Origin of the sequence: Streptomyces sp. NPDC001513 (genome assembly GCF_042894695.1) — a bacterium.
Taxonomy (GTDB): domain Bacteria; phylum Actinomycetota; class Actinomycetes; order Streptomycetales; family Streptomycetaceae; genus Streptomyces.
This window is the reverse complement of the sequence record NZ_JBIAVU010000014.1, coordinates 1-56,726: the sequence shown is the minus strand read 5'-3', so window position 1 is coordinate 56,726 and position 56,726 is coordinate 1. Positions and strand designations below refer to the sequence as shown.

Sequence of the window (56,726 nt, the reverse complement as noted above, 5' to 3'; positions counted from 1 at the left end):
CCCGGCCGGGGCCGCCTCCTCCTCCTTGGGGGAGTCGGCGGCCTGCGGCTCGTCGGGCGTGCCGTCGACGGGGACTTCGGGCTTCTCGTCAAAACCCGGGGTCTCCTCCGACATCAGGCAGCGCCGCCCTTCGGCTTCTCGTCGTCGACGATCTCGGCGTCGACGACGTCGTCGTCGGCCTTGGCCTGCTGGGCACCCTCGGCGCCCGCGGCGCCCTGAGCGGCCTGGGCGTCGGCGTAGATGGCCTGGCCGAGCTTCTGGCTGACCGCGGCGAGCTTCTCCGTCGCGGTGCGGATCTCGGTGGTGTCCTCGCCCTTGAGGGTCTCCTTCAGCTCGGAGACGGCGGCCTCGACCTCGGTCTTGACGTCGGCCGGGACCTTGTCCTCGTTGTCCTTGACGAACTTCTCCGTCTGGTAGACGAGCTGCTCGCCCTGGTTGCGGGACTCGGCCGCCTCCTTGCGACGGAGGTCCTCGTCCGCGTACTGCTCCGCCTCCTGGCGCATGCGGTCGACCTCGTCCTTGCCGAGCGAAGAGCCGCCGGTGACGGTCATCTTCTGCTCCTTGCCCGTGCCGAGGTCCTTCGCGGTCACGTGCATGATGCCGTTCGCGTCGATGTCGAAGGAGACCTCGATCTGCGGGACGCCACGCGGGGCCGGCGGCAGGCCGGTCAGCTCGAACATGCCGAGCTTCTTGTTGTACGCCGCGATCTCGCGCTCGCCCTGGTAGACCTGGATCTGCACGGACGGCTGGTTGTCCTCGGCCGTCGTGAAGATCTCGGACCGCTTGGTCGGGATCGTGGTGTTGCGCTCGATGAGCTTGGTCATGATGCCGCCCTTGGTTTCGATACCGAGGGACAGCGGGGTCACGTCGAGGAGTAGGACGTCCTTGACCTCACCCTTGAGCACGCCCGCCTGGAGGGTCGCGCCGATGGCGACGACCTCGTCCGGGTTGACGCCCTTGTTGGCGTCCTGACCGCCGGTGAGCTCCTTGACGAGCTCGGCGACGGCCGGCATGCGGGTGGAGCCGCCGACCAGGACCACGTGGTCGATCTCGGACAGCGCGATGCCGGCGTCCTTGATGACGTTGTGGAACGGGGTCTTGCAGCGGTCGAGCAGGTCCGCGGTCAGCTGCTGGAACTGGGCGCGCGTGAGCTTCTCGTCCAGGTGCAGCGGGCCCTCGGCGGAAGCCGTGATGTAGGGCAGGTTGATCGTGGTCTCCGTGGAGGAGGACAGCTCGATCTTCGCCTTCTCGGCGGCCTCGCGCAGGCGCTGGAGCGCCATCTTGTCCTTGGAGAGGTCCACGCCGTGACCGTTGGCGAACTGCTTCACCAGGTAGTCGACGACGCGCTGGTCCCAGTCGTCACCACCGAGATGGTTGTCACCGTTGGTGGCCTTCACCTCGACGACGCCGTCGCCGATCTCCAGGAGCGACACGTCGAAGGTGCCGCCACCGAGGTCGAAGACGAGAATGGTCTGGTCGTCCTTGTCGAGACCGTAGGCCAGGGCGGCGGCGGTCGGCTCGTTGACGATGCGCAGGACGTTCAGACCCGCGATCTCACCGGCCTCCTTCGTCGCCTGACGCTCGGAGTCGTTGAAGTAGGCCGGGACGGTGATGACCGCGTCCGTGACCTTCTCACCCAGGTACGCCTCGGCGTCGCGCTTCAGCTTCTGCAGGATGAAGGCGCTCATCTGCTGCGGGTTGAAGTCCTTGCCATCCAGGTTGATCTTCCAGTCAGTGCCCATGTGGCGCTTGACGGAGCGGATGGTCCGGTCCACGTTCGTGACCGCCTGGCGCTTGGCCACCTCGCCGACGAGGACCTCGCCGTTCTTGGCGAAGGCGACGACGGACGGCGTGGTCCTGGCGCCCTCGGCGTTGGTGATGACGGTGGGCTCGCCGCCTTCCAGAACGCTGACGACGGAGTTAGTGGTGCCCAGGTCGATGCCGACCGCACGTGCCATTTCGATTCCTCCAGGTGACTTGAGTGGAACAGACTCAACCATGCCGTATCGCTGCGCCGGCGTCAACAGAACTGAGTCGAGTCGGCTCAACCTTTAGGCCCCGCTTACGCGCAACCCACAAGATCCAGCCCCTCCGGCGTTTGAGGAGCGGGGGTCCGGGGCGGAGCCCCGGCAGCGGCGGGGCGGCCGAATGGGTCACCGTGGCCGCGCGGCACCGCAAGACCGCCGGAGGCATGCGGCAGCGTGCTGGCATGCCGCTCACACTCACCGCCCCCCGGCTACGGGTCCGCGTACCCGCGCCCCCGCCGGCGAAAAGGGTGGTCGACCTCGCCGGAGCGGTGATCCTGCTGGCCCTGTTCACGCCGGCCCTGGGCCCGGCCACCGCGCTGCTGTACGCGACCCACGGCCGCCGCCCCTTCGTGCGGGAGGCCGCGGTCGGCCTGGCCGGGAGGCCGTTCCGGACGTGGCGGCTGCGCACCGCCGACACGGGCCGGATCGGCGCCGCCCTGGACCGCTGCGCCCTCGACGTGCTCCCCCAGCTGTTCAACGTGCTCCGCGGCGAGATGTCGCTGGTCGGGCCGCGCCCGGAGGCTCGCACGGACCGCCCCGACCGGCTCCTCGTACGGCCCGGAATGACCGGACTGTGGCAGGTGAGCGCGCGCTCGGACCTCCCCTGGGAGGAGATGGCCCTGCTGGACCGGCATTATGTGGAGAACCACTGGCTCGGGATGGACCTCGCGATCCTTGCGCAGACCCCGCGGGCAGCCTGCAGACAAAGGCTCGCCTGAGCGACACAGATCACCGCACGCTCGGCTACATTGCGGCGTCGGGAATGGGTAACCTCAAGCCTTGACTTCATAAGTTACCGCTTAGTAAGTGCCGCCCGAGGAGCCCTCCCATGCAACTCGCCGCGATCATCGTGTCGCTGGTCCTGACCGTGGTCGGCGTCGCGCTGCTCGCCCGAGCCGTGGCGCAGATCTACCGTTTCGTGAAGCTCGGCCAGCCCGTGCCGGCCGGCAGCCGCACGGACGACCCGAAGGCCCGATCCCTCACCCTCGTCCGGGAGTTCCTCGGCCACAGCCGGATGAACCGCTGGGGCATCGTCGGCTTCGCGCACTGGTTCGTGGCGATCGGCTTCCTGACGCTGCCGCCCACCCTCGCGCAGGCGTACGGCCAGCTGTTCCAGGCCGACTGGACGCTGCCGATCATCGGCGGGTTCCTGCCGTTCGAGCTCTACATCGAGTTCATCGGCCTGATGACAGTCGTCGGCATCGTCGTCCTGATGGCGATCCGGCTGCTCAGCCTGCCCTCGCGGGCCGGCCGCAAGTCGCGCTTCACCGGCTCGAAGGCCTGGCAGGCGTACTTCGTCGAGTACATCATCCTCACCATCGGCCTCGCGATCCTGTGCCTGCGCGGCCTCGAGGGCGCGATCCACCACGTGGACTCGTACGAGCCGGCGTACTTCGTCTCGTACCCGCTGGTGCTGGCCTTCAAGGGGCTCTCGGCGAGCGCACTGCAGAACGCCATCTACTTCACCGCGATGATCAAGATCGGCACCTCGCTGATCTGGATGATCGTCGTCTCGCTCAACACCAACATGGGTGTCGCCTGGCACCGCTTCCTCGGCTTCCCGAACATCTGGTTCAAGCGGAACGCGGACGGCGCGGTCGCGCTCGGCGCGCTCCAGCCGATGAGCAGCGGCGGCAAGGAGATCGACTTCGAGGACCCGGGCGAGGACGACGTCTTCGGCGTCTCGCAGGTCGAGCAGTTCTCCTGGAAGGGCATCCTCGACTTCTCCACGTGTACGGAGTGCGGTCGCTGCCAGTCGCAGTGCCCGGCCTGGAACACCGGCAAGCCGCTGTCCCCGAAGCTCCTGATCATGTCGCTGCGCGACCACGCGCACGCCAAGGCCCCGTACCTCCTCGCCGGCGGCGGCAAGGACATGGAGGGCAACGAGAAGGCCACGGCGGAGCAGCTGAAGGACGTCCCGGCCGCGGCCATCGCGGAGGCCGAGCGCCCGCTGATCGGCACCGCCGAGGAGAACGGCGTCATCGACCCGGACGTGCTGTGGTCCTGCACGACCTGCGGTGCGTGCGTGGAGCAGTGCCCGGTCGACATCGAGCACATCGACCACATCGTCGACATGCGCCGCTACCAGGTGATGATCGAGAGCGCGTTCCCGTCGGAGGCGGGCACGATGCTCAAGAACCTGGAGAAGAAGGGCAACCCCTGGGGCCTGGCGAAGAAGCAGCGCGTCGAGTGGACCAAGGAGGTGGACTTCGAGGTCCCGATCATCGGCAAGGACGCGGAGGACCTCTCCGAGTTCGACTACCTCTACTGGGTCGGCTGCGCCGGCGCCCTGGAGGACCGGGCCAAGAAGACCACGAAGGCCTTCGCGGAGCTCCTGAACATCGCGGGCGTCAAGTTCGCGATCATGGGCGGCGACGAGAAGTGCACCGGTGACTCGCCGCGCCGCCTGGGCAACGAGCCGCTGTTCCAGCAGCTGGGCCAGGAGAACGTGGCCATGCTGAACATGGCCTTCGGCGAGGACGACGACGACCCGTCGACGAAGAAGCCGAAGTCGGCGAAGCGGATCGTCTCGACCTGCCCGCACTGCTTCAACACCATCGCGAACGAGTACCCGCAGCTGGGCGGCGAGTACGAGGTCATCCACCACACGCAGCTGCTGCAGCACCTGATCGACGAGGGCCGGCTGACGCCGGTCACGCCGGTGGACGGCCTGATCACGTACCACGACCCGTGCTACCTGGGCCGGCACAACAAGGTCTACACGCCGCCGCGCGAGATCATGTCGGCCGTGCCGGGACTGCGCCAGCAGGAGATGCACCGCCACAAGGAGCGGGGCTTCTGCTGTGGCGCCGGTGGCGCGCGGATGTGGATGGAGGAGCGGATCGGCAAGCGCATCAACAACGAGCGTGTCGACGAGGCCCTGTCCCTGAACCCCGACATCGTCTCCACCGCCTGCCCGTTCTGCCTGGTCATGCTGACCGACTCGGTCAACGGCAAGAAGAACGACGGCCAGGCGAAGGAACACGTCCAGGTCGTCGACGTGGCACAGCTGCTGCTGGAGTCGGTCAAGGCGCCCGGCCCCACGGAGGCGGAGCTCGCGGCCGCGGTGGCGGAGGCGGAAGCCGAGGCGGCCGCCGCGGCGGAGGCCGAGGCCGCTGCTGCCGCAGCGAAGGCGGAGGCCGAGGCGAAGGCCAAGGCGGAAGCCGCGGCGAAGGCGGAGGCTGCTGCTGCCGCCACCGCGAAGGCCGAGGCGGACGCCAAGGCCGAGGCGGAGGCGAAGGCTGCGGCGGAGGCGAAGGCTGCGGCGGAAGCTGAGGCGGAGGCCGAGGCCGAGGCCGAGGCGGAGGCGGAGGCTGAGGCCGAGGCCGAGGCCGAGGCGGAAGCCAAGGCGGAGGCCGAGCCCGAGGCCGAGGAGAAGGCCGAGGCAGAGGCCGAGCCCGAGGCTGAAGCCAAGGCCGAGGCGGAGCCCGCCGGGGAGTCCGACGCGGCGGCGGAAGCCAAGCCCGAGGACGCCAAGTAGCACCAGCCCGCACCACGCGGAACGGAACGGCCGGTCCCCCACGCGGGGGGACCGGCCGTTCCGGCGTTCCGGGTCGGGTGAGGCGGGGCTCAGCCCTCGGCGCCTGCCTTCACGCCGCCCTTCGGCACGACCCTGACGTCCCGCTTCAGGTCGTGCTTCGCGTCCTTCTTCACCGGGTCGACCGTGTACCTCTCGATCAGCCTGCCGCAGAAGTCGTACACCCAGCTGCTCCCGCCGCCCTTGCCGTCGATGACGACGAACTTCACGCGCTTGCCGTCCTGGACGAGCTTGTACGTCCACCCGTCGTGCTGCGTGCCGGGGCGCTTCAGGTCGATCGTGCCCAGGGCATTGCCGTTCGGCGTGGAGAGCTCGACGCGCTTGCCGTTCGGGCCGTCGACCAGCTTGGCGATCCGCCCGTCGGGCATGGCGAAGCGCACCGAGCTCTCCTTCCTGACGTCCGGCTTGGGCTTGGGCGCGCCCTCCGTCCACGAGGTCACGGTGCCGTTCGGCCGGAGCACGACGTGCAGGCCGTTGTTCTGCCCGTACGTCGCGGCCGCGCCCTTGCTGACCAGCGTGTCCAGCTTCGTCGAGCCGGCGAGGATGTCGGCCTCGAAGTGGTTGTCGCCGATCTTGTAGACCTTGGCGACCGAGCCGTCCGCCAGCCTCACGGTGGTGACGTACGCGCGGACGCTCGGCTTCGGCTTCGGCTTCGGCGTGACCGGCGGCGTCGTGGGCCGCGGCGTAGGCGGCACGGACGGGTCGACGGACGGGTCGACCGCCGGCTGCTCGATGCCCGGCAGTACCTCCGGCTCCGGAACGGCCGGGGAGTCCGCGAAGGCGGATCCGACCGGGAGGGCCAGGACGGTGGCCGCGCCGACGATGACGGCGGCGGTACGGAGGGTGGTTCGGCGGGTGCTGCGCATGATGTGTGCTCTTCCTCGGGCTCATTCGTGCTGCGGGGCGGCGACGGATACGAAGCTACGGGCCCGATATGTGCGTATTCCGTCGGTAACGTAACGAATAGCCGCAGACTGTGGCGCAGCCACGTAAACCGGACACTCGGTAAGACCCTGAGGTACCCCTAGGGGATGTCACAGGTCAGCCGCAAAGGGTGCGTGCTCCGGGCGACCGTCCACGAGGGCTCGCCGGACCAGGTACGTTCGATCACGTGGCTGGATTCAGGATCGGACGCGGCCGGGACAACAACCGCACTCCGCAACAACCCCCGCAGCAGCAGCAGTCGTACGGCCGGCAGCAACCACCGCCGCCGTACGGCCAGCAGCCCTACCCTCCCGCCGGAGGCCCACCTGCGCAGCAGCAGTGGCCGCAGCCGGGCGCCGGGGGCCACGGCGAGCCGGAGTACTTCGACCCGTACGGACAGCAGCAGCAACCGCCGCACCCGGCGGGCCCGCAGCAGTCCCCGTACGGCCACGGAGGCCACGGCGGTGGCGGTGGCTACACGAACGACAACCCGGGGCACACCCAGGTCTTCGCGGTCGGCGAGGACCCGTACAGCCAGGGCGCGACCTACCACGCGGGTGCGGCCGCGGCCGCCCCGTCCGGGCCGCGACTGCCGTGGAAGGAACTCCTCCGCGGCATCGTGACGCGGCCGGGCCAGACCTTCCTCCAGATGCGCGACTACGCCGTCTGGGGCCCCGCGCTGACCGTGACCTTCCTCTACGGCCTCCTCGCGGTCTTCGGCCTCGACGACGCCCGCGAGGACGCGATCAACGCGACCCTGTCGAAGGCCGTCCCGATCGTCCTCTCCGCCGGCGTCGCCTTCGTCATCTGCGGTCTGATCCTGGGCGCGGTCACCCACACGCTCGCCCGCCAGATGGGCGGCGACGGCACGTGGCAGCCGACGGTCGGCCTGTCCATGCTGATCATGTCCATCACGGACGCGCCGCGCCTGCTGTTCGCGGTGTTCCTCGGCGGCGACAACATGGTCGTGCAGGTCCTCGGCTGGGCCACCTGGGTGGCGGCCGGAGCGCTCTTCACCTCGCTGGTCAGCAAGTCGCACGACCTGCCGTGGCCGAAGGCGCTGGGCGCCTCCGCCATCCAGCTGATCGCCCTGCTGTCGATCATCAAACTGGGCACCATCTAGCCCTGGCACCACATGCAAAAGGCCCGCCGGGCAGATTCTGCGCGGCGGGCCTTTTGCTCACTCACTCTCCACGCTCAGGCGTCGAGAACCTGACCCTCGCGCTTCACGACGGGCGGTTCGACCGACCAGGGGAAATTGATCCACTCGTCGGTCTTCTTCCACACGTACTCGCACTTCACGAGCGAGTGGGACTTCTCGTAGATGACGGCGGAGCGCACCTCGGCGACGTGGCCCAGGCAGAAGTCGTGGACGAGCTTCAGCGTCTTGCCCGTGTCGGCCACGTCATCGGCGATGAGGACCTTCTTGTTCGTGAAGTCGATCGCCTCGGGCACGGGTGCCAGCATGACCGGCATCTCCAGCGTGGTGCCCACGCCGGTGTAGAACTCGACGTTCACGAGGTGGATGTTCTTGCAGTCGAGCGCGTAGGCCAGCCCGCCCGCGACGAACACGCCGCCACGGGCGATGCTCAGGATGATGTCGGGCTCGTACCCGTCGTCGGCGATGGTCTGCGCGAGCTGTCGCACGGCCCGCCCGAACCCCTCGTAGTCAAGATTCTCGCGCACTGCGTCGTCACTCATGCGTCGTGCCTCACCTGGGTGCGGTGGAAGTTCTGGAAGGAGCGCGAGGCGGTCGGTCCGCGCTGCCCCTGGTACCTGGACCCGTAGCGCTCGCTGCCGTACGGGAACTCCGCGGGCGAGCTGAGCCGGAACATGCACAGCTGCCCGATCTTCATGCCCGGCCAGAGCTTGATCGGCAGCGTGGCGAGGTTCGACAGCTCCAGGGTCACGTGCCCGGAGAACCCCGGGTCGATGAAGCCCGCGGTCGAATGCGTCACCAGGCCCAGCCGGCCGAGGCTGGACTTCCCCTCCAGCCTGGAGGCGATGTCGTCGGGCAGCGAGATGACCTCGTACGTGGACGCGAGCACGAACTCACCGGGGTGCAGGATGAAGGCCTCATCCCCCTCCGGCTCGACCATCCGGGTCAGGTCCGCCTGCTCGATCGCCGGATCGATGTGGGCGTACCGGTGGTTCTCGAACACCCGGAAGAACCGGTCGAGACGTACATCGATGCTGGAGGGCTGCACCATCGATTCCTCGAACGGGTCGATGCGAACCCGTCCGCTGTCGATCTCGGCCCGGATGTCTTTGTCAGAGAGAAGCACGTCCCGAGGATACGCAGAGCGCGCGGGCCACCCCCAATCGAGAGCGGCGCCCGCGCGCCCGTCCGCTATCGCTTGACCGCTGTCCCGACGGGCACGGCGTGCCGCAAGCGCGCGCACCGCGGACACCGCAGCAACCGCCCGGGCCCGATCCGGCCGGCACCGAGGTGCTGCAGCGGGAAGGAGGCGGTACTGAAAACGTGCCCTTCGGCACAACGGACGACGGTGTGCTCCATCGAGTCCCTTTCCCCAACGAGCCGTACTGCGACGAATCGCCACATTAGGGGATGATCGGCACCCACTCCAGCCGCCGCTCCGCACCCACACGGTACGCCCCAACTCCCGCACCCACACGCCTCGGTGCACACCACACACGACATCGACCCCGCGGCAAATTCACCGGGGGTCGATCATGAGGTAGAGTGGGCGACGATGGAGCTCCAGGCAACTGGCCCACCGTGCGGATGTAGTTTAATGGTAGAACATGAGCTTCCCAAGCTTATAGCGCGGGTTCGATTCCCGTCATCCGCTCCATGACAAAGCCCCAGGTCAACGACCTGGGGCTTGTTTGTTGTCTAGACCTATCTGGGCGTCGCGCACCACCCGTGCACCACCCGTGCCCGCGTCACCTCGCGCGATGCCCAAGGTGACGCGTCAGAAGGTCCGCGAAGCGCGGCAAACCGGCATTCGCAAGCCGGGCGACGGCTTCGCCGATCGTGACTGGCGGGTTGCGCTTCTCTCCGGCGAGCCGGGCCACCGTCTCCGCCACCTCATGCGGCAACTCGCCGTACAGCTCGCACAGGTACGAATCCGGGTCGATCACCCGTACTCCGCGCTCAGCCAAGTCGCTTGCGGGGAAGCCATAGGCCGCCGCCGGGATCTCACACTCGGCAAAGACACGCCGAATTGCTTGGGCAACCGCGGCAGCGGACTCCGCCGAACGCCGTCCTTCCCGGACGACGACCCGCTCCCACTCCGCGAGCAGCCGTTCGGACCACACGATCTCGTGGACGGAGTCCTCCGGGAGAGGCGCGAGCCGTCGGCGGTGCGGACCGGAGGGGGGTGACGCTGCTTGGGTGCTGATCGCCTGCGTAACGTAAGCGAATTGAGGGCTGCCGTACCGGGCGTCCTCGGGGAACGGGGCACTTCGTGGGACTGGCCGAGGAGATATCCGCCGTGCGCGGTGGGTCGGGGCATTCGGGTCGTTTGCTGGGTGAGTTCCGGCGCACGGCACTGCTTGTGCCGCTGTCGGAGGGTGATGGCGGCGGGCTGATGTCGGGGTGGCAGGGCGGTGTGCGCTGGATTTACGCGTTCACGGACGAGGCGGCCCTGGCCCGTTTCGCGGTGGCGCGCGGTGCCGGTGCCCGTGAGTGGGAGTACCTCTCGATCCTTGGTGCCCGTCTCGTCGATGCGGTGATTCCGACGGTCGACGGTCCGACGGGTGTGGCCGTCGATGTGGCGGACGAGGACGGTTCGATGCTGTTCCCGCCGGTCGTGGGCATCGTCCCGGACGCGTGCGCGGTGGATGCCGGTGCCGACCGTGCGGATGCCGTCTGATGGCGGGCGACGGGGACCTTGAGGTCTCGCCGGCAGCGGTCAAGAACATCCAGGAGGGTCTGCGCAAGGCCATCGCCGAGTTGCGTGAGTCCGGGGATGCGGCCGGCGCCTCCATGGGGGCTGGTTTCAGTGATCTGTCGATGACGGGGATGGAGGCCGGACACGCGGGTCTGGCCACCGTCTTCGAGGACTTCTGCGAGCGCTGGGAGTGGGGCGTGCGCAGTCTCGTGCAGAACGCCAGCGCTCTCGCCGGGAACCTCGGCATCGCGGCGGGCACGGTGTGGGAGGAAGAGCAGTACATGCAGGGGGCGTACAAGGTGGTCGCGAATGCCGCGTACGGCAATCCGCATGCGAGCGAGGACGAGATCGAGAAGAAGAGCTGGGACGACATCTGGCGTGCGGACGTCTACAAGCCGGACTACAGCGATGAGTCCTTCGAAAAGGGCGACGAGGACATCAAGAAGACCTGGTCGGAGACGGGCGACAAGCTGACCTCCAACGGGTACATCGGCTCGATCAAGGATCTGCTGGATCAGGCCGGCGGGGGCGGTAACTGATGGGCGTGAGGGACTTCGTACCGGACTCGTGGGAGGACGCCGCCGAGGACCTCGCCAAGGACACCGGTGACCTGATCGAGTGGGGCGGCAACAAGGTCGCCGGTGCGGCCGAGAAGGTGGGCCTGGACGAGGCGGGTGACTGGGTCCGCGACAAGAGCCGCTCGGCCGCCAACCAGCTAGGCGCGGACGTCGCGGAGCTGGAGCTCGGGCAGACCGAGGACCCGAACAAGCTGGTCTACGGCAGCGTCTCGAAGATCCGTGCGCAGGTCTCGCACCTGAACGACTTCAAGTCCTCTTTCACGATGGTCGGTAACGGTCTGAAGGGTCTGGAGGGCGATGGTCTGAAGGGCGCGTCGGCGGACGCGTTCCGGGAGGCGATAGCCAAGGAGCCGCCACGCTGGTTCGAGGCGGCCGAGGTCTTCGGCAAGGCCGCCGATGCGATGGGCCGCTTCGCGGAGACTGTCGAGTGGGCGCAGGGCCAGGCCAAGGAGGCCCTGGAGGAGTACAAGAAGGCCGAGAAGGTCTCGCGGGACGCGCGCACCGCCTACAGCAAGTCGATCATCGACTACAAGGCGGCGGTGAGGGCGGAGAAGGACACGCTGCCGCCGCGGCCGGCCGACGACTTCAAGGACCCCGCCGATCCGCTGTTCAAGGCGGCCGACGACAAGCTCCAGGCCGCGCGCACCCAGCGCAACGAGGTCGCGGAGACAGCCAGTACGGCGGTCCGCGCCGCCCGTGACGCCGCCCCGCCCAAGCCCTCGTACTCCGAACAGTTCAAAGACGGCATGGACTACCTGGAGCTCGCGGAGACTCACCTGGCCGGCGGCGTCATCAAGGGCACGGCGGGCCTGGCCAACTTCGTCCGCGCGGTCAACCCGATCGACCCGTACAACCTGACCCACCCCGCCGAGTACCGGACCAACCTCAACTCGACGGTCGCCGGCCTGATCGTGTCGGTCAACGACCCCATAGGCACGGGCAAGCAGATGCTCGACGACTTCATGAGGGACCCCACCGAAGGATTCGGCAAGTTGCTCCCGGAACTCGCCGGTACCAAGGGCATGGGCGCTGGGAAGAGGGCGGCGACGGCCGCCAAGATCGCCGACGACATGCGGGGTCCCGGCCGCAAGGGCCTGGACGAGGACGGACCGCACCAGTCCGACACCCCGGACTGCGACAAGAAGTGCGACGGCACCGACCCCGTCGACCTGGCCACCGGCCGGATGTTCTTGCCGCAGACGGACATCATGCTGCCCGGCACGCTCCCGATGGCCTTCACCCGTCGAGCGGAGGCGGGTTACAAGAGCGGGCGCTGGTTCGGCCCGATGTGGTCCTCCACGATCGACCAACACCTGGAGATCGACGCCGAAGGCGTGGTCCTGGTGACGGAGGATGGCCTGGTGTTGGCCTATCCGCATCCGGCCCCCGGCGAACCGGTGCTGCCCTCCTCCGGTCCGCGCATGCCTCTGGCACGCACTCCGGACGGCGACTGGACGCTGACCGATCCGGCGAGCGGCCACGTACGGCGCTTCAGCCCGCCCGCCGAAGGTGCCGAGGACGGCATCGCGCCGATCGCACAACTGGAGGACCGCAACGGCAACGTCATCCTCTTCGAGTACGCGGCCGATGGCACACCCTTGGGCATGGCCCACAGCGCCGGGTACCACCTGCGCTTCGAGGTCGACGGGAGCCGCATCAGCGCCCTCCACCTCGCCGGCGGCCCGCGCATCCTCGCCTACGGCTACACGGACGGGAACCTGAGCGAGGTCACGAACTCCTCGGGCCTGCCGCTGCGCTTCAACTACGACGAACGCGGCCGCATCACCTCCTGGACTGATACCAACGACCGTCGGTACGACTATATGTACGACGACCAGGACCGCTGCATCCGCGAGGGGGGCACTGAGGGCCACATGGCCCTGACCCTGTCCTACGACACGGTCGACCCGGAGACCGGCCTGCGGGTCACCACCGCGACCACCGGCGCCGGCCATACTCGCCGGTACCTGGTCGACGACCGCTATCGGGTCAAGGCCCTCGTCGACGAGCTCGGCGAGGTGACCCGCTTCGTCCACGACCGGCACGACCGGCTCGTCATGCTCACCGATCCCATCGGCCGCACCACGCACTTCGCGCGTGACGACGCGGGCCGACTGGTCACGGTGGTTCGCCCCGACGGCAAGGAGCTGAGCACCGACTACGACGAGCACGGCCGCCCGGTCCGGCAGCGGCGCGGCGACCGCACGGGATGGCGCCAGACCTACGACGAACGGGGCAACCGCACCTCGCTCACCAATCCGGTCGGAGCCACCACCCACTTCGCATTCGACGACCACGGGCACCTGACCGAGGTCACGGACTGCCTCGGCGGTATCACGAGGATCCGCTGCGACCGGGCCGGGCTCCCGGTGGAGATCACCGATCCGCTCGGCGCCGTCACCCGCTACGAACGGGACGGATTCGGGCGGGCCGTGCGAATCACCGACGCGCTGGGCCACGCGACCCGGCTGGAGTGGACGACCGAGGGCAGGCTGGCCCGCCGGGTCGAGCCGGATGGCGCCGAGCAGGCGTGGACGTACGACGGAGAGGGAAACTGCGTCCACTACCGGGACCCGCTCGGCGGTTTCACGACCTACGAGTACTCCCACTTCGACGTGCTGACTGCCCAGACCGGTCCGGACGGCGCGCGGCACGCGTTCGGCTACGACACCGAGCTGCGGTTGCTGTCGGTCACCGACCCCCGTGGCCTGGAGTGGACGTACGAGCACGACGCGGCCGGCCGGACCGTCGCCGAGACGGACTTCGACGGCAGGACCATCCGCTACGTGCACGATGCGGCGGGCCGGGTCCTCTCGCGCGAGAACGCGGCCGGACAACTCATCCGGTACGAGTACGACGCGTTGGACAACCGCACACTGAAAGACTCCGGGGGCGTGGTCACCCGGTACGAGTACGACTACTCCGACCGGCTGGCGGTCATCTCCGCCCCTGGCGCGGAGCTCGGCTACGTCCGGGACGCGGCGGGCCGCATCCGCGTGGAGACGGTCAACGGCCGCGAGCTCACCCGCAGCTACGACACGCGCAGCCGGGTGGTCTCCCGTACGACCCCGTCGGGAGCGATCAGCACGTGGGCGTACGACGCAGCGGGCCAGGAAGCGGAGCTGACCCTCGACGGCCGCCGCATCACCTTCGAACGGGACGCCACGGGCCGCGAGATCAGCCGCAGCCTGGGCTCCGCGGCCGTTCTGGACCTGGCCCGCGACGAGCTCGGCCGGGTCCGGGAGCAGCACGTGCGCGGTGCCGAAGGCCGCACGCTGCAGCGCCGCGGGTACGCGTACCGAGCCGACGGCTACGTGCTGGGCATCGAGGACCGGCTTGCCGGTGACCGCGACTTCGCCCTGGACGCGGTCGGCCACATCACCGCGGTGAGCGCCCCAGGCTGGACCGAGCGCTACGCCTACGACCGGGCGGGAAACCAGACGGACGCCTCGTGGCCCGCCTCGGGTCCGGGCGGCCCGGACGCCACGGGAGCGCGCACCTACGAGGGAACCCGGCTGATACGCGCGGGCAACATCCGCTACGAGTACGACGCGGCCGGCCGGATCGTCCTGCGGCAACGGGTCCGGCTCTCCCGCAAGCCTGACACCTGGCGCTATGAGTGGGACGCCGAGGACCGGCTGATGGCCCTCACCACCCCGGACGGGACGCTCTGGACATATGCATACGACCCGCTGGGCCGCCGGATCGCCAAGCGGCGGCTGGCGGACGACGGCCTGACGGTCATGGAGGAGGTGACCTTCACCTGGGACGGGAACACCCTCTGCGAGCAGACAACCGTCACCGCCGGAACACCGTACGCAGTCACGCTGACCTGGGAGCACGAGGGCTTCGAGCCGCTCGCACAGGCCGAACGGCTCGTCGGGGCGGACCAGCAGCTGATCGACAGCCGCTTCTTCTCGATCGTCACCGACCTGGTGGGCACTCCGCAGGAGCTGATCGGTGAGGACGGCGAGATCGCCTGGCGGGCCCGTTCCACGGTGTGGGGCACGACCGAGTGGAACAAGAACGCCGACGCGTACACCCCGCTGCGCTTCCCCGGCCAGTACTTCGATCCCGAATCAGGGCTGCACTACAACCGCTTCCGCCACTACGACCCGGAGACGGCCCGGTACCTCTCGGTCGACCCGCTCGGCCTCGGCCCTGCGCCCAATCCGGCCACCTACGTCCCCAACCCGCTGACCTGGTCGGACCCGCTGGGGCTGGCACCCGACTGTCCGCCGAAGGTGGGGAGGGACCTGGCCACGGCGAAGGCGGACGCGCTCCGCGACGCCGGTGTGCCGGAAGGCCTGGAGCCCACCAACAGCTATCCGTACACGAAAGCGACCAAGCCGGAGTACCAGGGCGGCGGTCAGTTGATGGGCCCGAACGGCCCGATCTACTACCTCGAGGAGTGGTACGAGCTGCCCAACGGCGACATGGTGGTCTTCCAGGACCACTGGTTCGGCCATCAGAAGCCGGGCGAGCCTGGCTACCAGCCGCCGCACGTCCACGTCCGGCCGTGGCACAACACCCGGAATGGACAGATCGACGGTGCAGAGGAGCATTACTACTATGACCTGGACTGATCTCGTCCCCAACCGGGATGTCTTCGCGCCGTACTACGACGAGGTTCCCGAACTGTCAGGGGTACGGCTGCGGTCGGTGCACCTCGATGCCTGGGGCTCGGAGGTCACGCTGCGCATGGACCTTCCGAGGTTTCCGGACCGCTGGGACCGGGGACCGGGCGACACCCTGCAGTGCCACCTCGCGTTCTCGCACGTGCAGGACTTCGAGATGACGGGCTGGCGGCCGCCGGTGACCGCCGACGTCACGCTCACGCCCATGCCCCAGTACCGTCTGGACGTACGGGTGACGGCGCCGGGTCTCGCCCTGTCGTACACGTCCAACTCGGACGTACTGGCAGGGCGGCTCAGCGTCTTCACCCTGGGCCCGGGCGGCGAGGACGCCGGCCCGCACCAGTTCACGACCATCGTGGAACGCAAGCTCTTCCCCACCGTCCCCGAGACACATGTGAACACCTTCTATGAGCACCTCTGAGATGGACCTTCCCCTCTGGCCCGAGCTGGCGGCGCTCTACGAGACCCCGCCGGACCTCTCCTCCTGCCCGCTGAACTACGTCCACGTGGACGAGCGGGACACCGCGGTCACCCTCGGTTTCGAGACCCCGCTACTACCGGACCACCCCAGGCCGGAGTGGAAGGAGGAGCACTACAACACCTTCCGTTTCTTCGTCATGTTCACCGGCGTGGACGAGCTGCGCATCACGGGCATCGCCGCCGAACACCCGGACCGCCGCGACCGCACGGTACGTGTCATCGTGAGCGACATAGGGCGGCAGCAGGTCTCGGTGACGAGTGACAACCGCTCCATCACCTTCTCGGCCGCCGCCTCCGCGGTCGTTCACAGCCGCGTGGAACTCCAGGGCTCGCTCTGACCGGCATCGTGGACACCACTATGGCTTCGAGCGAACACGCAGCCCTGGGCAGTATCCTGCGCGGGCACCAGGAGCGGTTGGCCGGGGCCATACGCGGAACGGGAAGACACCAGATGTCGTCGCGGGCGACGGCACGCCGCCCGTGTGTGCCCAGCCTCACAAGGTCACCAGCCTTGTGTGCCCCAGCCGTGCCCTTCGGGGCGGTGAACAGCGGTCAGAACCGGTACTCAGGGGCAGTCGCGCCAAAGGTCGGACAGACAGGAACCTGCAGGTCAGGCGCCATGCAGGGCGCTCATGCGCCATAGATTCCCAAGCTTATAGCGCGGGTTCGATTCCCGTCATCCGCTCAGATACAAAGGCCCAGGTCACAGACCTGGGCCTTTCGTGTTGCCTAGACCTCTCTCCACCTCACGTGCCATTGCCCGGCACGGGTCAGCGGGGGCTGGGCGGGATCAGGCCGGCCTCGTGGGCGGCGATGGCCGCCTCCCCCGGTTGCGCGCGTCCAGCTTCGTCAGCACGGCGCTGACGTGTGCTTTCACCGTGCCCTCGACGAGGTGCAGTCCGCTCGCGATCTCCGCGTTGGACAGCCCCGCGCCGAGCCCGGCCGGCGACACGCGGCGACAGGTAGGCGCCGCCGGCGGCAACCGCCCTTACGCCATTGGGGAGTTCCCTCGGATCGTCCGCCTTGAGCAGGAAGCCGTCCGCGCCTTCCTCCAACGCCCTGGTGATGTAGTCGTCCTGGCCGAAGGTCGTCAGCATGATCACACCGACCGGCGTCGGTTCACCGCGGAGCCGCGCCACCGCCGTCAGCCCGTCGAGGCCCGGCATCTGGATGTCGAGCAGGACCACGTCCGGCCGGTGCCGGCGGGTGAGTGCGATGGCCTCGCGCCCGTCGCCCGCCTCGCCGACCACGTCAACCTGTGGGTCCCGAGCCAGGACGGCGCGTACGCCGGCCCGGACCATCGCCTCGTCGTCGGCCACCAGGACCCGGACCGGACGGTCGTGCGGTGTCGTCTCTTCCACGCGACGAGCCTACGGTCGTCCCACCGCCGCGCGGGGCGCCGCGTTCCGCGGATCCGTCCTGGGTCGCAGCCCCCCGACGAAAGGCAGGGCGCCCCTTCCCTTCGGCCCATTGGCGTCGAAGGAACTTCCGTGATCAGCCTCCGAGGACTGACCAAACGCTACGGCGACACCCTGGCCGTGGACGACCTGACGCTCGACATCCGTGCCGGACGGGTGACCGGCTTCCTCGGCCCCAACGGGGCCGGGAAGTCGACGACGATGCGCATGATCCTGGGCCTCGACCACCCCACGCGCGGACGGGCGTTGGTCGCCGGCCGGCCGTATGCGGACCTGCGTCGTCCGTTGCGGGCGGTCGGCGCGATGCTGGACGCCCGGGGCGTCCACCCGGCCCGCTCCGGCCGCGCGCACCTGCCGGCCCAGGCCCGGTCCAACGGCATCCCGGCTCGCCGCGTGGACGAGGTACTGGAGACGGTGGGCCTGACGAAAGCGGCCCGCAGGCCGGCCGGCACGTACTCGCTGGGCATGAGCGGGCGCCTGGGAGTGGCGGGCGCTCTGCTCGGCGACCCGCCCGTACTGATCCTGGACGAACCGGTCAACGGTCTCGACCCGGACGGTGTGCGGTGGATCCGCCGACTCGTGCGCGACCAGGCAGCGGAGGGGCGCACCGTGTTCCTCTCCAGCCATCTGATGAGCGAGATGCAGGTGACGGCCGATCACCTCGTCGTCATCGGGCGGGGGCAGCTGCTGAGCGACACCTCCATGGCGGAGTTCCTGGAGGCCGCGTCGCCCTCGTCGGCGCGCGCCTCGGTGCCCGATCCGGAGGAGCGGTCCAGGTTGGTCCGCCGCCTGGTGGCGGTGGACGGCGTGAGCGTCGAGACGGCGGCGGACGGCACGGTGGCCGTTGCGGGCAGGACCGCTGCCGAGGTCGGCGACCTCGCCCACCACTGCGGAGTACGGCTGCATGCGCTGAGCGACATGCGGGTGTCTCTGGAGCAGGCGTACATGGACCTGACCGCACGAAGCGTCTAGTACGCGACGGGCACCATCGACGAGGGGGGACGACGGTGAGCACGACGACGGCGGGGACGACCGACGGTGGGCGGACCGTGGGCTACGGGCCGGAGCCGGAACGGCGCTCGACCGGCGGTTTCGCCGGGGCCGTCGCCTCGGAGTGGACGAAGCTGTGGTCCGTCCGGGCCGCCTCCCTCAGCCTCGTGGCGGGCCTGGTGATCACCGGAGTCTTTATCTTCTACTACGCCTCGATCGCCCGCATCAACGAGCATCCGGTCCAGCCCGTCGGGAACGCGGCGGCATCGGGTCCAGGCGGCGAAGGCGCTGGTGGCGGGCGTGGTCGTGTTCTTCGGCGGTGCCTCGTTCGCCGTCGTGGGGACGGTCGTCGCCTGGTCGGCATTCGGCGGTCGGGCCTCGTTCGATGCGGGCACGACCCTCGGGCAGGCCGTCGCCGTCGGCGTCTACCAGGGGCTCGTCTCCGTGCTCACCGTCGGCGTGGCCTTCGCCGCGCGGCACCCGGCCGGCGCGCGCTGTCGGTCCTGGTCGCGCTGTTGTGGGCGCTGCCGAGCGTGCTCCTGGGGCTCGGCGGCGACACGCTCGCGGCCGTGAACGACCGCCTGCCCTACGGAGCGGGCGACCACTTCATGCGCGTCGGCGGCGACGGCCCGTACTCCTCGGCGACAGCCGTCCTCACCGTGGCCGCGTGGACCGCGGCGGCCCACGCGATCGGCCTGTACGTGCTGCGCCACAGGGACGCCTGACGCGGCGTCGTCCTCGGTCCGGTCACCCGCCGGTGCCGGCGGCCCGGCAGGCGACCCGGCACTTGTTGTCGACCGCGTCGCGGGCCTTGCGCCACTTTGGCCAGGCAACTGTTCGCCGGCTTCGCAGGCGCCCCGATGCCCACCTCAGTCCGCCGCCCCAGGCACTGTCCGGGATTCGGCAGTACGGACCAGTACTTCTGTCGTGAACAGTCGCTGGGGCACGGGAAGCGGCGTGCGCGAGTTCCCGTGCCGGCGCACCGCAACGGCCAGCCGATGCCCGGTTCCCGTCGTGGACAACCCGAACTGCCAGCGACCGGCTTCGTGCCCGGGCAGCCGCGGGTCGTGCAGTACCACCTTTCCCCTGGAGTCGGGCCCCAGCTGAAAGGCATCGAAGCCGTACTGGAGCCCCGCTCCAAGTGCCTTCGTATAGGCCTCCTTGAGTACCCAGACGTCAAGGAAATCCCGAGCTCGTCGGGCAGGGTCAGCAGCTTCCAGTCTGGCCCGCTCGGCAGCCGTGAGCCGCTCCATTGCGTACCCCACCACCTTCGGGTCCACATCCGCACGCTCGACGTCCACGCCACACAGCAGCCCATCGGTCACCACACAGACGATGAGTCCATCGGTGTGGCTGAGGTTGAAGCGCAGCCCGCTCGGGTTCGACAGCAGTTCGGGGCGCCCGAAGTCGCCCTGCACAAAGCCGAGTTGCCGCGCAGGCAGGCCGGTGTAGGCGCCCAGAACAGAGCGGCACAGCAATCGGGCACCCAGGTGACGACGCCGTGCTGCGTCCGAGCGCAGTCTGCTCCAGCGCGCATGCTCATCCGCGGACAGGACGGAGCGAGCCTGATCGGTCAGCCCGTCGACCTCGGCTTCCGGGAGCAGCCAGACCTCGGCGCCCGTGAGGGGACCTTGCGGGTTCACACCGATGCCTCCGAACGCACCGTCCGGTGAATCGCCGGAGCTCCGACGTGCAGCGCGCGGTGCCGCTCGACGAGGCGGAACTGCCCGGTGGTGGAAATGCCTGCGCCCCGCTTCCTTCTCGATCCGTGCCGTCTCGGTGCGCAGCCGGTCGAACTCCTGGAAAGGGCATGACCTGACGACGGTGTTGGGTCGACGAAGTGTACTGCCGCCAGGTCGCGCAGCATCTGGTTGGTCACGGCGTCCGCGCACCAGGTCGACGTCTGCACCGGTTGCACACCGCGGTCACCGCCGGACACCCAGGCTGGACAGCGCTTCTCTGAAGCACGTCCGCTTAACCGCCTGAGAGCATGCCGCTAAAGCCCGGCTTATTTCATGCTGACCGACAGTGGTCCTCGTGTAGAACGGGTCCATGCGGAGAAAAACCCAGTCGTCGACTCCAGCCGAAGCTGGGCCCAGTCGTACGTATGTGTTCGGCGCCGTGATCGTGCGTACACTCTTGCGGCTTGTCGCACGCAGGGAATGGCGGGGTGCCCGCCATCTCCCCGCTCAGGGCGGCTATATCGTAGCGCTCAACCACATATCACATGTGGATCCGTTCGCCTATGGACACTTCCAGTACAAGAACGGCTTGCCGCCCAGATTCCTGGTCAAGTCCTCGGTATTCAGCGTGCCGGCGGTCGGAGCCTTCCTCCGGGCCACCGGTCAGATTCCCGTGGAACGCAACAGCCACCGAGCGGCGGACGCGCTGCACGCTGCCGTCGCGGCGCTCGAACGCGGACGATGCGTGGCCATCTACCCGGAGGGGACCCTCACCTCCGACCCCGATCTGTGGCCGGGTCGGCCCAAGACCGGTGCGGCCAGGCTGGCGTTGAGCACCGGCACGCCGGTCATCCCGGTGGCGCAGTGGGGTGCGCACAAGATCCTTCCCCCTTATGGCAACGGCAGGCGGCGTCTGCTGCCGCGCCCCACTTTGATCGTCGCTGCGGGCCCTCCCGTTGACCTTTCCGACTTCCATGGCGCCGAACTCACGGCGCCGGTGTTGCGCCAGGCCAGCGAACGGATCATGGACGCTGTGACGGAGCTGCTGGAGGAGATCCGAGAGGAGAAGCGGCCGACTCCGGGGGCTGATTCCTCGGCCGCGACCTCCCGCTGAGGGGTGGACACGCACGACGAGTCACCTCAAGTGGCGTCGTGCGGGCCAGGGGTGAGCGCGGACCCTCGGGCTGGGCCCGGCCCTCGCGAAGTCGGGTGCGAGAGCTCAACGCTTGCACCACTCCGGGACCTTCGCCAGTAGACACTGTCTACGACTGTGATGTAGAAACTGTCCATGGAACGTGAGAACTCCCTCCGGGATCGGCTGATCGATGTCGGAGTGGAACTTGTGACGACCGAGGGAACGAGCTCGCTGGGGCTTCGGGAGATCGCCCGCCGGGCCGGGGTGTCGCATGGCGCTCCGCGCCGGTACTTCCCAACTCACCATGCTTTACTTTCCGCCATTGCCCACCGAGGTCTCGCGGACCTCAAGGACCGATTCACCGCCGTGACGAAGGGCATTCCGTCAGCGCGCGGCCAATTGGAGATGCTCGGCAAGACGTACATCGGGTACGCGCTGGAATGCCGCGGCATGTTCGAACTCCTGCTCCGCCACGACCTGCTCGACAGCCAGCGGCATGCATCGGACGAGCCTCGGCTGCGGGAGCTGACCCTTCCGCTCTTCGGGATCATCGTCGAACTCGTCGCCCGGCACCGCGAGGAGGAAAGGGAGACCCTCCCCCTCGGCACGACGAGGGACATGCCCCCGCCGGCCGTGTCGGCTGGGCTGCTCTGGTCCAATCTGCACGGCATCGCCCAGCTGTGGGCCTGGGGCAGCCTGCCCCTGGCTCTCGGCACCGCCGGCACCGCCGGGACCGGCGGTGCCGAGAGCGACGTACTCGACACGCTCGTCTCTCTGGCTATGGACACCCATCTTGGACCGGTGAAACCTTGACCGAGACCGTACGGCAGCGCCTCGCACTCATAGTGAGTGTCGCCGGCGCGATGATCGTCGCACTCGACGGAACCGTGCTGACCGTGGCGCAGCCCGAGCTGCAACGCGACTTGGGCGCCAGTGTCGAGCAAGTCCAGTGGACCAGCACCGGCTACATGCTCGCGGTGGCTGCGCTCCTCGTCATCGCCGGACGCCTCGGCGACCGGTACGGGCACCAGCGTCTGCTGCTCCTCGGCGTGCTGGGCTTCGGGGCCACTTCGGCCGGCATCATGCTCGCGCCCGACGTCGGCTGGGTGATCGCACTACGCGCCCTGCAAGGCGTGTTCGGCGCCCTCCTGCAGCCGGCAACGCTCGCCCTGCTGAGACTCGCCTACCCGGCGGACAAGCTCAACACACCAGTGGCCATCCGCACCAGTTCGATCGGGGTGGCCGCGGCCACCGGTCCGGTCCTCGGCGGCTTCCTCGTCACCCACTTCGGTTGGCGTGCGGTGTTCGCGGTGAACGTGCCGATCGCAATCGTGATCGCCGTCTTCGTGCTCTTCGTTCGGGTTCCGGCGCCGTCCGGCGGCGATCGCCAGCGGCTCAACCTGCTGGGCTCGGCCCTGCTCGCGGCCACGCTCACGGTCTTCGTCCACACCCTTGGCGCCATTCCCCGCGGCGGGTGGAGCTCGGCGTCGACGCTCCTGGGGTTCGTCGCCACCGCGGGACTTGCCGTCGCACTCGTCGTGCACGAACGCCGCACCGCGAACCCGATCGTGCCCCCTGCCGTGCTGCGGTCCGTACCGGTGACGGCCTCCATGGTGATCCTGCTCCTCACCACCAGCGGCATGTTCGGCGCCCTGTTCGTGGGCACGTTCTCCCTCCAAGACGTTCTCGGGCTCGACCCGTTCGCAGCCGGACTGCGGGTCCTTCCGATGACCGTGCTGATGGTCGTCGGTGCCCCTGCCGCCGCCGGGGCGTTGAGCCGGTACGGCGCGCGCCGCTGCGCGATCGCAGGTACCCTCCTCGTCGCCTTCGGCATCGTGGGTCTGGTCCGGATCGAATCGCCGGGCACGTGGTGGATCACCGGCCTCTCCTTCGCCGTGCTCGGCGCGGGGTTCGCCACCGTGATGGTCACCGCCACCGGCACCGTCGTCGGCGATGCGCCTGCCGGCTACGCCGGGGTCGTCGGCGGGCTCAAGCAGACGGCGATGAACATCGGTCCAACCCTCGGTATCACCGTCGCCGCGACCATGATGGTGGTGCAACCCTCCTACGGCGAGCTACCGGCAACGGCCTCGAGCCCGGCTGTCTCCCTCGGACTGGGGCACACTCTGCTCGTTCTGGCCGCGATCGCCGCCCTGGCCGCGCTGCCGGGATGGCTGCTCCCCTCGAGAGCGTCCCGCACTGTGGAAGTGGCGAACTGATCCGGGTCCCTCGCACAGCGGAGATCGCCCGGCCCGAGGAATTCGGACCGGGCGATCACCAGGGTGGTTCCATGCCGGCGAGGAAGACGCGGGCGAACATGGCCAGGCAGCTGAGGCGTCTTTAAGGAGTGAGGCGTCTTTAAGAAGTGTCGACGGGCAGCCTCGAAGCCAGCCGTACCCGCGGCCCAGTCCTGGACACCCGGCCCTGAGCAGCGACGTTGATCTGACGCGACGTGGGCAGCGCAAGCACCTGGCCGGTCCGCCCGACCGTGCCGGGGTGCTGCCACTGCACACAGGCGTAGACGACGCCCTTCTCGAGGACCCCCGTGGGATCCGCGATCAGGACGCCGTCTACGCCTGTGTGCAGTGGTTGGATCAGGCACCCGATGGTGCGTCAGCGAGCGGTACGACGGGCACGGATCACCTCGATCAGCACGGGCGAGAACGAGACGATCATGATCAGGGCGATCGCCGGGAGCATGTAGTCGTCGATGCTGCCCTTGAGCGAGTCGCCGAGTCGGTAGCCGAGCAGGATGATCCCCACCGTCCACACGATTCCGCCGATCACGTTCCACATGAAGAAGGTGCCTCCCCGCACGCCCAGGAGTCCGGCCACGGGGTTGAGGAAGGTGCGCACGATCGGCACGAAGCGAGCGAGCACGATGGCCTTCCCGGCGCCGTACCGCTTGAAATACGTCTCTGCCTGCGCGACATGCGCCTGCTTGAACATGCGCGAGTTGGGGCGTGCGAACAGCTTCGGTCCGAGCCGCGCGCCCATCAGGTGACCGAGTTGTGCGCCGCAGACCGCAGCCACGGGCGCCCCGATCAGCAGCGCGGGCAGCGAGAGGTGGAAGTCGGGGCGGCCGAAGACCTCCGCCGCCGCTCCTGAGGCACCGACCCCGGCGAGGAAGAGCAGCGAGTCGCCGGGCAGGAAGAAGCCCATCAGCAGTCCGGTCTCGACGAAGATGATGGCCAGGATGCCTATGAGTCCGAACGCCGTGATCAGCGACTGGGCGTCCAACACGTTTACAGCAAGGTCCATGTGGACCCCCCCTCAATGAAAGTCGGTGTGGGTGGCGGTGCCGCCCCTGTTCGGCGGCACCGGGTGGAGATGAGTCGTGTGCGGCCGGATGCCGACCGAGCTCGTCGACCTCACCGGCCGTCTCCGTGACCTGCTCGCGGACGAGGTCGCGCCCGGCCGCGAGCACCACCGGGTCGGCCCGACAGGCACGGGCGGAGGACGCGCTCCAGCACCTACCCCTTCGCGGTGGGTCGCTCGCCCAGGATGAGCGGCGCCGAGGTGTCGGCGAAGAACGGCGGGGCGATCACGCTCAGCCCGCCGTCCACCGCCAGGGTCTGGCCCGTGATGTACTCGGCCCCCGGCGAGAGGAGGAAGGCGATGGTGTCGGCCACCTCCTGGACCGAGCCCGGCCGTCCCTTCGGGATGCGCTCGAGCACCGTGGCCATGTCTGCCATCCCCGGCACCCCGTAGAAGAACTCCAGGGAGTCGGAGTCGATCAGGCCACCGTTGACGGCGTTCACATTGATGCCGTACGGGGCGAACTCAACGGCCATGTACCGGACCCAGGACTCGATGGCGGCCTTCATCGAGCCGAGGGCGGCGTACGTCGGGTAGGCGCGGATGCTGCCGTAGCTCGACAGGGCCACGATCCGCCCGCCGTCGTCCATCAGCCGGACCGCCTGCTGCGCGCCCAGCACGAACGGCCGCAGGTTCATGGCGTGGGTACGGTCCAGATGGTGCGGCTCCAGGTCGAGGATGTTCTTGAAGACGCCGGCTGCGGCATTGGAGACGAAGTAGTCGAGCCGCCCGAACTCGGCCTTCACCGTCGCGAAGAGGCTCTCCACGCCCTCGACCGTCTCGACGTCGGCCTGTACTGCCAGGCCCCGGCCGCCCGCTTCCTCCAGTTCGGCCACGGTCTTCTCGGCGAGGTCGGCGTTCTTCTTGTAGTTCACCACCACCGTGGCGCCGTCCCGGCCGAGGGTGAGCGCGAGCGCCCGCCCAATGCCGCGAGAGGCGCCGGTGATCAGCGCCACACGGTCCTGGGACTTCGTCTTCCGCGCGGTCATCGGGTCGCCTCCGTACGATTCAGGAGCTCGCGGAAGACGACGGCCTTCTGGATCTCGTTGGTGCCTTCCTCGAAGCGCTGGGCGCGGGCGTCCCGGTAGACCCGCTCGATCGGGCTGGACTTCCAGTAGCCGGAACCGCCGTGTATCTGCAGCGCCTTGTCGGTGACCCGCCCGAGCATGTCGACCGCCGTCAGCTTGGCCATCGACGAAAGCATCGCGGCGTCGTCTGCCCCGGCCTCCCAGCAGCGGGCCGCGTGCAGGGTGAGCTGCTTCGCCGCCTCGATGTCCGCCTCGTTCTCTGCCAGCATGAACTGGAGCGCCTGCCGCGAGGTCAGCGGCCGGCCGAAGGTGACCCGGTTCCGGGCGTACTCCAGCGCCAGCTCCTGGGCGCGGCGGGCCAGCCCCACGCAGCTCATCGCCACCGAGATGCGTGAAGGTGTCAGGAAACCGCCCAACGCGACCGCGAGGCCGTCCCCTTCGGCACCGAGCCTGTTCGCCACCGGGACCGGCGTCCGGTCGAAGGTCAGGCGGGCGTGGTCCGTGCCGGTGACGCCCATGGTCTGTGAGGTGTCCTCGACGGTCACCCCGGCCGCGTCCCGCGGCACCATGAGGGCGACGGTGCCCTCGTGTCCGGTACTGCCGGCCACCCGCGCTGCCAGCAGCCAGTAGTCGCACCGTACGCCAAAGGTGATGAGGTGCTTGGTGCCGGTCAGGTAGTACGTGTCGCCTTCCCGAACGACGCTGGAACGGATGTCGGCGCCGGAGCCGGCGTCCGGCTCGGTCAGCGTGAAGGCGACCTTGAGCCGGCCGGCGATGGCAGGCAGCACGAACCGCTCGCGCTGTTCGGGGGTGGCGAACTGGTCCATCGCCCGCCAGGTCCCGTTGACCACGTGCACCACCATGCGCAGGGAGCCGTGGGAGCGGGAGAACAGCTCCATCACGTCCATCCACTGCGGGAAGGAAAGACCGCGCCCGCCGTACTCGCGGGGAGCGGCAAGCGACAGGTAGCCGCGCTCGCGCAGCTCGGTCCAGAGTTCCTCGGGGACCGTACCTGTGCTCTCGATCCGGTGGGCCCACTCCTCGGCGGGTCCTGCAACGTACGCGGCGATTTCGGCCCGCAGTTGCTCGAACTCGGCCGGTGCGATGCCCGGCGCCGCCGGTGCGACCTCGGTGATGGTCATGCCTTCTGCTCCTCGAGTGGTGCCGGGCAGAGGGCCTCGGCCCGCTGCCTGAGAACGAATTTCTGGACCTTGCCGGCCGGATTGCGAGGCAGCCGGTCGACCAGCTCGAGACGTTCCGGCCAGTAGTGCTTGGAGACCTGGCGGTAGTCCAGGTACTTGCGCATCGCCTCCAGGTCGAGGTCTGCGCCGTCGACGAGCGCCGCGAAAGCGCAGGCGCGTTCGCCGAGCCGCTCGTCCGGTGTGCCGACCACCGCGACCTCGTCCACCGACGGATGCTGGTGCAGCAGTTCCTCGATCTCGGCGACGGGAACCTTTTCCCCACCACGGTTGATCACGTCCTTGATCCGGCCGGTGATGCGGACGTAGCCGTCGGAATCGATGACGGCGAGGTCCCCGGTGCGGTACCAGCCGTCGCTCGTCCAGGCTTCGGCCGTCAGGTCGGGGCGGTCCAGGTAGCCCACGAAACAGGTCGGGGACTGGAGCTCGAAGTTGCCCTCACGCCCCGCCGGCAGCGTCCGTCCCGCGTCGTCGGTCACCCTGAGCCCGACCCCGGGCATGGCCCGGCCGTCGGTGCCCCACACCTTCTCGGGTGGATCGTTCGGCGCGGAGAGCGATCCCAAGCAGGTCTCCGTGGTGCCGAACGCGCCACAGACCGTCGTGCCGAGGACGGTGGTGGCCCGGTCGGCCAGGCTCCGCGGCAGGGCGGCTCCGGCCACGACGATCGTCCGCAGCGTCTCCGGGGCCCCGCCCCCCGCCTCGACCTCCTTGACCAGGTCGGCCAGGAACGGCGTGGCCGTCTGGACGAAGGTGGCTCCGTGCTTGACGACCGCCTGCAGGGCGGTGCGCGGGTTCCAGTGCGCCTGGACCAACTGGGGTACGCCAAGGGCGACGGCCAGCCACATCCCGTAGAGGAAACCCGTCTGGTGTGCCAGCGGCGAGGGGATGAAGACCACGTCGCGGTCATCCAGTCCGAGCCGTTCGGCCTGCAGCCGGACGGCGTGACCGAGGGTGTCGTTCCGATGCAGGACACCCTTCGGCTCACCGGTGGTCCCAGAGGTGAAGAGCAACTGCGCCAGGGCGTCGGGGGCCGGCTGCCGAGCGGCGAGCGCCACGGTGTCGACGGGGGTGGCGGCGGTCGCGGCGCCCCAGTCGGACCAGGTCAGTCCCTCGCCGTCGGCGGGGAGTTCCACCGCTCCCCCGTCGGCCGAGACCACGGCCACATGGCGGACCTGGGCCCGGCCTGCCGGGTCCTCGGCGAACCAGGACGCGGTTTCCCCGCGGTGGTCCCGGTTCCTGAACCTGTCCGCGATCAGCAGCACGCGCGCGCCGGAGCGGCGCAGCGCGAAGGCCATCTCCCGCTGCCGGAGGATCGGCATGAGCGGGCAGCAGACGGCGCCGATTCGCAGCGCGGCGAGCGAAATCTCCACGAACGCGGCCCAGTTGGGAAGTTGGTACGCGACCGCTTCGCCGGGCTGCACGCCGAGGGCCAGCAGGGTGGCGGCCGCGCGGTCGACCCGCTCGTCGAGCTCTCGCCAGGAGATCTCGGCGTCGCACCCGTCCCGCACGTCCACCAGGGCGGTGCCGTCCGGGCGGTGCTGGGCCCAGTGGCGCAGCTGCTCGGGAAGCGAGGCGGGCGGAGTGACAGCGGGCCCCGGCTCGACGGACATCCGCAGCCCCAGGCCGGTCAGGTCCTCCAGGAATCCCGGGTAAGAGATCTGGTAGGCCTTCGGGTAGGTGAGGGTGGTGACGCCGTGTGCCTTCGTGCCGGCCAGTGCCAGCGACATGAGGATCCGGTGGTCGTTGTACGAGGAGACGCGCGCGCCCGTGAAGGCCGTCACCCCACGCACACGCAGCCGGTCGCCCTCGACCGTGAGGTCGGCGCCCATCGCGTTCAGCTGGAGCATCGCGGCGACTCGGTCGGACTCCTTCAACCGAACGTGCCCGATGTGCTCGAAGACCGTCTCCCCCTCGGCCAGGCCGGCCAGGGTGCAGAGCACCGGGAGCATGTCCGGGACCTCCCGGCAGTCCACGGTCGTGCCGCGCAGCCGGATGCCGTCGTGGCGGATGCGGACACCGTCGGCCTCTTCCTCGACCGCCATCGGCACCCCCATGCGCCGGAGGACGTCGAGGAAGCCGATCTCCGGGTGGTCGGCCGAGTCGCCGTCGAGCCGCGTGATCCCGCGCAGCAGTACGTCGGAAGGGTGGATGGCGGCGGCCGCGATCCCGAACGCGGCGGAGCCGAGGTCCGGCGGAAGGGTCAGGTCGGTCGGCCGGGCGCTCTGCCCCGGAGCGATGTCGAACCGCCGCCAGTCGTCGGACACGGTCACCTGGAGACCGAAGCGGCGCATCATGGCCACCGTCAGCTCCACGTACGGGCGCTCGTTCAGCTCGCCGGACACCTCCACGACGGTGGGGCCGGAGGCGAAGGGTGCGAGCAGGAGCAGCCCCGAGATCCACTGCGACAACGTGCCGGGTATCACCACCCGGCCTCCGGTGGGCCGGCCCGGGGTCAGGTGGACAGGCGGGCAGCCGTCGGCCGAGTCCAGTTCGACCCCGAGCTGGCGCAGCGCGTCGAGCAGCGGTCCGACCGGCCTGCGGCGGAAGTACTTCTGCCCGGTCACGGTGATCGGGGACTCCGCCAGGGAGGCAAGGCCGAGCATGAGGTACAGCGTGGTGCCGGAACTGCCGGCCGAGACGGTCTGCCGACGCGGCCGGTAGCGGCCGCCCTGCACCACGTACGTGTCGCCCTCGACGCTGATCCGGGTACCGAGGTCGCGCAGCATGCGGACGGTGTACTGCACGTGGCGGGCGTCCGAGACGCCCTTGATCCGGCTGGTGCCCTCGGCGAGCGAGGCGAGGATCAGCGCGCGGTGCACGTGGTACTTGGAGGTGGGGACCAGCAGCTCGCCGCGCAGCGGCTTTCTGGTCGGCCTGACCATGAGATGCATGAACTGCCTTTCCGGCTCTCTGAGTCGGGACGGAGGATGGCCGGTCAGGCCGGAATCTCACCGTTTTCCAGGTAGGCGACGGCCTGCCCGACGGTGGTGAGGCGGTCGAAGACGTCGTTGGGCACATCGGTGCCGAAGCGGCGCTGGATGAGGACGAACACCGAGACGATGGTCAGCGAGTCCATGCCCAGGTCGTCGATGAACGAGCTCTCCAGTGAGATGTCCTCGGCCGGAACACCGGCGACCTCGTCGAGGATGTCCTTGAGGACCTGCAGGGTGTCGCTCTGAACAGCGGTCATGATCAGTTCTCCTTGGTCGGATGGGCCGGCGCGGTAGTGGCCTGTACGGGCGGTCCGGTGGGCGCCGGTGGCAGTCGGACGACCTGGCCGCCCCAGACGAGGCCGGTGCCGAAGGACAGCAGCAGGGCGAGCCCGCCCGGCCTGGCCTGGCCCGAGGCGAGCAGCTCCTGGATGGCGAGCGGGATCGACACCGCGGAGGTGTTGCCGTGGATCTCGACGCTGCGGGCCACCGCCACGTGGTCGGGGATCCCGAGCTCTTTGACCAGTTCGTCGATGATCCGCATGTTGGCCTGGTGCGGGATGAAGGAGTCGAGGTCCCGGACGGTCACACCGGCCTGCTCCAACGTCCGAGCGGCGATGGGGCCGAGCTGATACGCGGCCCACCGGAACACCTCCCGGCCGTCCATGGTGATCACCGGCCACTCGGGGGCGGGCGCGTCGCGCAGCGCCGCCCAGGAGTGGCTCTGCCGGATGGTCTCCTTGTGCGAGCCGTCGGAACCCCAGACCACCGGGCCCACGCCCGGCTGGTCGCAGGGGCCGACCACGGCGGCGCCGGCTCCGTCGCCGAAGAGAAAAGCGGTGCCGCTGTCCTCGTGGTCGAGCAGTTCGGAGAGCCGTTCCACGGCGATCACCAGTACGTACCGGGCGCTCCCGGCGGCAACCATGTCGGATGCCAGCGACAGCCCGTAGCTGAAGCCTGCGCACCCGGCCGAGATGTCGAATGCGCCCGGTGCCGCGGCGCCGATCCTGTGCGCGACGCCGGCCGCAAGTGAGGGGAACTGGTGCAGGTGGGAGACGGTGGACACGATCACGCAGCCGACCTCGGAGGCGGCGATCCCGGCGTGTTCCAAGGCCCGCTCGGCGGCCGTGGCGGCCATGAACTCCACCGTCTCCGTCGGCTCGGCCCAGTAGCGGAACCGGATCCCGGAGCGGCTGCGAATCCATTCGTCCGACCTGTCGATCCGCTCGCAGATCATCTCGTTGGTGATCTGCCGCGACGGCAGGTACGTGCCGATGCCGAGCAGACCCGTCAGGGCTCCCCGGAACGCCGAACCGTGTTCTGACAAGGGGGTGTTCACGCGGTCGCCGCCCCCTCGAAGTCCTCGGGCCCACACCAGCGGACCAGCGCCGCGCCGATACTCAGGCCCGAACCGAACGCGGCGAGCACCACCTGGTCACCCGGGGAGAGCCGGCCGAGGTCGTCCGCCTCCCGCAGTACCAGCGGGACGCTGGCACCCGAGGTGTTGCCGTACTTCTGGACGTTGGTGACCGTACGGTCGTCCGGCACGCCAAGGGCGGCCATGATGCCGCGGACGATGTAGAGGTTGGCCTGGTGCAGGGCGAACAGGTCGACGTCCGACACGTCCTGTCCTGCCCGCGCGAGCAACTCCTGGATGATTTTGGGCACTTCACCGACAGCGAAGTCGTGCACGGCCTTGCCCGAGAGCGTGGCGAAGTTGTCGCCGAAGGCGCTGGTCAGCCGGCGGCCGTCGCGCAGCGTCCGCTTCTCGCGCGCCACCCAGACCGCCTCGTAGCGGGACGGGTCGCTGTGCAGCAGCGTGAGGCCCACCCCTCGGTCGGGACGGCAGCGCTCCAGCAGGTAGCAGGCCGCGCCGTCGCCGAAGATCACCGCCGGTCCAGGGTCCTTCCAGTCCATGGTCCGGGTGTTGACGTCGGCGAGCACTACGGCCACCCGGCGGTATTCCCCGGAGGCGAGGTACTTGGCGCCGACGTCCAGCGCGAACACGCCTCCCGGGCAGGCCCCGCTGTTGATGTCGAATCCGGTGGCGCCGTGCGCGCCGGCCTTCTCGATCACCCGCATCGCCGTGGGCGGTGCCATGTTGTCCGGTGTGTAGGTTCCGCAGATGACGAGATCCACCTCGGACGGGCTGACGCCCGCCCGGGCGCACGCGTCCTTGAACGCGGCGGCCCCCAGGTCCGAGGTCCACTCGTCCTCGGCGGCCATCCGGCGGGTCTCCACGCCGATGTTTTCCCTGATCCAGTCGTCCCGGGTGAGGAGGATCTCCTCCAGGTCGGCGTTGCTGACCACCTTTTCGGGGAGATATCCGCCGACCGCCCGAATTCCCACGCCCCAGGACCGCGCCAGCGGTGTTCCGAATATGTCCATTCAAGGTTTCCTGTTCGATTCCATGAGCCGGTTCAGATGGTTCGGCGTGCGCGGCACCTGTTCACGCCGCGCCCCCGGCAGCTGGGGGACGGAGCACCAGGGCCGCCGCCTGTCCCCCGGCATCGGTGGTGAGCACCAGTGCGGGAGCGAGAGGCACCTGCTGCGTCCGAGCGGCGACGCCGATCGTCGGCAAGCCCGGATCCCATCGGGTGAACCCGCAGGTCAGCGGTGCCAGGCCGGCCTCCAGAGCGCGCGCCGTCAGCGCGAGCTGCACCAGGCCGCTGGCGCCCGCACAGTCGCCTAGCGCCCCGAAGGGGCTGAAGACGGGTACGGATGGACCCATCACCTCGTGCAGGGCGCGTGCTTCTGGAGCGTCGACCCCGGGGCTGCCCGTGGCCGAGGAGCAGACGAGGCCGATGTCGTCGGCGTCGAGCCCGGCCTCGCGAAGCGCCGCGAGCGCGGCACGCACCGCCGTGTCCTGTCCGGCGTCGCCTCTGACCGTGCTCCAGCCCAGCACCTCGGCGAGCACCCGCGCACCGCGGTCGCGCGCCCTGCGGTGGCTTTCGAGCACCAGCACGACAACGGCCTCTCCCGGCACGGCGCCGCCGCCCTCCGCGGAGAAGGGCCCCGTCCCCGGCCGGTCCACCCGGGCGGCCGTGGGGTCCAGAGTTTCGACAGCGGCGACGAGAACGACCTCCGCCGCGCCCGTGAGCACCTGATCGGCACCCACGGCCAACGCGTGGCTGCCCGAGCAGCGTCCTGCGGTGACCGTCACGATGCTGCCCTCCGCCCGTGCGGAGACCGAGAGTTCGGAGGCCACGGCGTTGAGACTCGCCTGGGGGCCGGAGGACGGACTCACGAGTGCCGGGCCGTGGGTCACGCCGTCCTGCAGCACCCGCAGATAGTCGTCGAGTCCGGCGGTGGTGGTCCCGAGGACGACGCCCACGTCGGCGGGCGTCGGCGCACCGCCGACGTCGAGGCCGGCATCCTGCCAGGCGAGCGCCCCCACCCGGGAGACGAGCAGGGATTCGCGGCTCAGCGCGCGGAGTCGTTTCCTCTCGAACGCCGGTACCTCCGGCAGATCGGAGGAAAGGACCGCGGCGAAGCCGGACCCGCGGAAGGGGCCGCCGCCGTAGGTCGTGGTGGCGACGGCCGTGCTGCCGCCGAGCAGGGCCTCCCACGTCGCGTCCAGTCCGGCACCCAGCGAGCTGGCGACGGCCATTCCGGTGATGGCCACGGAACGGGTCATCGAGCCCTCCTGGAACCGAACCGGGTGAAGACGGTGCACCCCGTGTTGCCACCGAATCCGAAGGCGTTGTTGACGGCCACGTCCACGCGCGCCTCACGGGCCTCGACGGACACGAGGTCCATTGCGCACTCCGGGTCCACGTCGGCCAGGTTGGCCGTCGGCGGGATCACCCCGTCACGTATGGCCAGTACGCAGGCGACCGCCTCGATGGCGCTTGCTGCGCCCTGGGCGTGTCCGAGCGCCCCCTTCAGCGACGAGACCGCCGGAGTACGCGCACCGAAGACATCCCGGATCGCGCGGGCTTCGACCCGGTCGTTCGACGCGGTGCCCGTACCGTGCGCGCTGATGTAGTCGACCTGGTCGACCGGAACGCCGGCCTGCGCCAGAGCCCGTTCCATCGAGCGCCGCGCACCGCGCCCCTCGGGGTGCGGCGCAGTCATGTGGTAGGCGTCGGAGGCACTGGACCAGCCGGAGAGCTCGGCGTAGATGCGTGCACCGCGGCGGCGGGCGTGCTCGTACGACTCCAGCACCAGCGCGGCCGAGCCCTCGGCGACGAGCAGTCCCGCACGGTTGCGGTCGAACGGCCGGGCCACGTCCGGCGCGAGCGATCGCAGGCTGGTGAACAGCATGAGGAGCGCGGACGACATCTCGTCCACCCCGCCGGCGATCATGAGGTCGGCACGGTTGGCCCTGATGGTGTCCGCGGCGTACGCCAGCGCGCTGTTCCCGGAGGCACAGGCGCTGCTGACCACCGAGCTCGGGCCCATGAAGCCGAGTTCTCGAGATGCGGCGTCGGCGAGGTCCACCAACGGGGGAGCCGAGCAGAGCCCGTCCGTGTCGGCCGACGGCTCACCGCGGTGGAACCGCATGACGCCCGCCTCCACTGCGGCGCGATTGCCGAGCAGGGTGCCCATGCAGACGCCGGCGCGGGCCGGGTCCGAGGTCCACGGCCGCACACCGGCATCGGCGGCCGCCGCGAGGCTCGCGGCCACGGCCAGCTGTGTGCTGCGCGGAAGAGCCGATCGCGCGTCGCCGAACCCCTTGACCTCACCCCCCATTCGGTGGGGAAAGCCCGATACGTCGCAGAGTGTGATGGGTCCGGTACCGACCGTCCCTCTCACCGCCGCGTCCCAAAACTCCCCGGCCGTAGTGCCGATCGGCGTCAGCGCGCCGACCCCTGTCACCACGACCGCTGTGGACTGCCCGTGTGCAACCAATTTCTCCGGTTCCCCTCGTGTGGTGCCCTCGTCCTCCTAGACCAGCCCTTCGCCGCCGTCCACGCTGATGACGTTTCCGGTGAGCCACGACGAGTCGCTCGCCGACAGCAGCACGACGGCTTCGGCGATGTCCTCCGGGACGGTGGCCCGGCCGTGCGGATTGGACTGCGTCGCCCGCTGGATGAGGTCGTCGCAGCCGGGGATGCGCTCCAGCGCGGGTGTCTTGGTGACGCCGGCCCGCAGCGCGTTGACCGCGATGCCGGAGGGAGCGAGTTCGACCGCCAGCTGCCGCACATGCGAGACGAGCGCGGACTTGGCCGCCGACACGGCTCCGTAGTGCGAGATGACCCGGTTGTCACCGTGGCTGGTCAGGGTGAAGACCTTGGCGCCCCGCGGCAGCAGCCCCGCGGTGTGGAGGTCCCTGACCCAGTAGACGAGGCTGTGCGCCATCACGTCGCTGGTCATGTCCATCTGGCGGGGGGTGATGACGCTCGGCTCGCCGTCGCTCGGGATGAACGGCAGCAGGCTGCCGAAGGCAAGGGAGTGCAGTACCACCCGCACACCGGCGCCTCCGGTGACCTCCGTCAGCTTCTCCACCAGCTCCGCCCGCGTCGTCTTGCTGGCGGCGTTGGCATTGTGGAAGGAGACCTGCGCCCCCAGCTCACGGAGTTCATCCGTGAGTTCGTCGATCGCTTCCAGCCTGTCCGCGGAGTCGAAGTGAACGCCGAAGACGTTCGCGCCCTCCTTCGCCATCGCCAGCGCGGTGGCCCGGCCCATCCCGCTCGACGCGCCGAGAATCAGACACCAAGTTCCCTTGGCCGAAGTCAACATGTGTACCTCTCACTGTGTGCCGGGCGGATGCCCTTGGGTCGGCCGCCTTCCGCGGCGCCTTGCCGGCCGTCTCACCCTGCGGAAGGGAATGTCTCGCGAATCAGGTCGTCCACGGCCGCGGCGAACCGCTGCGGTTGCTCCTCCATCGGCAGGTGGCCGCAGTCCTGGAAGACGCGCAACCGTGCGTCGGGCAGCGCCGCGGCGAGCCCGCGGGCGTCGTCCAGCGGCGCGAACGGATCCCCGTCACCGGCCACGACGAGCACCGGCAGATCGAGGGCTGCCGTGTCCAGGAAGGGACTGCGCAGGTAGGTCTCGAAGAAGCGCAGGAAGCCGTACGCCCCCACACGGTCACGGACACGCAGCGCCATGTCGCGGCGTACGTCGTCGTCGAGGGGCCGCTTGGAGCTGACGCGCAGGCATTCGCCGAGGAAGCCGTGGTACGAGTTCAGGTAGTGGGTCGCGGTGTGCCAGGCGAAGTCCTGCGGACTGCGTCGGTGGAACGGTGCGACGACCACAGCTGCTCCGGGACGCACCGCGCGGTCCATGGCGGCCAGGGACTCCAGGGCGAGCCCGGTGGAGAAAGAGTGTGCGATCAGAACGTCCACCCCGCCGGGCACCGCGTCCAGTGCCTGTCCGATCCACGCGGCCGGATCGCCCCGGTGGCTCCAGGTCTCCTTGCCGGCGGCTCCCCAGGGCATGAGGGCCGCCCAGAACTCGACTTCGGGCGCCGCGATCCGTGCGCAGTCGCGCCATACGGTGTCGGTCCCGGCCAGCCCGTGCAGCGCCAGAACGCGAACGGGCTCGCCTGCCGACGCCTGCCTTGTCCTGCGAACGAGAACCTCGTCCGCGTACGGCCCGGCATCGCGGCGGATCCAAGATCCCTCCGTCTGCTGAGCACCCATCAGGCCACCACTACGGAGCGCTTCGGACGAATTCTCGGAAGTGTGGGGATCGAAATCGTCCGCAGTCCCTTCCGCTGATTTCCTTCGCTTGTCCCCGGAGCCTCATGCCGTGCAGACACGGTCGTCCCGCCCCTCCGTCTTTCCTGGTTCACAGATCATTGGGCTTCCGGCTCTCGGCGACGCCAGACGGCCCCGCAGCCGGTTCTCTCCAATGCGTTGAACGAAAATTAGCACGCTGCACTAAAAGCCGTGATAAGCCTTCCTATGAATCAGGCTTTTGCCGCGGCCGTACAGCGCTTTGAGCACCTTCCACGGCCGGGGCAAGCGGTCCACCAGGCGCGGCGCCACCGCCGTGACCTGCGTCGGAGCCTTGTCGCAGCCGCCTTTGGAGCCTGGACGACGGCGAGGCGAGAAGTCCTTGAATGGCCACACTAATGACGGACTACTCCTCTCGCTAAAGCCGACCAATGAGGCCGATAAAGCCAAGCCCGGCGGCCTTGAAACGGTCCCGAATCATTGGTCATAGTGGTCGCCCGGCGTGGGAGCGTGTCGTCGCGACTCATCAGCCACATGCTGCACCGGGCGCGCGATCGCCGGCGCATGAGAGACAATCGATAGAGATACGTGGGTGAATATGCTGACCTCTGCAGAGGCGACGGCCGAATCGCGTCCTGCCCGGCGACCGCACGCACCGCCGCTGCTCGACTCATTGACCGGGCTGCGTGGCCTGGCCGCGATCCTGGTGTTCGGCTTTCACTTCACGACCTTCCAGTTCGTCTTCGGACCGACGGGCGGCCTGGAGTTCGCCCCGCTGACGCGCCCCCGCTTCCTCACCATGAGCGGGAACTTCGCGGTGGGCAGCTTCTTCATCCTCAGCGGCTTCGTCCTGGCCCTCACCACACGTGAGGGGACGAGCCTCGCCAACTTCTGCGCCAAGCGCGTCGGGAAGCTGTATCCGGTCTACTTCGTCACGACCGCGCTGGCCATCGGTGCCATCGTGGTGCTCGGGATGCCGATCACCACGGAAAACATCGTCCTGCACCTGACACTGCTGCAGTCGTGGGTCCCCTTCCAGGAGATCTACACCGGCATCAACCCGGTCACCTGGTCGCTGAGCACCGAGGCATTCTTCTATCTCCTGTTCCCGCTCGCGCTGTTCGTCGTGCAGCGTCTGACCTCGCGGGCCCTGTACTGGGTTCTCGGTGCCGCCGTCTTCCTCGAGTTCGCGCTGCCGCTGTACGTGATGCACTACTTCACGGTGAAGACGTCGGGCGGCAGCCTGGAGTACTTCAGCACCGGGGCCCAGGGCGGCGACCTGGTCTACTGGCTCACCCTGCCCTTCCCGCCGTACCGCTTCCTCGAGTTCCTCGTCGGGATGGTGTGCTGCATCCTCCTCAACCGGGGAGTGCTTCCGACCATCCGGCAGAGGTGGGCGTGGGCCTGGTGCGCCGTCGCCTATGTGATCGGTACGTACAGTGACGGTCCGCTCCAGCGGACGGCGGTGGGCTTCGTCGCCCTGCCCTTCCTGGTGGTCGCCCTGGCACAGGCCGATCTCGCGGGCCGCTGGTCGCTGCTGCGCGGCAAGGTCTTCGTGACGCTGGGGAAGCTGTCCTACGGCATGTACGCGATCCAGCTTCTGGTGGTCCTGCCGTCCGAGCCGTTCGTCATGCGCTGGTTGTCGTCCCTGTTCGGGGTCTCGACGTCCACGCTCGGCGAGCCGGCGTGGAAGGTGCTGATCATGCTCGCCTACTTCGGCCTCGTGATTCTCCTGTCGGTGCCGATCTACCGGTACATCGAGGTTCCGGCCTACGACTTCGCCAAGGGGCTGTATCGGTCCCGGAAGGGTTCGCCGATGTTCGCCGCACCGGAGTCCGCGGGAAAGTCGAGCCTGTGAAGGTCTGCGTGATCGGCTCCGGGATCTTCGGCATCGCGGCCGTCCGGGAAATCTCACGGCACCTTCCGGAGTGGTCCGTGCACTGGGTGTCGGAGGACCCCGAGGCCGGCGGCCTGTGGAACACCACCTCCAAGCGGAGCCGTGTGTACGACACGTTGTTCCTCAACACCTCACGGCAGCGCAGCGCCTTCACCGGCACGGCGATCCCGGCCGAGCCGTCGGTGCACTTCGTCCACCACTCGCTCTACTCGGCCTACCTCGCCCAAGTGGCCGCCGAGTGTCAGGGCCCGCAGCGCCACTGGGAGTGCCGAGTGGACTCGGTGTCCGCCCGGGAGGGCGGTGGCTGGCTCGTGCGGTGGCACGACCGCGCCGGAGCCGTGACGGAGGAGGAGTTCGACGCCGTCGTTGACGCCACCGGCCACAACGTCGATGCCGTGTGGCCGGACGTGCCGCGTGCGGCCGAACCGGCGTACGCGCTCAGCCACTCCGCCGAGTACAAGAACGCCGAGCCGTACCGGGGGAAGAGAGTCCTCGTCATCGGCAACGGCGCCTCGGCCGTGGACATCGCGTGCGAGCTGATCACCGCCGCATCGCGGGTGGAGATCAGCATCAGGACCCCTAAGTGGTACCTGCCCAAGGTGCTGCTGGGCAAGCCGATCGACCAGTCGGGCGGCGGGTTGAGCCACGCCCCGCTGGTGGGCCGCATGATCGCCGCAGTCGGGGAGTCAGTCGTCCGCCGGGTGGTGGGCTCCTACGACTCCTTCGGACTGGAGGCCCCGAAGAGCCCGCTCGCGATTTCGACGCCGGTGTTGAGCGACCACTTTCTCCCCCATATCAGCCACGGCCGCCTGCACACGCGCACCGGGGTGGTTGCCCTCGGACAGGAGTCCGTCCGCTTCGCCGACGGCACCGAGGACACGTTCGACGCGGTCATCGCGGCGACGGGGTTCCAGGACGCCTCCCCGCACCTGCCCTCCGACGTGCGCGACACGCTGAGTCGGCACCGGCTCGGCCTGTCCCTGGAGGCACCGGGATCGCCGGGGCTGTATCTGCTCAACCGCTTCCGCTGCGGTGACTCGGCGGTCAAATGCGCCGAAGTCCAGGCCGCAGCAGTCGCGCGCAGCCTGCCGAGTTCACGCACCCGTTCCGGCGCACCTCCGGACCTCGCGGGTCCGGAGGTCGCCGGACGCCGGATCACCGCACGCACTCTACGGAAGGTCTACGAGGCATACCGATGAAGACAAGGCCGGGGAAGCTGGGTGCCGTCGGGCTGGGCTGGTACGTGCCCGATCGGCGCATCGACAATGAGACGATCTCACGGTGGTGCGACGTGACCCCGGAGTGGATCACCGGGCGCACCGGGGTGGAGGAGCGCCGGTACGCCGGCGACGGAGAGTCGACCTCCACGATGGCGGCCAGGGCTCTCACCATGGCCCTGGAGGACGCCGGACTGCGCGGCAGCGAGCTGGCCGCCGTCATCGTCTGCACCTCTACCCCAGACCAGCCGCAGCCGCCCACAGCGGCGTTCGTCCTCGCCGAACTCAAACTGACGGACATACCGGCCTTCGACGTCAACGGGGTGTGCGCCGGCTTCCTCTACGGCCTGGGCGCTGCCGACGGATGGCGCAGGCGCGGACCGGTGGCCCTCATCGGCGCCGACAAGTACTCGACCATCCTCAACCCGCGGGACCGCAGGACCGTGAGCCTCTTCGGCGACGGGGCGGGCGCGGTCATCCTCGACGCCCTGCCCGCCGGCTCCGAGGGGGTCAGCGTGGTGGCGAGGTGCCAGGCCGAGCACGTGGAACTGGTGCGCGTACGCGGCGGCGGCAGCAGCCTGCCGCTCCGGACCACGCACGACCCCCTGGCGGACCGGTTCGAAATGGACGGGCGGGGGGTCGTCGCCTGGGCGGAGTCCGCACTCCCCCCGGTGGCGGCCCAGGCGTGCGCCGAGGCCGGCGTGGCGCTGGGGGACATAGACCGGTTCGTATTTCACCAAGGCAGCGGCCGGATGGTGGAGTTCTGCGCCAAGTGGCTCGACGTACCCATGGACAAGGTGGCAGTGACGGCGGACCGGTGGGGCAACACGGGTGCCGCCACGATTCCCTTGACGCTCGCCATCGAGGCCGGAGCGGGACGCATCACGAGGGGCGACCGCGTGATGATCGCCGGACTCGGCGGGGGGACCGCGGCCTGCGCCACGGTGATCACGTGGTGAACCGGCAGGCAACTACGGAAAGCACGGCTGCCGCAGCCGCCGGCCCGCGTCACCGCGTGCGCCGTCCCCTCGGCGGCGGCCAGGATTCAAGGTGAGGCAAATGACGAACGACATGGGCACCGGACCGACCGACCTTCCGCGACTGCCGCAGGGAGCGCCCGCAGGGTGTCCCTACGCCCCGCCGGAGTCGGTGGCATCGCTTCGGGAAACCGCTCCGCTGACGCAGGTGGTGCTCCCCGACGGTGAGCCGGCCTGGCTCGCCACGAGCTACGAACTCGTACGGGAGGTCCTCACCCACCCGGGATTCAGCGCCAACCCGAAAGCCGACGGCTTTCCGCGGTGGAACCTGCCGGGAGGCACCGACCTGCCGTTGAGCATGACGCACGCGGATCCACCGGTGCACGCCCGGCTGCGCGCACCGGTGGCGGGCGAGTTTACCCCCCGGCGCATCCGCCGGCTCCGCCCTGACATCGAGCGCATCACCCTTGAGCGGTGTGCCGCCATCGAGGCGCTGCCCCAACCCGTCGACCTGGTCACCGAGTTCGCCACCCCCATCCCGGCTCTCGCGATCAGCCTGCTGCTCGGCGTGCCCGCCGACGACCTGGCCGACTTCGAGCGGAACATCCGCCTCGTCCTCGCCCACGACGACCTGGAGTCGAGCGAGCGCGACCAGGCCAAGCTCGAACTGCTGTCCGCCGTGACCAAGCTGATCGCGGACAAGCGCGCCGAGGCGGACGACAACCTGCTGAGCAGACTGATCACCGAGAACCCGGACATGAGCGACATGGAGTTGGTGTCGTTCGTGGCACTGCTGCTGTTCGCCGGGTTCTCCACCACCGCGCACATGATCGAGCTCAGCGCTCTGACGCTGATCCAGCGCCCGGATCTGGCGGAGCGGGCGCGCAACGACCTGTCCGTCATCCCGGCCCTGGTGGACGAGCTGCTGCGATACCACTCGATCGCCCGGGACTCGCCGAGGAGGGCGGCGCTCGAGGACATCGAACTGGGCGGGGTCACGATCCGGGCGGGCGAGGGCGTCATCGCCTCGGTCCAGGCGGCCAACTGGGACGGGTCCGCGTTCCCCGAGCCGGACACGATCGACCTCGACCGGCCCCGGACGCCGCGGCACCTCGCCTTCGGCCACGGGATCCACGTATGCCTGGGGGCGACCCTCGCCAAGCTCGAGCTCGAAGTGGTCCTGGAGGAACTCGTCACGCGCTACCCGAACATGAAGCTGGCCATCCCGGACGAGGAAATCCGGTTCCGGACCACGACCCATCTCCACGGGTGCTACTCGCTGCCCGTGGACCTCGGGCTGGAGGCCGGTGCGTGAAGCCCACCGTGACCCTCAACCAGGGTCTGGACGTCCCCCGGCTCGGTCTGGGCATGTGGCAGATCCCGGACGGTGACGCCGAGTCCCTCGTGGGCACCGCACTGGAGGCCGGCTATCGCGGCATCGACACCGCCACGAGCTACCGCAACGAACGCGGCGTCGGCGCCGCCGTGGCCGCGTCCGGCATTCCGCGCGACGAGATGGTCGTCACGACCAAGCTCTGGAACAGCGACCACGGTACCGACGAGGCGCTGCGGGCCTTCGACGCCAGCCTCGAACGGCTCGGCATGGACCGGGTCGACATCTACCTCATCCACTGGCCGCTTCCGCTGCGGGACCGGTACCTGGAGACCTGGCGTGTCCTGGAGAAGCTCCACGCCGAGGGACGGATACGCGCGATCGGCGTCTCCAACTTCACCGCCGGCCAGCTCCGCCGGCTCATGGACTGCTGCGACATGGTCCCCGCCGTCAATCAGGTCGAGCTCCACCCCGGCTTCCAGCAGGCGCAGCTGCGCGAGTTCCATGCCGCGCACGGCATCGCCACACAGGCGTGGAGCCCGCTCGGTTCAGGGCAGGGCCTTCTCGACCTGCCGGTACTGGGCGAGATCGCCCGGGCGCACGGCCGCTCGCCGGCACAGGTGGTGATCCGCTGGCATCTGCAACTCGGCAACCTCGTGATCCCCAGATCGTCCGCAGTCGCCAGGATCAGGGAAAACTTCGACGTCTTCGACTTTTCCCTGAACGAACACGAGATGGCCAGGATCGCGTCGCTCGACACCGGTCAGCGGCAAGGACCCGATCCCGACACCTTCGACTACGGGTAGAGGCCGCCGTTCGGCGGCGGACGAAGGGCAAGAGCGCTGTCACGGCGCGCACGCGGCGGCTCACGGCGGTAGTACCGGCTGTGAGCCGCCGCGTGGCGAGGGCTGCGCAGATCAGACGAGTCACAGAGGAAAAAGACGATGATGTATGAGCACGTGAAGCGGCTGTCCGGACCGATGCTGCGTGCCGCGGTACGACTCGAAGCCGTGGGCCTGGAAAATGTGCCGCGGTCGAACGGCGTCATACTCGCGTCCAACCACCTGTCCATCGTGGACTCCACATTCCTGCCGCTGGTGCTGGATCGGCAGGTGACCTTCATGGCGAAGTCGGAATACTTTGCGGGAGGCCCCTGGCCGATGCGGATCATCTCGTCCTTCATGCAGGGCAGCGGGCAGGTTCCGGTCGACCGCGAGAACCAACGGGCTGCCGTGGCCTCGCTCGACGCCTGTCTTCGGGTGGTGAAGGACGGCGGCATCTTCTGCATCTACCCCGAGGGCACACGCTCCCCGGACGGCCGGCTCTACCGGGCCAAAACAGGCGTGGCATGGCTGGCTCTCACATCCGGCGCGCCGGTGGTGCCGGTGGCCATGAGCGGCACCGACCGCGTCCTGCCGCCCAGGCGCGCGCTTCCGCGTCCGGCCAAGGTCAAGGTCACCTTCGGCAAGCCCGTCGACCTCTCCGCGTACGAGGGCTCCGCCGGTGACGCCCGTGCCCGCAGGGCCGTCTCCGACCTGATCACGCAGCGCATCGCAGAGCTCTCCCGCCAGGAGTACGTGCCCGTTTACGCGGCGAAGGTAAAGGAGCAGGGCTGACCTGTACGGCAAAGGGCCCGCGTGCCGTGAGGCCGCGGGCCCTTCGCCGTACGTCAGTCGGGGATTCCGCCGTCGACGTGCAGTACGTGTCCGGTGATGTATGAGGAGCGGGGCGACGCGAGGAACGCCACGGCCTCCGCCACCTCCTGCGGGGTCCCCAGTCTCCCGACCGGGATCTTCTTCACCGTGTTGTCGCGAACCGCCTCGCTCACCGAGTCGGTCATGTCCGTCGCGATGAATCCGGGCGCCACGACGTTGGCGCGCACGCCGAACCGGCCGACCTCCTTCGCCAGCGACTTGGTGAATCCGATGATCCCGGCCTTTGACGCGGCGTAGTTCGTCTGCGCCGCGTTGCCGTACACGCCCGTCACCGAGGAGATGGTGACGATGCTGCCGGTACCCCGCTTCATGAACTCGAAGATCGCCGCGCGGCACACGTTGTAGGTACCCGTCAGGTTCGTCTGGATGACGGTGTTCCAGTCGTCCGCATGCATCCTCAGCAGCGGCGCGTCACGGATGACCCCGGCGTTGGAAACCAGGACGTCGATGGGCCCCAGGGTTTCCTCGGTCTGCGTCAGGTACGCGCGTACCGCCGCCTCATCGGCCACGTCGACCCGGGCGGCCAACACCCGGACGCCGTGCGCCCGGGCAAGGCTCTCGATCTCCTCGGCCGCGTTCGACGCCGTCTGGAAGCAGTAGCTGACGTGGTAGCCGTCAGCCAGCAGCCGTTCCACCACGGCCCGTCCGATGCCTCGGGACCCGCCGGTGACGACGGCGACACGGGTGGTGTCTTCAGCCATGGTTCAGGCGCTTTCGAGCTTGGTCGCGAGCAGGCTGTAGGTGCTCCGCAGGGAGCGGACCTCCTGCATGTGCTCCTCCCCGATCTTGACCTGGTACTTGCGCTCCAGGGAGACCAGGATCTCCAGCGCCAGCAGGGAGTCCATGTCCAGTTCTTCGACGAAGTCGGCGTCGTCGGTCACCTCGGCGGTGTCGATGTCGAGGATGTTCGCGATCGTCTCGCGGAGGTCCTCGAGGTCCAGTGCGACGGACTGCTGCACCATGTCGTCTCTCTTTCTCATATCGTGTGCTACGTGATGGGGTGCCGCGCGACGGGATGTTCGGGCGGTCCGCCCTGCGGCGCGAAGGGCGGTGCGCCCTCGGCTTTCAGCCGGCCTGTGGTGGTCGGTCGGGCAGCGGCTTGGTGGTCGTCATGGCGATGGCGACGTTGCCTTCCCTGGCCGCGGTGACCACCAGCCGGGCTCGTCCGCCACCGGACCGGACGCCCTCGGCGAGCAGTGCCACGGCCTCCAGTGACCCGGCGCGCGGTACGTCCGTCGCCGGGGGCACGTCAGGTCCCCTCCGGCCGCGGACCGCGGCCGAGACGGCCCGTGCGACCGGCGATCCGTCCGCCACCAGGCGGACGTCGATCGCGTCGGCACCGTCGAGCCCCGCCGTAACGGCGTCGAGGGCCGAGACCACGATCCGCTCCGCCCGCTCGCGGCCTGCGGCCGTCGACAGCGCACGCGGCGGCAGGAACAGCAGGCACGACCGCAACAGCGTCGTCCCCGGCCCGGCCGATGCGCGAGGGCGCAGTACCAGGACGGCGGCGCCGGTTTCGGGCAGCGCATCCGCCGCATAGGGATCGGGCGCCTCGGTCGCGCCGGCGAGTACGACCTCCGCCCGCCCGCCCGCCACTTCGTGGGCGGCCAGGTGCAGCGCCTCCACGCCGGCCACCCGTGGTGAGGTGACCGTCAGGTTGAAGCCCTTGAGCAGGTGCTCGGTGGAGAGCCGGGCGCCGACCAGATTCACCGAGAAGAAGGGCGCCGTCATGGGGCTGACGAAGTCAGCCCCCTCGGTCCGAGTCGTCCGGTCGATGACGGAGTGCAACTCCGCCACGGCGCTGTTCGTCCCGACCACGGCGCCGCGCCGCTCCTCGGGACACGGCTCCAGCAGACCGTCGCTGCCCGCAACCGCCGCCCTGGCCGCTGCCAGCAGGTACTGGCACGCCTCGGGCAGGTATTTGTAGCCGCGCGGACCCAACTGCGATCTGTGGTCGAACCAGGCCTCACCGGGCTCGACGCCGACGGGCGGCACGGTGACCCCGACGCCGCTGACCGCCGCCTCGGCGACCTGGGGTCGCGCGATCACGGGACTCCTCCGTCGAGCACGAGCGACACGTTGCTGCCTCCGAAGGCATAGGAATTGATCAGCACACCCGGTCGGGGCAGCGGCGTCGGGCCGCCCTGCGGGAGCCACACGTCGCACGCCGGGTCCTGCCGTGCCAGGGCGATGTTCGGCGGCACCTGCCCGTGCCGCAGGACGAGGGCCGCGGAGAGCGCGCTGAAGGCGGCCGCGGCACCGGCTGTGTGCCCGATGTAGGCCTTGAGGCTGAACAGCGGCGTGGAATCGCACCGCGGCCCCAGCACTTCGCGCAGGGTCTCCGACTCCAGCAGGTCGTTCTGCTGGGTCCCGGTGCCGTGCGGGATCACGCAGCCGATCGCCTCGGGCCCGCACCCCGCGTCCCGCAGCGCCTCCCGCGCCGCACGCACCAACTGGCGGCGGCCCGGGTCGGGCGCGGTGGTGTGGTAGGCGTCGCAACTCCATGCGGTGCCGGACAGCCTGCCGTAGGTACGGCGGCGCGCCGCCGCCTGAGCGGACTGCACGACGAGCATGGCCGCGCCCTCGCCGAAGACGGTCCCCTTGCGGTCGGCTTCGAAGGGGCGGCAGCCGTCCGGATCGATCGCCCCCAGCCGGTTGAAGGCGGCGATCGGCACACCGGCGCTTCCTTCGGCCCCGCCGACGAGCACGGTCTCCGCCTCACCGCGCCGGATGATGTCCATCGCGACGCTCAGGGCGTAGCCGCTGGCGGCGCAGGCGTTGCTCACGCTGATGTTCGCCCCGAAGGAGCCCAGCGCATTGCCGACAGCCGAGGCGACGGAGAAGGACGGCGTCCATACCGCGTCGTCGGGCACACCCGCGCGGAAGGCGTCCTCACGTTCCTCGCACATCCCTATGGCCGTGGCGATGACCACGGCCATGCCGGCGACCTCTTCGTCGGTCAGGCCCGCGTCCACGACCGCCTGGCGGGCGGCGTGCACGGCGAACCTCGAGGCCCGGCCCCAGGTGGCGTCGTCCTCGGCGTGCACCGATGCGTCCGTGGCGAGCGGGACCTGGTAGGCGAGGGGAGCGCGGACCTGTCCGGTCAGCGACTCCACGGGCGTGGGGCTGCTCCGGCCGGCCTGCAGGCCCTTCCAGAAGGCCTCGGGGCCGTCGCCGAGACAGCTGATGGCACCGAGGCCGGTGACGAAGACCTCCATGTCCGTCAGCCTCCCGCGGTCGCTTCGGCGGCGGGCGTGCTCCTGGGGGCGTACCGGTGCACGTAGTCAAGACCGGCGAGCGTGTGCACCTGTTCCATGACGGAGTCGGTGACCGACCGGCGGACCTTGTAATCGCCCTCGCGCCCGGCGAACTCGGGGAAGGTCATGGGCAAACCGAAGTGCATGTCGAACCGGGTGACCCGCCACATCAGCCTGCCCAGCGGCTGCACGCGGTCGGTTCCGGCCAGCCCGCAGGGGATCACCGGTGCGCCGGTGGCGAGCGCCAGCCAGCCCACCCCGGCACGGCCGCGGTAGACGCGCCCGTCGGGGGAGCGGGTGCCCTCGGGGTGGATCCCGAAGATGCGTCCTTCACGCAGCACCTCTTCGGCGCGCTTGAGGGCGTCCACACCGCCCGCTCCGCCGTCACGCTTCACCGGGACGAAGCCGAGGGTGAAGAGGAGCTTTGCGCGCAGCCGGTCCTGCAGCCCCGTGCCGTCGAGCCGCTCGGCCTTCCCGATGAACCAGACGGGTCGGTTGGCCATGAGGGAGATCAGGACGTGGTCGCAGAAGGAGAGATGATTGGCCGCGATGATGCAGGGACCGGAGGCCGGGATGTTCCCAAGGCCGCTGATGCGCGGCCGGAACACCAGGCGCAGGAGCAGGGCGAGTACGGCCCTCAACATCGAACGGAACATCGGTCCCCTCTGAGTCTTGTGCTGCGTCGTGCCGTGAAGGATGCGTCGTGCCGGGGCGGGGTCAGTCGGCCGCCGTTGCCGTACCGGAGGCGGACCCGGCGACCGCGTTCGGTCGCGTCTCGCTGGGGCTCCACCCCGGGGGGCCGAAGACGTAGCCGAGGCGGTGGCGCCAGGTGCGCGCCTGACGGACGTCCCGGATCATGTTGGCGAACTCGTGCACCTGGATCTTCCAGATGTTGTACGTGTCGATCTGCTTCGTCAGCCCATAGGTGGGTCGTCCCAGTTCGGGCTGGAAGGTGCCGAACATCCGGTCCCAGATGATCAGGATGCTGGAGAAGTTCTTGTCGAGGTACTCCGGCTCGATGCCGTGGTGGACGCGGTGGTGCGACGGCGTCACCAGGAGGAACTCGAGCGGCCTGGGGAGCTTGCCGATCTTCTCGGTGTGGGCGAAGAGCCCGTAGAGGAGGTGGACGGACTGCGTGGCGAAGACGAGCGCCGGGTGCACCCCGAGCAGCGGTACCGGCAGCCAGATCATCTTCTCGAACCACTGCGCCCACTTACGGCGCAGTGCCGTGGAGAGGTTGAAGTACCGGCTGGAGTGGTGGACCTGGTGCCCCGCCCAGATCAACCGGACTGCGTGGGACGCCCGGTGGTTCCAGTAGAGGAGGAAGTCCACCCCGAAGAACAGCACCACCCAGGTGCCCCAGAAGGACGGCGACAGGTGCCAGGGCGCCACGTACTCGTAGACCGGCACGTACAGCCCGAGTGCCACGGCGCGCATGAGGGTGGACCACCCCAGCGCTCCCAGTCCGGTCGTGATGCTGGCGGCGTGGTCCTTGAGGTCGTAGCCGGTCAGTTCCTCGTCGTCGCTGAACCTGATGGCCACCAGTTCGATCGCGATCAGCAGCGCCACTGCCGGTATGGAATACACGGCCGGGTCGTGCAATCGCTCCACTATTTGGTCGAACATCGCCATCCCTTCAATCGCCTGGCACCGCGCGGATAAACCCTGTGAAGCGGCTCCTCAGCCATATTTGCACAACGACCTTAAACCACTCCTACTCGCTGTGCTGGCGTGCTGCTAAACCCTCACTTAAGACTGGATGCCGTGGGGCCTTGTTCTCGTTTCCCGGTGGGGCGACTGGCCGTAAGCTCTCGCCAGGCAAGGGCCCAGCCGCTCTCCCATCACAGATAATCGTCCGGGCATTGCTCGTCGCGCGTCGACTCACAATGTCGTTGCGACTCCTCTTCGATAACTCGTGCAGCGGGAGAACCGTCATGAATGAAACAGCAGGAATCGAGCAGCAGAACGACGGAAGGGCCGGCTACGGCGGCCTTGGAAATGCAGCCCGCCTTCGCGCTCTCCTCGAAGGCCCGGGTGTGGTGCGGATCGTTGGCGCCCACAATCCGCTGGGCGCACGTCTCGCCGAACAGGCCGGTTTCGACGGCGTCTGGTCGAGCGGTCTGGAGATCTCGGCATCGCAGGGCGTACCGGACACCGACATCCTCACGATGAGCGAACTGCTTTCGGTGGCCGGGGCCATGGCGGCGACCGTCAACACCCCCGTCATCGCCGACGCCGACGCCGGCTACGGCAACGCGCACAACGTGATGAACATGGTCCGCCGTTACGAGGCGGCCGGCATCGCCGGCATATCGATCGAGGACAAGCGCTTCCCGAAGGTCAACAGCTTCATCCCCGGCCGACAAGAGCTCGCCCCCATTGGCGAGTTCTGCGGCAAGCTGGCCGCGGCCAAGGAAGCCCAGCGCGACCCGGACTTCGTGGTGATCGCCCGGATCGAGGCGCTCATCGCCGGGCAGGGCATGGACGAAGCGCTGCGGCGCGGTGAGGCATACGTCCGGGCCGGCGCCGACGCGGTGCTGATCCATGCGAAGAGCGACTCGCCGGAGCCGGTGCTGGAATTCCTCGACTCGTGGCAGCAGCCGACGCCCGTGGTGGTCGTGCCGACCACCTACCACACCATCACGGCCGACGAACTCGGCGCTGCGGGGGCCAAGATGGTCATCTACGCCAACCACGGCCTGCGCGCCGGGATCACCGCAGTCAGCAACACCTTCAGGACCATTCTCAAGGACGGCCGCACCACTGGGCTCGAGGAGCGGATCGCACCGCTCGCCACCGTCTTCGAGCTGCAGGGCATGAGTGAGCAGAAGCGGAACGAGGCCCGCTTCATCGCCGCCTATGAATCCGGGCACGAGGAGGACCTCACGCCGGTCGGCTCCGAGCGGGCGGCGCAGCGATGAGCGCACCCACCGTTCTCGGCCTCGACGCGACGACCGTGGTCGACCTGGTGCGCGAGCGTGGATTCGGGCCGTTCACCGGGGTGCCCTGCTCGTACCTGGGACCGGTCATCAGCTGTCTTCAGGACCGGTATCCGCAGGAGTACCTCATCGCCGCGAACGAGGGCGAGGCGGTGGCGGTGGCCGCCGGTGCGCGGCTCGCCGGGCGCACGCCGGTGGTGATCCTGCAGAATTCCGGACTCGGCAACGCCGTCAACCCGCTGACCTCGCTGTGCCACACGCTTCGGCTCCCGGTCCTGCTCTTCGTCACCTGGCGCGGCCGGCCTGGCTCCCCGGACGAGCCGCAGCACGAGCTGATGGGCGAGATCACCCCTCAGATGCTGACGGCCATGCGGATCAGGAACGAGATCCTCCCCGACGAACCCGCATTGCTGGCGGCACGGCTCGACGAGGCCAAGGCCCATATGGAGGCCACCGGGCTGCCCTTCGCCTTCGTCGTTCCCAAGGGATCCGTCGCCCCGTACGCCGCCTCCCCACCGCCCCGTGAGCGCGGCGGCCTGATGCTGCGCGCCGAGGCGATCAGTCGTGTCGTACAGAGCATGGACCCGGCCAGCTGCCTGGTCGCCACCACCGGCAAGACGGCCCGGGAGCTGGAGCGGGACTGGGATCGCGCGCGGAACCTGTACGTGGTCGGTTCGATGGGCTGCGCCTCCAGCGTCGCCCTCGGGGTGGCGCTGCACGCCAGGGACCGCAACGTGGTGGTGCTCGACGGCGACGGCGCGGCGCTCATGCGACTGGAGGCCATGGCTGCCATCGGTCGTCTGGCGCCGCCCAACCTGTTGCACATCCTGCTCGACAACGAGTCCTACGAGTCCACCGGTGGGCAGCCCACCGCCTCCGCCGGCGTTGACTTCGGCGCGATCGCGCGGGCCTGCGGCTATCGAGCAGCCCATGACGTGACAAAGGCCGTCGAACTCACCGCCGCGGTGGCGGCCGCCCAGGGCGCCGGCGGCCCCCAGCTGATCCGGGTGCGGATCGCCTCCGGATCCGATCCGCGGCTCGGCCGTCCGGCCCTGTCCCCGCCCGCTTCGGCGACCCGGTTCATGGAGGCGATCTCCGCATGACATTCGGCATCGCGGAGGGCCTGAGCGTGCACTCCGAAGAAGGCCTCGGCGTCGGCCCCGACGGACAGGCGCGCAGGCTGGTCCTGATGAACCCCGGTCCGGTGATGACCGACGAGCGGGTCCGTTCCGCGCTCGCCGGACCCGACATGTGTCACCGGGAACCGGAGTTCTCCCGGCTGCTGACCCGGGTACGGCGCAAGACGACCGCGATCTGCGGGGGAGGCGACGACCACACGGCCGTGGTACTCACCGGCTCCGGAACCAGCGCGGTGGAGGCGGTGATCAGCTCCACCGTCCCCGAGGCGGGCGGGCTGCTGGTCATCGACAACGGCCACTACGGCGAGCGGCTGCACCACATCGCGAGGGCGCACGCCGTCCGGACCCACCGCTGGGAACTCGGTTGGGGTACACCGGTGGACCTCGACGCGCTCGACCGGCTACTGGCCGCGGATCCCGGGCTGACACACGTAGGCGTAGTGCACCACGAGACGAGCACCGGCATGCTCAACGACGTGGCCGCGGTGACCACGATCGCCCACGCGCACGGGCGCGAGGTCGTCGTGGACGCGGTCAGCAGTGTTGGAGCCGAGGCCCTCTCCCTGCACGACGACGCACCCGACTGGCTCGCCGGCTCGTCCAACAAGTGCCTCGAAGGAGCACCCGGTCTGAGCTTCGTCGCGGCCCGGAAAACTGCCTTCGAAGCGCTGGGCAGCAGGCCGCGCCGCACCTACTACCTGGACCTGCACAGGCACTACCGGGCACAGGAAGAGGCAGCCGCTCCCGCCTTCACACCCGGCATCCCGGCCTTCTACGCCTTCGATGCCGCACTCGACCTCGCGCTGGCGGAGGGCCGTGAAGCCCGCCTGGCCCGCTACACGCGGCTTGCGCAGCGGCTGCGCAGCGGCCTGGAGGAGATGGGCATGGAGATCCTCCTGCCGCCGGAGCACAGGGCCGCCGCGCTCACCGCCGTCCGCATCCCGCAGGCGCTCACCTACACCGCACTCCATGAAGGGCTGCGACGGGACGGCTTCGTCATCTACAGCGCCCAGGAGCAATTGGCGCAGGAGTTCTTCCGACTGTCGACCATGGGATGCATGACTTCCGGGGAGATCGACTCCTTCCTCTCCGCCCTTGACCGCCTGATGACAGAACGCCATCGCTGACATCCGGTCGTTCCCTCGGCGGACGATCGCATCCACGAAGAGAGGTACCCGGTGACCGCCGCCCAAGCAGCTGCCTCCGAGCAGCCCGCGCCGCCTTTCAAACTCGCGCTGGTCGGAGGCGGGCCACGCGCCACCTACCTCCTGGAAAGGCTGTCGGCGACCATTGGCCGGCTGGATGCGGGACGGAGGCTGGAGGTGCACGTCTTCGAGCGCTCCGGTGCGTTCGGCGCGGGCCAGGCCCACGACCCCGCTCAGGCACGGACCAGCTATCTCAACCGCATCGCCTGCCAGGTCGGGTTCGCGGCGGACGAGAGCGTCGTCGGCGCCGGCCCGCTTCGGCAGGCGGCGGAGCGTCCCACGCTGTACGAGTGGTGCCGCCGCCAGTTCGCCCGCACCGGGGAGCCGGACTTCGCCATCGGCCCGGGAGACTGGCCCAAGCGCTACGTCCACGGGTTGGCCCTGCGCGACATGTTCGACACCTTCGCCGAAGAGCTGCGTGCGCACCCGGCGGTAGAGGTGCAGCTCCACACCGCCGAAGTGGTCGATGTGCGCCCGTCGGACGACTGCCTCCGCGTGATCACCGGCGAGGGGGCGGCGGTCCACCCGGCGGACGCGGTGGTGCTGCTGACCGGCCACACCAGCCACGACCCGCGGCGGGTGCCCGCTTCCAGGCAGCTGGCGGAGTTCGCCGAACGCACCGGCGCGCAGTACGTACCGCAGCCGTATCCCCTCGACGTCGCGCTCGACGTCGGGCACTGCGGCCCCGGTACGGTCGTCGGATGCGCCGGCATGGGTCTCACCGCGATCGACGCGATCCTCTATCTCACCGAGGGCCGCGGCGGCACGTTCCACAACGACCCGGTGGACGGGCTGGTCTACCGGCCCAGCGGCAACGAGCCGGCCTCCATCGTCGCCTTCAGCGGTGCAGGGCTGTTCACCTTCGCGAGGCCCGACAACCACAAGGAGCGGGACGGCGGCCCCGGAGACCACACCGGACGGTTCTTCACCACCGACGCCATCGATCGACTGCGGGCCAATGTAGGCCGACCGGTCGCGCACGGTTCGGGCAAGCAGCTCCAACTCGACTTCGACCAGGACGTCCTGCCACTGGCCGTCCTGGAGATGGCACATCTCCACTACGCCGCCCTGTTCGGCCCTGCCTCGGACTCGTTCCTGACACGCGGGGCCGCGGTGTGCGCCGAGGCCTTCGTCACCGGGCCTCGCGAGGCGAACGAGGACCCCGAGCAACTCGTGGGACCGGTCGACGAGGCCGTCGGCGAGGTGGGGGCCCTCCTGGCGGAGGTGCTGCAGGGCACCGTCCCGGTACCGGCCGCGCAGGCGCGCGCGGGCTGGCCGGTCCGCGAGGTGCTGCTCCACTGGGTGGAGACGGTGTACGGCCCCTCCGTGGCATGCGAAATGGCACACCGGCTCGACCGCGGACTGCCGCCGGGCCCTGCGCTCGAAGGAAGCGACTCTCCGTGGGGGCTCGAGACCTCCCCGGGGGGGAACCGGTTCAGTTGGTGGCGCACCGTCTCCCCGGTCGAACCGCAGGGGACCGCCGCCGACCAGCGGAACGCGGTGCTGCGTTTCATGGAGCACGACGGACTCTGGGCGCAACACGGGAACGTGCGCAACCCGCACAAGGCAGCCGCGGACGGCGTGTGGCGTGACCTCAGGTCCGTCATCTCCTACGCCGTCGACGACGCCGGACTCGTTCCACGGTCCCAGCGCAGATTCCTGGACCGCTATGTGCGCCACCACAACAGGCTGGCCAACGGGGCCGCCGCCGAGATCATGGACAAGGTCACCGCGCTCATCCGGCACGGCCTAGTCGACGTCTCCACGGGCCCCGGTGCTCGTATTCGACTGGACGAGGAGCACGGGCGCCTGAGGGTCGAGGGGCCCCGAACGGGGACCTCCCGCGAGCTCGACGTCCTTGTGGAGGCCCGGATCCACCCGTTCGATCCGCGGTTGGACGCCCTGCCCCTGTACCGCAGCCTCCTGGAGCGCGGGGTGGTTCGGCTGTGGATCAACAAGTCCGAGGATGGTGACACCTTCGTGCCGGGCGGGCTGGACCTGACCCCGCAGGGGCATCCGGTGCGTGCCGACGGCAGCGTTGATCCGCGTGTCACGGTGCTGGGCGTGCCGTCCGAGGGAGCGCGGTCATTCCTGCTTTCGGCGCTGCGGCCCAATGCGGACCACTACGTGATGCACGACATCATGGCCTGGCTGGAGGGGTTCTGGGCGACGGTCGCCCCTCGATCGGCGAGGGAGCACCCGTCGCCTCAGCCACAGTTCGACGACGCAAGGCCACGGGCGGAAGCGGCTCGCTGAGCTGCCCCCGGTGTCGCCGGGCCCGGAAGACGCTGTCGGTACGCGGGTGCAGCGATCTGCCGGCCGTTCTCGGGCCCCGGCTTGAAGTCGGGGCCCGAGAACGCCGGCCGCCGAGCCGCGGTCAGGGGTTCCTTCGCGTGCGAAGGAACCCCTGACCGCTCTTGCGGCCCAAATGGCCGCCGGCCACCAACTGCTCCAGTGCGGCCGGCGGCGTGTAGCAGGGCACGGGGAACTCGTCGCTCAGCCGCCTGAGGATGGCCAACGAGACGTCGAGGCCGATGGTGTCCAGCAGCTTGAACGGACCCATCGGATACCCGAAGCCGTCCTCCACCGCCGCATCCAGCTCCTGTGGGTGCACGTCAGCGCGGTCCAACAGCCGTATCGCGTCGGCGAGATAGGGGAAGAGCAGGTAGTTCACGATGAACCCTGCCCGGTCCCCGCACGGGACGGCCGTCTTGCCGAGCCTGGCGCAGAAGGCGTTCGCGGTGCTCAGGGCTTGATCGCTGGTGCGCGGCGCGCGCACCACCTCGACCAGCCTCATCACCGGGGCGGGATTGAAGAAGTGCAGTCCCAGCACGTCGTGGTCGCGCCCGGAGGCCTCGGCGCAGGCTGCGACGGAGAGACTGGAGGTGGTGGTCGCCAGCAGCGCCCCCGGGCGGCACACGCCCCCCAGCGTCGCGAACACCGCGCGCTTCACCTCGAGTTCCTCCGCCGTCGCCTCGATCACCACGTCGCAGTCGGCGATGGCCGCGAAGTCGTCCGCCGCGGTGAGCAGGGCCCGCACGGACGCCATCGCTTCCGGCGTCCGCCTGCCCCTGGCCACCGACTTCGCCAGCGAGGACTCGACCGCGGCCAGCGCGAGATCCGCCTTGGCCCGGTCCCTGGCGACCAAAACCGTCGGCAGGCCGGCGGAGGCGGTCACCTCGGCAATGCCCCGTGCCATCGTCCCCGAGCCGATCACGCCAACCGTCCGGACGGCGCGGCCCGCCGGTGCGCTCGTCACGGAGTGCCGGATGTCCTCAGGTCGTCCGAGCGCGTCGTAGGTGTAGAAGCCCTGCCCGCCCGCTCGCCCCTCCAACCCGGCCTCGACCATCGTGGTGAGCAGCGGCGCAGGGCGGTACACGGCGTTGCCGGTGCTCGCGTGCAGGGCGAGCAGCTTCGCGTGGATGGTGCCCAGGCCCATCCGGTCCACGGTCTCCAGCGGCCCGGCCGGAAGCCCGCAGCCCAGGCGCATGGCCGTGTCCACGGACCTCTGGTCGGCGTAGCCGGCCTCGACCATGGCGACTGCACGGTTGAGGTACGCGTAGACCAGCGGGGTGGCGTCTTCGCCGACGCGTGCGCCGAGCGACTTGACGGCCAGACCGCTGTCGGCCACCACCGCGTCGAGCGCCGCAATGGCGTCATCACAACTCATTGCCGTCCCGACCGGCTCGACGGCGCTTCCGGGAGCCGGCGGGCGCACGAACCGTAGTCCCAGCGTCCTGGCCGGGCGTCCCGAGGCGATCGCGAGCCCGGCCAGCGCGACCGACGACGCGGTACTGACGAGCACGGTGCGATCAGGGCACACGCTGTCGAGGCGCCGCAGCACGTCGATCTTCACCGACTGCTCGTCGGGTACCGCCTCGATGACCAGCATGGCTGCGCCCAGCGCGGCCACCTCATCGGTCAGCGTCCAACTGCCCTGACCGTCTCCGCTCTCCGTACCGCTTTCGGCGTCCGCCGCCTTCATCCGCTGATCGACACGGGCCAGCACGTCGAGTTCGCTGTCCACCCCGATGACGTCGTACCCCGCGGACCGCACCATGGCCAGCAGGGCTTCCCCCACCGTGCCGAGGCCGACGATCCCCACTACCGATGACTTCTTCGCCATGACTTCGTCACTCTCCTCCGGAACGTTCGGTACCGGCGTTCTCAGTTCGCGGGCATACGGAAGCGGTTGATCGCGTCGAGGTGCTTGGCGCGCATCTCGTGGTCGCGGACGCCGAGGCCCTCCTCCGGCGCGAGGGCGAGGACGCCGACCTTGCCCTGGTGGAGGTTGCGGTGGACCTCGTAGGCGGCCTGGCCGGTCTCCTCCAGGGAGTAGACCTTCGACAGGGTGGGGTGGATCTTGCCCTTGGAGATCAGGCGGTTGGCCTCCCACGCCTCGCGGTAGTTCGCGAAGTGCGAGCCGATGATGCGCTTGAGCGACATCCACAGGTAGCGGTTGTCGTACTCGTGCATGTAGCCCGAGGTCGAGGCGCAGGTGGTGATGGTGCCGCCCTTGCGGGTGACGTACACCGAGGCGCCGAAGGTCTCGCGGCCGGGGTGCTCGAAGACGATGTCGATGTCCTCACCGCCGGTCAGCTCGCGGATGCGCTTGCCGAAGCGCTTCCACTCCTTCGGGTCCTGGGTGTGCTCGTCCTTCCAGAACTTGTAGCCCTCGGCGTT

General features: G+C 69.4%; 50 protein-coding genes, 1 tRNA gene and 1 pseudogene (1 of these 52 running past the window's edge). 25 read left to right on the top strand and 27 right to left on the bottom strand.

The window, feature by feature from the left end; translation table 11 throughout:
• Nucleotides 1–114 carry the 5' end (the start) of a nucleotide exchange factor GrpE gene (gene grpE / locus ACFYZ4_RS28930; protein WP_351286231.1) on the bottom strand. 537 nt of this gene lie to the left of the window's left edge, so the window shows 114 of its 651 coding nt (coding positions 1–114); it begins with the start codon at nucleotides 112–114; its stop codon lies off the left edge, out of view.
• Nucleotides 114–1,958 carry a molecular chaperone DnaK gene (gene dnaK, locus ACFYZ4_RS28925; RefSeq protein ID WP_351286229.1) on the bottom strand — a complete coding sequence of 615 codons (1,845 nt, stop codon included), beginning with the start codon at nucleotides 1,956–1,958 and terminating at the stop codon, nucleotides 114–116. The genes grpE and dnaK overlap by 1 nt, the downstream gene beginning before the upstream one ends.
• 251 nt (nucleotides 1,959–2,209) lie before the next feature.
• On the opposite strand from dnaK, the gene ACFYZ4_RS28920 reads away from it, so the two are divergent.
• Entirely contained in the window at nucleotides 2,210–2,746 is a 537-nt protein-coding gene (locus ACFYZ4_RS28920; protein ID WP_351286227.1) for a sugar transferase, read from the top strand.
• A gap of 110 nt (nucleotides 2,747–2,856) precedes the next feature.
• Entirely contained in the window at nucleotides 2,857–5,508 is a 2,652-nt protein-coding gene (locus ACFYZ4_RS28915; RefSeq protein WP_390785230.1) for a (Fe-S)-binding protein, read from the top strand.
• Nucleotides 5,509–5,597: 89 nt separating this feature from the next.
• On the opposite strand, the gene ACFYZ4_RS28910 is transcribed toward ACFYZ4_RS28915, so the two are convergent.
• Nucleotides 5,598–6,431: a hypothetical protein gene (locus ACFYZ4_RS28910; RefSeq protein ID WP_390785229.1), complete on the bottom strand. Its 834-nt coding sequence runs from the start codon at nucleotides 6,429–6,431 to the stop codon at nucleotides 5,598–5,600.
• Between the two features lie 245 nt (nucleotides 6,432–6,676).
• Here ACFYZ4_RS28910 and ACFYZ4_RS28905 point away from each other — a divergent pair, with 245 nt between their 5' ends.
• Nucleotides 6,677–7,612, top strand: a complete 936-nt coding sequence (locus tag ACFYZ4_RS28905; RefSeq protein ID WP_384343578.1) for a Yip1 family protein — start codon at nucleotides 6,677–6,679, stop codon at nucleotides 7,610–7,612.
• A gap of 74 nt (nucleotides 7,613–7,686) precedes the next feature.
• Here ACFYZ4_RS28905 and ACFYZ4_RS28900 read toward each other — a convergent pair whose 3' ends face one another.
• Together ACFYZ4_RS28900 and dcd are read right to left on the bottom strand one after the other, a co-directional pair.
• On the bottom strand, nucleotides 7,687–8,190 hold the full coding sequence (locus ACFYZ4_RS28900; RefSeq protein WP_351286222.1) for a phosphoribosyltransferase: 504 nt from the start codon (nucleotides 8,188–8,190) through the stop codon (nucleotides 7,687–7,689).
• Nucleotides 8,187–8,774, bottom strand: a complete 588-nt coding sequence (gene dcd, locus ACFYZ4_RS28895) for a dCTP deaminase (protein WP_030709189.1) — start codon at nucleotides 8,772–8,774, stop codon at nucleotides 8,187–8,189. The genes ACFYZ4_RS28900 and dcd overlap by 4 nt, the downstream gene beginning before the upstream one ends.
• Nucleotides 8,775–9,231: 457 nt before the next feature.
• Here dcd and ACFYZ4_RS28890 point away from each other — a divergent pair.
• A tRNA-Gly gene (locus tag ACFYZ4_RS28890) sits at nucleotides 9,232–9,305 on the top strand.
• A gap of 91 nt (nucleotides 9,306–9,396) precedes the next feature.
• Here ACFYZ4_RS28890 and ACFYZ4_RS28885 read toward each other — a convergent pair.
• Nucleotides 9,397–9,594 (bottom strand): hypothetical protein, encoded by a 198-nt coding sequence (locus tag ACFYZ4_RS28885; RefSeq protein WP_351286220.1) that lies wholly within the window; start codon nucleotides 9,592–9,594, stop codon nucleotides 9,397–9,399.
• 326 nt (nucleotides 9,595–9,920) lie between these two features.
• On the opposite strand from ACFYZ4_RS28885, the gene ACFYZ4_RS28880 reads away from it, so the two are divergent.
• From ACFYZ4_RS28880 to ACFYZ4_RS28860, 5 genes are read left to right on the top strand one after another with little or no spacing between them, the layout of a single operon-like run.
• Nucleotides 9,921–10,328, top strand: coding sequence for a hypothetical protein (locus tag ACFYZ4_RS28880; protein WP_390785228.1), 408 nt, complete (start codon nucleotides 9,921–9,923; stop codon nucleotides 10,326–10,328).
• Nucleotides 10,328–10,885 (top strand): hypothetical protein, encoded by a 558-nt coding sequence (locus tag ACFYZ4_RS28875; protein WP_390785227.1) that lies wholly within the window; start codon nucleotides 10,328–10,330, stop codon nucleotides 10,883–10,885. Before ACFYZ4_RS28880 ends, ACFYZ4_RS28875 begins: the two co-directional genes overlap by 1 nt.
• Nucleotides 10,885–15,510 carry a putative T7SS-secreted protein gene (locus tag ACFYZ4_RS28870; RefSeq protein WP_390785226.1) on the top strand — a complete coding sequence of 1,542 codons (4,626 nt, stop codon included), beginning with the start codon at nucleotides 10,885–10,887 and terminating at the stop codon, nucleotides 15,508–15,510. The genes ACFYZ4_RS28875 and ACFYZ4_RS28870 overlap by 1 nt, the downstream gene beginning before the upstream one ends.
• Nucleotides 15,497–15,982 carry an Imm50 family immunity protein gene (locus tag ACFYZ4_RS28865; protein ID WP_351590449.1) on the top strand — a complete coding sequence of 162 codons (486 nt, stop codon included), beginning with the start codon at nucleotides 15,497–15,499 and terminating at the stop codon, nucleotides 15,980–15,982. Before ACFYZ4_RS28870 ends, ACFYZ4_RS28865 begins: the two co-directional genes overlap by 14 nt.
• Entirely contained in the window at nucleotides 15,969–16,379 is a 411-nt protein-coding gene (locus ACFYZ4_RS28860) for an Imm50 family immunity protein (RefSeq protein WP_390785225.1), read from the top strand. The genes ACFYZ4_RS28865 and ACFYZ4_RS28860 overlap by 14 nt, the downstream gene beginning before the upstream one ends.
• 432 nt (nucleotides 16,380–16,811) lie before the next feature.
• Here ACFYZ4_RS28860 and ACFYZ4_RS28855 read toward each other — a convergent pair.
• A pseudogene (locus ACFYZ4_RS28855) lies at nucleotides 16,812–17,402 on the bottom strand (response regulator).
• 129 nt (nucleotides 17,403–17,531) lie between these two features.
• Between ACFYZ4_RS28855 and ACFYZ4_RS28850 the strand changes: the two are divergent.
• The 3 genes from ACFYZ4_RS28850 to ACFYZ4_RS28840 all read left to right on the top strand — a co-directional run bounded on the left by ACFYZ4_RS28850 (nucleotide 17,532) and on the right by ACFYZ4_RS28840 (nucleotide 19,174).
• Complete coding sequence (locus tag ACFYZ4_RS28850) at nucleotides 17,532–18,431, top strand: ABC transporter ATP-binding protein (protein WP_390785224.1); 900 nt, start codon at nucleotides 17,532–17,534, stop codon at nucleotides 18,429–18,431.
• Nucleotides 18,432–18,749: 318 nt separating this feature from the next.
• Nucleotides 18,750–19,022, top strand: a complete 273-nt coding sequence (locus ACFYZ4_RS28845; RefSeq protein WP_390785223.1) for a hypothetical protein — start codon at nucleotides 18,750–18,752, stop codon at nucleotides 19,020–19,022.
• A complete protein-coding gene (locus ACFYZ4_RS28840; RefSeq protein ID WP_390785222.1) occupies nucleotides 19,019–19,174 on the top strand; it encodes a hypothetical protein in 156 nt (51 codons plus the stop codon). The genes ACFYZ4_RS28845 and ACFYZ4_RS28840 overlap by 4 nt, the downstream gene beginning before the upstream one ends.
• A 144-nt stretch (nucleotides 19,175–19,318) precedes the next feature.
• Here ACFYZ4_RS28840 and ACFYZ4_RS28835 read toward each other — a convergent pair whose 3' ends face one another.
• Complete coding sequence (locus tag ACFYZ4_RS28835; RefSeq protein WP_390785221.1) at nucleotides 19,319–20,092, bottom strand: 4'-phosphopantetheinyl transferase family protein; 774 nt, start codon at nucleotides 20,090–20,092, stop codon at nucleotides 19,319–19,321.
• Between the two features lie 409 nt (nucleotides 20,093–20,501).
• Here ACFYZ4_RS28835 and ACFYZ4_RS28830 point away from each other — a divergent pair, with 409 nt between their 5' ends.
• The 3 genes from ACFYZ4_RS28830 to ACFYZ4_RS28820 all read left to right on the top strand — a co-directional run bounded on the left by ACFYZ4_RS28830 (nucleotide 20,502) and on the right by ACFYZ4_RS28820 (nucleotide 23,485).
• Nucleotides 20,502–21,245, top strand: a complete 744-nt coding sequence (locus ACFYZ4_RS28830; protein ID WP_390785220.1) for a lysophospholipid acyltransferase family protein — start codon at nucleotides 20,502–20,504, stop codon at nucleotides 21,243–21,245.
• 174 nt (nucleotides 21,246–21,419) lie between these two features.
• Nucleotides 21,420–22,079 (top strand): TetR/AcrR family transcriptional regulator, encoded by a 660-nt coding sequence (locus tag ACFYZ4_RS28825; protein ID WP_390785219.1) that lies wholly within the window; start codon nucleotides 21,420–21,422, stop codon nucleotides 22,077–22,079.
• 50 nt (nucleotides 22,080–22,129) lie between these two features.
• Entirely contained in the window at nucleotides 22,130–23,485 is a 1,356-nt protein-coding gene (locus ACFYZ4_RS28820) for an MFS transporter (protein ID WP_390785218.1), read from the top strand.
• Between the two features lie 394 nt (nucleotides 23,486–23,879).
• On the opposite strand, the gene ACFYZ4_RS28815 is transcribed toward ACFYZ4_RS28820, so the two are convergent.
• The 11 genes from ACFYZ4_RS28815 to ACFYZ4_RS28765 form a co-directional block, all read right to left on the bottom strand.
• A complete protein-coding gene (locus ACFYZ4_RS28815; RefSeq protein ID WP_351286202.1) occupies nucleotides 23,880–24,527 on the bottom strand; it encodes a VTT domain-containing protein in 648 nt (215 codons plus the stop codon).
• Nucleotides 24,528–24,739: 212 nt separating this feature from the next.
• Nucleotides 24,740–25,573, bottom strand: coding sequence for an SDR family oxidoreductase (locus tag ACFYZ4_RS28810; RefSeq protein WP_351286201.1), 834 nt, complete (start codon nucleotides 25,571–25,573; stop codon nucleotides 24,740–24,742).
• Entirely contained in the window at nucleotides 25,570–26,754 is a 1,185-nt protein-coding gene (locus tag ACFYZ4_RS28805) for an acyl-CoA dehydrogenase family protein (RefSeq protein WP_351286199.1), read from the bottom strand. The genes ACFYZ4_RS28810 and ACFYZ4_RS28805 overlap by 4 nt, the downstream gene beginning before the upstream one ends.
• Nucleotides 26,751–29,702, bottom strand: a complete 2,952-nt coding sequence (gene aroA / locus ACFYZ4_RS28800; protein WP_390785217.1) for a 3-phosphoshikimate 1-carboxyvinyltransferase — start codon at nucleotides 29,700–29,702, stop codon at nucleotides 26,751–26,753. Before aroA ends, ACFYZ4_RS28805 begins: the two co-directional genes overlap by 4 nt.
• Before the next feature lie 44 nt (nucleotides 29,703–29,746).
• A complete protein-coding gene (locus tag ACFYZ4_RS28795; protein ID WP_384343592.1) occupies nucleotides 29,747–30,001 on the bottom strand; it encodes an acyl carrier protein in 255 nt (84 codons plus the stop codon).
• Between the two features lie 2 nt (nucleotides 30,002–30,003).
• Entirely contained in the window at nucleotides 30,004–31,080 is a 1,077-nt protein-coding gene (locus ACFYZ4_RS28790; RefSeq protein ID WP_351286194.1) for a beta-ketoacyl-ACP synthase III, read from the bottom strand.
• Nucleotides 31,077–32,129 carry a 3-oxoacyl-ACP synthase III family protein gene (locus tag ACFYZ4_RS28785; protein ID WP_390785216.1) on the bottom strand — a complete coding sequence of 351 codons (1,053 nt, stop codon included), beginning with the start codon at nucleotides 32,127–32,129 and terminating at the stop codon, nucleotides 31,077–31,079. Before ACFYZ4_RS28785 ends, ACFYZ4_RS28790 begins: the two co-directional genes overlap by 4 nt.
• Nucleotides 32,130–32,190: 61 nt before the next feature.
• The gene (locus ACFYZ4_RS28780; protein WP_390785215.1) at nucleotides 32,191–33,378 is read right to left on the bottom strand and encodes a beta-ketoacyl synthase N-terminal-like domain-containing protein; all 1,188 of its coding nucleotides are present in this window, start codon (nucleotides 33,376–33,378) and stop codon (nucleotides 32,191–32,193) included.
• Entirely contained in the window at nucleotides 33,375–34,562 is a 1,188-nt protein-coding gene (locus tag ACFYZ4_RS28775) for a beta-ketoacyl-[acyl-carrier-protein] synthase family protein (RefSeq protein WP_390785214.1), read from the bottom strand. The genes ACFYZ4_RS28780 and ACFYZ4_RS28775 overlap by 4 nt, the downstream gene beginning before the upstream one ends.
• A 69-nt stretch (nucleotides 34,563–34,631) precedes the next feature.
• Nucleotides 34,632–35,426: an SDR family oxidoreductase gene (locus tag ACFYZ4_RS28770; RefSeq protein WP_384343599.1), complete on the bottom strand. Its 795-nt coding sequence runs from the start codon at nucleotides 35,424–35,426 to the stop codon at nucleotides 34,632–34,634.
• A gap of 71 nt (nucleotides 35,427–35,497) precedes the next feature.
• A complete protein-coding gene (locus ACFYZ4_RS28765) occupies nucleotides 35,498–36,328 on the bottom strand; it encodes an alpha/beta fold hydrolase (RefSeq protein WP_384343602.1) in 831 nt (276 codons plus the stop codon).
• Nucleotides 36,329–36,962: 634 nt separating this feature from the next.
• Between ACFYZ4_RS28765 and ACFYZ4_RS28760 the strand changes: the two genes are divergently transcribed.
• The 6 genes from ACFYZ4_RS28760 (at nucleotide 36,963) to ACFYZ4_RS28735 (ending at nucleotide 43,404) form a co-directional block, all read left to right on the top strand.
• The gene (locus ACFYZ4_RS28760; RefSeq protein WP_351286183.1) at nucleotides 36,963–38,222 is read left to right on the top strand and encodes an acyltransferase; all 1,260 of its coding nucleotides are present in this window, start codon (nucleotides 36,963–36,965) and stop codon (nucleotides 38,220–38,222) included.
• Nucleotides 38,219–39,460: a flavin-containing monooxygenase gene (locus ACFYZ4_RS28755; protein ID WP_390785213.1), complete on the top strand. Its 1,242-nt coding sequence runs from the start codon at nucleotides 38,219–38,221 to the stop codon at nucleotides 39,458–39,460. Before ACFYZ4_RS28760 ends, ACFYZ4_RS28755 begins: the two co-directional genes overlap by 4 nt.
• Nucleotides 39,457–40,437, top strand: coding sequence for a ketoacyl-ACP synthase III (locus tag ACFYZ4_RS28750; protein ID WP_351286180.1), 981 nt, complete (start codon nucleotides 39,457–39,459; stop codon nucleotides 40,435–40,437). Before ACFYZ4_RS28755 ends, ACFYZ4_RS28750 begins: the two co-directional genes overlap by 4 nt.
• 100 nt (nucleotides 40,438–40,537) lie before the next feature.
• Nucleotides 40,538–41,770, top strand: a complete 1,233-nt coding sequence (locus ACFYZ4_RS28745) for a cytochrome P450 (protein ID WP_384343608.1) — start codon at nucleotides 40,538–40,540, stop codon at nucleotides 41,768–41,770.
• Nucleotides 41,771–41,823: 53 nt separating this feature from the next.
• Nucleotides 41,824–42,594, top strand: coding sequence for an aldo/keto reductase (locus ACFYZ4_RS28740; protein WP_351286451.1), 771 nt, complete (start codon nucleotides 41,824–41,826; stop codon nucleotides 42,592–42,594).
• A 153-nt stretch (nucleotides 42,595–42,747) separates the two neighbouring features.
• Entirely contained in the window at nucleotides 42,748–43,404 is a 657-nt protein-coding gene (locus ACFYZ4_RS28735; RefSeq protein ID WP_384343611.1) for a lysophospholipid acyltransferase family protein, read from the top strand.
• Nucleotides 43,405–43,457: 53 nt separating this feature from the next.
• On the opposite strand, the gene fabG is transcribed toward ACFYZ4_RS28735, so the two are convergent.
• From fabG to ACFYZ4_RS28705, 6 genes are all read right to left on the bottom strand, one after another.
• The gene (gene fabG, locus ACFYZ4_RS28730; protein WP_390785212.1) at nucleotides 43,458–44,204 is read right to left on the bottom strand and encodes a 3-oxoacyl-[acyl-carrier-protein] reductase; all 747 of its coding nucleotides are present in this window, start codon (nucleotides 44,202–44,204) and stop codon (nucleotides 43,458–43,460) included.
• A gap of 3 nt (nucleotides 44,205–44,207) precedes the next feature.
• Nucleotides 44,208–44,465, bottom strand: coding sequence for an acyl carrier protein (locus ACFYZ4_RS28725; protein ID WP_351286175.1), 258 nt, complete (start codon nucleotides 44,463–44,465; stop codon nucleotides 44,208–44,210).
• Nucleotides 44,466–44,568: 103 nt separating this feature from the next.
• A complete protein-coding gene (locus ACFYZ4_RS28720) occupies nucleotides 44,569–45,552 on the bottom strand; it encodes a beta-ketoacyl synthase N-terminal-like domain-containing protein (protein ID WP_351286174.1) in 984 nt (327 codons plus the stop codon).
• Nucleotides 45,549–46,721, bottom strand: a complete 1,173-nt coding sequence (locus ACFYZ4_RS28715) for a beta-ketoacyl-[acyl-carrier-protein] synthase family protein (protein WP_351286173.1) — start codon at nucleotides 46,719–46,721, stop codon at nucleotides 45,549–45,551. Before ACFYZ4_RS28715 ends, ACFYZ4_RS28720 begins: the two co-directional genes overlap by 4 nt.
• Before the next feature lie 5 nt (nucleotides 46,722–46,726).
• A complete protein-coding gene (locus ACFYZ4_RS28710) occupies nucleotides 46,727–47,404 on the bottom strand; it encodes a lysophospholipid acyltransferase family protein (RefSeq protein WP_351286171.1) in 678 nt (225 codons plus the stop codon).
• 73 nt (nucleotides 47,405–47,477) lie between these two features.
• Nucleotides 47,478–48,347, bottom strand: coding sequence for a sterol desaturase family protein (locus ACFYZ4_RS28705; protein ID WP_390785211.1), 870 nt, complete (start codon nucleotides 48,345–48,347; stop codon nucleotides 47,478–47,480).
• Nucleotides 48,348–48,694: 347 nt separating this feature from the next.
• Between ACFYZ4_RS28705 and ACFYZ4_RS28700 the strand changes: the two genes are divergently transcribed.
• Genes ACFYZ4_RS28700 through ACFYZ4_RS28685 form a run of 4 tightly spaced genes read left to right on the top strand, consistent with a single transcriptional unit; the run spans nucleotide 48,695 to nucleotide 54,299 of the window.
• Nucleotides 48,695–49,681 (top strand): isocitrate lyase/phosphoenolpyruvate mutase family protein, encoded by a 987-nt coding sequence (locus ACFYZ4_RS28700; protein WP_390785210.1) that lies wholly within the window; start codon nucleotides 48,695–48,697, stop codon nucleotides 49,679–49,681.
• Entirely contained in the window at nucleotides 49,678–50,802 is a 1,125-nt protein-coding gene (gene aepY / locus ACFYZ4_RS28695) for a phosphonopyruvate decarboxylase (protein ID WP_390785209.1), read from the top strand. The genes ACFYZ4_RS28700 and aepY overlap by 4 nt, the downstream gene beginning before the upstream one ends.
• Nucleotides 50,799–51,965 carry a pyridoxal-phosphate-dependent aminotransferase family protein gene (locus ACFYZ4_RS28690; RefSeq protein WP_390785208.1) on the top strand — a complete coding sequence of 389 codons (1,167 nt, stop codon included), beginning with the start codon at nucleotides 50,799–50,801 and terminating at the stop codon, nucleotides 51,963–51,965. Before aepY ends, ACFYZ4_RS28690 begins: the two co-directional genes overlap by 4 nt.
• A 51-nt stretch (nucleotides 51,966–52,016) precedes the next feature.
• Nucleotides 52,017–54,299 carry an FAD/NAD(P)-binding protein gene (locus ACFYZ4_RS28685; protein ID WP_390785207.1) on the top strand — a complete coding sequence of 761 codons (2,283 nt, stop codon included), beginning with the start codon at nucleotides 52,017–52,019 and terminating at the stop codon, nucleotides 54,297–54,299.
• A gap of 121 nt (nucleotides 54,300–54,420) precedes the next feature.
• Here ACFYZ4_RS28685 and ACFYZ4_RS28680 read toward each other — a convergent pair whose 3' ends face one another.
• Both ACFYZ4_RS28680 and ACFYZ4_RS28675 read right to left on the bottom strand, forming a co-directional pair.
• The gene (locus ACFYZ4_RS28680; protein WP_390785206.1) at nucleotides 54,421–56,169 is read right to left on the bottom strand and encodes a 3-hydroxyacyl-CoA dehydrogenase family protein; all 1,749 of its coding nucleotides are present in this window, start codon (nucleotides 56,167–56,169) and stop codon (nucleotides 54,421–54,423) included.
• Nucleotides 56,170–56,210: 41 nt separating this feature from the next.
• The coding region (locus ACFYZ4_RS28675; protein ID WP_390785205.1) for a zinc-binding dehydrogenase at nucleotides 56,211–56,726 on the bottom strand (516 nt) is incomplete at its 5' end.

Bases quoted from the DNA above. Each gene is read 5' to 3' on its own strand.
- dnaK (WP_351286229.1), bottom strand. From the start codon at position 1,958: ATGGCACGTGCGGTCGGCATCGACCTGGGCACCACTAACTCCGTCGTC.
- ACFYZ4_RS28920 (WP_351286227.1), top strand. From the start codon at position 2,210: ATGCCGCTCACACTCACCGCCCCCCGGCTACGGGTCCGCGTACCCGCG.
- ACFYZ4_RS28915 (WP_390785230.1), top strand. From the start codon at position 2,857: ATGCAACTCGCCGCGATCATCGTGTCGCTGGTCCTGACCGTGGTCGGC.
- ACFYZ4_RS28910 (WP_390785229.1), bottom strand. From the start codon at position 6,431: ATGCGCAGCACCCGCCGAACCACCCTCCGTACCGCCGCCGTCATCGTC.
- ACFYZ4_RS28900 (WP_351286222.1), bottom strand. From the start codon at position 8,190: ATGAGTGACGACGCAGTGCGCGAGAATCTTGACTACGAGGGGTTCGGG.
- ACFYZ4_RS28875 (WP_390785227.1), top strand. From the start codon at position 10,328: ATGGCGGGCGACGGGGACCTTGAGGTCTCGCCGGCAGCGGTCAAGAAC.
- ACFYZ4_RS28870 (WP_390785226.1), top strand. From the start codon at position 10,885: ATGGGCGTGAGGGACTTCGTACCGGACTCGTGGGAGGACGCCGCCGAG.
- ACFYZ4_RS28865 (WP_351590449.1), top strand. From the start codon at position 15,497: ATGACCTGGACTGATCTCGTCCCCAACCGGGATGTCTTCGCGCCGTAC.
- ACFYZ4_RS28860 (WP_390785225.1), top strand. From the start codon at position 15,969: ATGAGCACCTCTGAGATGGACCTTCCCCTCTGGCCCGAGCTGGCGGCG.
- ACFYZ4_RS28830 (WP_390785220.1), top strand. From the start codon at position 20,502: ATGCGGAGAAAAACCCAGTCGTCGACTCCAGCCGAAGCTGGGCCCAGT.
- ACFYZ4_RS28825 (WP_390785219.1), top strand. From the start codon at position 21,420: ATGGAACGTGAGAACTCCCTCCGGGATCGGCTGATCGATGTCGGAGTG.
- ACFYZ4_RS28820 (WP_390785218.1), top strand. From the start codon at position 22,130: ATGATCGTCGCACTCGACGGAACCGTGCTGACCGTGGCGCAGCCCGAG.
- ACFYZ4_RS28815 (WP_351286202.1), bottom strand. From the start codon at position 24,527: ATGGACCTTGCTGTAAACGTGTTGGACGCCCAGTCGCTGATCACGGCG.
- ACFYZ4_RS28810 (WP_351286201.1), bottom strand. From the start codon at position 25,573: ATGACCGCGCGGAAGACGAAGTCCCAGGACCGTGTGGCGCTGATCACC.
- ACFYZ4_RS28805 (WP_351286199.1), bottom strand. From the start codon at position 26,754: ATGACCATCACCGAGGTCGCACCGGCGGCGCCGGGCATCGCACCGGCC.
- aroA (WP_390785217.1), bottom strand. From the start codon at position 29,702: ATGCATCTCATGGTCAGGCCGACCAGAAAGCCGCTGCGCGGCGAGCTG.
- ACFYZ4_RS28795 (WP_384343592.1), bottom strand. From the start codon at position 30,001: ATGACCGCTGTTCAGAGCGACACCCTGCAGGTCCTCAAGGACATCCTC.
- ACFYZ4_RS28785 (WP_390785216.1), bottom strand. From the start codon at position 32,129: ATGGACATATTCGGAACACCGCTGGCGCGGTCCTGGGGCGTGGGAATT.
- ACFYZ4_RS28780 (WP_390785215.1), bottom strand. From the start codon at position 33,378: ATGACCCGTTCCGTGGCCATCACCGGAATGGCCGTCGCCAGCTCGCTG.
- ACFYZ4_RS28770 (WP_384343599.1), bottom strand. From the start codon at position 35,426: ATGTTGACTTCGGCCAAGGGAACTTGGTGTCTGATTCTCGGCGCGTCG.
- ACFYZ4_RS28765 (WP_384343602.1), bottom strand. From the start codon at position 36,328: ATGGGTGCTCAGCAGACGGAGGGATCTTGGATCCGCCGCGATGCCGGG.
- ACFYZ4_RS28760 (WP_351286183.1), top strand. From the start codon at position 36,963: ATGCTGACCTCTGCAGAGGCGACGGCCGAATCGCGTCCTGCCCGGCGA.
- ACFYZ4_RS28750 (WP_351286180.1), top strand. From the start codon at position 39,457: ATGAAGACAAGGCCGGGGAAGCTGGGTGCCGTCGGGCTGGGCTGGTAC.
- ACFYZ4_RS28745 (WP_384343608.1), top strand. From the start codon at position 40,538: ATGACGAACGACATGGGCACCGGACCGACCGACCTTCCGCGACTGCCG.
- ACFYZ4_RS28740 (WP_351286451.1), top strand. From the start codon at position 41,824: ATGTGGCAGATCCCGGACGGTGACGCCGAGTCCCTCGTGGGCACCGCA.
- fabG (WP_390785212.1), bottom strand. From the start codon at position 44,204: ATGGCTGAAGACACCACCCGTGTCGCCGTCGTCACCGGCGGGTCCCGA.
- ACFYZ4_RS28725 (WP_351286175.1), bottom strand. From the start codon at position 44,465: ATGGTGCAGCAGTCCGTCGCACTGGACCTCGAGGACCTCCGCGAGACG.
- ACFYZ4_RS28715 (WP_351286173.1), bottom strand. From the start codon at position 46,721: ATGGAGGTCTTCGTCACCGGCCTCGGTGCCATCAGCTGTCTCGGCGAC.
- ACFYZ4_RS28710 (WP_351286171.1), bottom strand. From the start codon at position 47,404: ATGTTGAGGGCCGTACTCGCCCTGCTCCTGCGCCTGGTGTTCCGGCCG.
- ACFYZ4_RS28700 (WP_390785210.1), top strand. From the start codon at position 48,695: ATGAATGAAACAGCAGGAATCGAGCAGCAGAACGACGGAAGGGCCGGC.
- aepY (WP_390785209.1), top strand. From the start codon at position 49,678: ATGAGCGCACCCACCGTTCTCGGCCTCGACGCGACGACCGTGGTCGAC.
- ACFYZ4_RS28690 (WP_390785208.1), top strand. From the start codon at position 50,799: ATGACATTCGGCATCGCGGAGGGCCTGAGCGTGCACTCCGAAGAAGGC.
- ACFYZ4_RS28680 (WP_390785206.1), bottom strand. From the start codon at position 56,169: ATGGCGAAGAAGTCATCGGTAGTGGGGATCGTCGGCCTCGGCACGGTG.